Here is a 57671-nt window from a genome sequence, read left to right as displayed (position 1 = left end):
TAATAAGCTAAGAAAGCAATGGCTATTTGATGGGTTTTATGCTATAAGAAAAATGTGGTTAAAAAAAGCATTCAAGATGAATGAGCAAATCAGTGTAAAGTTAGCTGACAAATTGTATGAAGGAATTTTTGCTGATATAGATAAAAGTGGTAAATTGGTGTTGCAGCAAAAAGATGAAAGCTTAATTTATTTTGATGCAGGTGAGTTATTTATTGATAATGCATTATGAATACATATGTAATTTTTGCTTACCTTATTAGTTTTACGTTGATTACCGGAGAACTGATTTTTACCATTTCTTGCTATATTAAAAGTAAAAAAATTCTAGAAAGCCTAAAAGATAATAATGAAGAAGAAACATAAGCGATTACTTATAACTTCAGGAATTTTCTGCTTTTTAAGCTGCATAGTCTTTTTTATTTTAACAACGCTCAAAGAAAATATCTCATTTTTCTATACAGTAAGTGAAGCCATAGTCTTGCCAAATAATCAAAAGCCAATCCGTGTTGGTGGAATGGTTGTTGAAAATAGCGTGATACGGAGCGAAAGTGAAGTGATTTTTCAAATGACAGATTTTAACAAAAGCGTTATGGTGAAATATCAAGGGATACTTCCACCAATGTTTTCAGAAAAAAGTGGTATTGTTGTGCAAGGTAAAATGTTTGATAATAGTACCTTTCTTGCAGATACGGTGTTTGCAAAACATGATGAGAACTATATGCCGAAAGTTTTAAAATAGATTCCTTAACCTAGGCTCTGTGGACAAAAAATATGAAAAGAGAGAAAAAGATGGTAGTTTAGCCTAATAGGTAAAAAATGGAGAAACTACCATATGCAATATTACATCAAAGAGGAAAATTGGAAACAAATTTTAGAGTTCATAAAAAGCGTAAAAGGAATGCACAGCAAAGATGAAAAACGTTTAAGAATATTCATAGAGGCAGTGTGGTACATAGTGCGAAGTGGTTGCCAATGGAGACTTTTACCAAAAACTTATGGTAATTACAGGAGTATACATAAGCGATTTAAAAGATGGTGTGAAAGAGATGTCTGGAAAAAATTGCTTGAATATACTAAACAAGAGCCTGATTTAGAAGTTGCTATAATCGACGGTACGATCATCCGAGCCCATCCATGTTCATCTGGATATACAAAAAACTCCAAGGATCAAGAAGCTTTAGGGAGGAGCAAAGGTGGCTTTACAACTAAAATACATGCGCTTGTCGATGCACTTGGAAATCCACTTAAATTTACTCTGACTCCTGGTCAAAGAAATGAAATTACGCAGGCACAAGTGTTGACCGAAAGTATCTATAACTCTACTGTAGTAGCTGACAAGGGCTATGATAGCAATGCCTTTGTTACAAGTCTTGAAGACAAGGGATGTACAGTAGTTATTCCGCCAAAACGGAATCGAAAAGTGCAAAGGTATTACGATGAGCATATCTACAAAGAACGTCATTTGATTGAGTGTTTTTTTGGTAAAATTAAAAATTTTAGGCGCATTTTTTCCAGATTTGATAAAACTGCTGAGGTTTTTATTGGTTTTCTCAATTTTGTTGGAGCTCTTGTATGGCTTCTCTAAAATTTTGTCCACAGAGCCTAACATTTATTGATTAATTTATTGTTAAATTGGTATATATTACAATTGTAATAACCAACATTACTTGTGTAGAGAAAAGTTACGAAAAGAAATAGAGATTTTCAGGGAAGTAGTATAAAATCCTCATAGATTAAAATAAGCTGCTTTGACAGGTTTTGTGGCGGCTAGAGCTGTATAGACTGGTGGAGGCAAGCGGGATCGAACCGCTGACCTTCTGCGTGCAAAACAGATGCTCTACCAGCTGAGCTATACCCCCAGGTAATTCTTGCTTAAAGCATAAATCACTCAGGCTGAAATGCAAGAAATATTTATCTATTAGGCTATTGCTAAATAGTGTACAAATTCTGCAGGGTGTACACACTTCTCTATTTTTTTGTCTCCTTAGCGTTATACGTCACACCATCCAAATAAATCTGTGAACTGAAAATTAACAAGAAGTTTTCCTTTAAAAATTTTTTAACTAAATTATCACTAACGCAGTATATTATATAATTTATTTAACCACACATGAAAATTTTAGTTTGATTAAAACGGATAAAAACTGTATTGATGTTTAGTATAGCTGAAAAATGAAATGATCCCGTAGCTCAGCCGGTAGAGCAACTGACTTTTAATCAGTGGGTCACGCGTTCGAATCGCGTCGGGATCACTCACAAATTTTGAAAAACATGCTAAAAGAACAAGACAAAATATTCACCAACCTAAATGGTAAAGGAACTCCACTACTTGAGGGTGCAAAAAAACGTGGTAGCTGGCAAAAAACAAAGGAGTTACTGGATTTAGGATCAGAAAAGATCATTGATGAAGTAAAGAAATCTGGTTTGAGAGGTCGAGGGGGTGCAGGATTTTCCACCGGCCTTAAGTGGAGCTTTATGCCCAAAAATCTCCCAAAAGCATATTTAGTAGTCAATGCAGATGAGTCAGAACCTGGTACATGTAAAGATAGAGATATATTGCGATATGAGCCACATAAGTTACTTGAGGGAATTCTCCTGGCCAGCAGAGCGATCAGCGCATCAGTTGCGTATATTTATATCAGGGGTGAATTTTATAATGAATATTTAGTTCTAAAAAAAGCACTTGAGGAAGCCTATAAAGAAAACTTAATTGGAAAAAATGCCTGCAAATCAGGTTATGATCTTGATGTGTTTATCCATAGGGGTGCAGGAGCTTACATATGTGGAGAAGAAACAGCTCAACTTGAATCAATTGAAGGAAAAAAGGGCTTTCCTCGCATGAAGCCTCCATTTCCCGCAGGTGTTGGACTTTTTGGCTGCCCAACCACAATAAACAACGTTGAAACTATAGCCATGGTTCCAGATATTCTGAATCGCGGAGGAGAATGGTTTGCATCTCTTGGTAAACCAAATAATACTGGTACCAAGGTCTTTTGTATTTCAGGGCACGTAAACAACCCGTGTAATGTTGAAGAAGAGCTCGGAATTCCATTACGTGAATTAATTGAAAAATACGCAGGTGGAGTGCAAGGAGGTTGGGATAATTTACTTGCTGTAATACCTGGTGGGTCTTCAGTGCCATTAATTCCAAAATCTATATGTGATACTATTGAAATGGATTTTGATTCATTAAGAACTGCACAATCAGGGCTTGGTACTGCTGCTGTAATAGTGATGGATAAATCAACTGATATAATAGCTGCAATAGAGAGGTTATCACACTTTTATATGCATGAGTCCTGTGGACAATGCACACCATGCCGTGAAGGTACTGGATGGATGTGGAGGATTATGAAGAGGATGGTGGCAGGAGATATTAAGCCTGATGAAATAGATAAGCTGCTTGACCTTACAACTCAAATAGAAGGACATACAATTTGCGCGCTTGGCGATGCTGCAGCTTGGCCGATTCAAGGATTAATAAGACATTTTCGCCATGTTATCAAAGAGAGAGCGATAGTTTAACTTTACTTATACTTCTTAAGCCGTTTTGCTACTTAGCAACCAGAGCTAAAAAATATTGATTCCCTTCTCTTTTAGGTGCCAATTCTACCTTTGCAATATCTTCAGTGTCTCGAATTAGCCGTTCTAATTTTTCCAGTCCAACTTCAGTGTTTATAAGCTCTCTCCCTCTAAATCTCATTGTGACTTTAATTTTATGTCCGTGGGCAAGTAAGTCTCTTGCTTGACGCAATTTTGTTCCGTAATCGTGATCACCAATATTGGGACCCAGTTTAATTTCTTTTATAGTTAATGTTTTTTGTTTCTTTTTTGCTTCACTTGCTTTCTTTTTTATATCATACTTTTGTTTGCTATAATCCAGAATTTTACATACTGGAGGGGTTGAATCAGGTGCAATTTCTACCAAGTCTAAACCAACACCCTGTGCAAGCTCCAAAGCTCGTTCTATTAGCACGATTCCGACCATTTCACCACTATGATCAACTAAGCGTACCTCCTTAGCTGTGATGAATCCATTAATTCTGTTTTTATTGTTCTTTTTAACTTGCAAACTTTAACTCCCTTAATTCAAATTAATACTTTTTAACAACAATTCAATAGCCTTCTCCAAAGAAAAAGACTCCTGTCTTTCCGATCCTAAATTTCTTACTGACACAGTTTTACTTGTAACTTCATTTTTGCCTACAATCCACAATATAGGAACCTTGTTTGAACTATGCAAACGTATCTTATAACTAATTTTTTCATTGGTCAAATCAGTCTTGACTCTCACACCTTGTTCTTTTAAAATATTGCTAATTTCTGTGGCGTAATCGTCAGCTTCATTTGTAATGGTCAGAATAGCAAGTTGCGTTGGAGCAAGCCAAACTGGAAATTTTCCTGCATAATTTTCTATCAAAATTCCGATAAAACGCTCAAAAGTCCCAAGAATTGCCCTATGTAACATGACAGGGTGATGCTTGTGCCCATCTGCCCCTATATAAAAAGCTCCCAGACGTTCTGGTAAAATGAAATCAACTTGTAATGTTCCACATTGCCAATTTCTGCCTATTGCGTCTTTCAAAACGAACTCTAACTTTGGACCATAAAATGCACCTTTACCAGGGCTCAGTTCATAACTCAAGCCCGCTTCTTTAACGGCTTCAAGCAGCGCTTTTTCAGCTCTATCCCACACTTCATCATTACCTGCTCTAATATCTGGACGGTCTGAAAATTTCACAAAAATTTCATTGAATCCAAGCTCTGAATATACTTCTTTTAAAAGGTCACAAAACTTTATAGTCTCAGAATTCACTTGTTCTTCCATACAAAAAATGTGTGCATCGTCTTGCGTAAAACCACGCACTCGCATCAGTCCGTGCAATGAGCCTGAGCTTTCATTTCTATGGCATGTGCCAAACTCTGCCATACGTATTGGTAAATCACGGTAGCTCCTGGTGTGAGAATTAAAAATCTGCACATGACAAGGACAATTCATGGGTTTTATTGCTAACTTTTTATTCTCAGATTCGTCAACAATAAACATATTTTCACGAAACTTATCCCAATGTCCAGATCTTTCCCACAGCTCTTTACTTACTAAAATAGGAGTTTTTACCTCAAAATAGCCATTATTTATTAGCTTCTTTCTGATGTAAGACTCAAGAACATTATATAGAATATATCCTTGTTCATGCCAAAAAACCTGCCCAACAGCTTCCTCTTGGATGTGAAATAAATCCATATCCTTAGCAATTTTGCGGTGATCACGTTTTTCTGCTTCTTTGAGGCACTCAAGGTAAGCGTTTAATTCATCCTTATTTCTCCATGCTGTGCCATATATTCGCTGCAACATTGGGCCCTTTGCATCACCTTGCCAGTATGCACCCGCTACTTTCATAAGTTTAAACGCTTTAACTCTACCGGTTGATGGTGAGTGCGGACCACGGCATAGGTCTACAAAATCGCCTTGTCTATAAACAGTTAGGTTTTCACTCTCTGGTATGGATGAGATAATATCAACCTTGTATTTTTCGCCTATACCACTAAAGAAATCAACTGCTTGCTTACGAGTCCAAACCTCTCGAACAAATCTGTGATTACTTTTTACAATCTCTTTCATTTTCTTTTCTATTGCAGCCAGATCATCCGTAGTGAAGGTACGATCTGTAGCAAAATCATAGTAAAAACCGTCCTGAATTGTTGGGCCGATAGTAATCTGAGTATTAGGAAATAGCTCTTTCACTGCCTGCGCCATTATGTGAGCAGCATCATGCCTTATTATATCTAAACCCGCTTCGTCACTCAGTTGTATTACCTCTATCTCTGTATCAGATTCAATTTCACGTGAGAGATCATATAACTCACCATTTACTTTCAATGCAACTGCTTCCTTTAAAACATTCGGCTGTAGTATATCAAAACCAGTAACTTTACCACTGTATTCTTTTACTTTTTGTTCGGTTGAAAAAGTAATCCTAACCATAAATAAACCTATACGGACATGTAGCTTGAAGGCGGTTTGCTTCTTCCAACGGTGTCATCCCAGTGTCACGCACATAGCCATACGAACATTCATTTTCGAAGGTAAATTGCACAGCAAATGGTGTCATTCCAGTGCTTGACACTGGAATCCAGCTTTTTTGTAATTTCATTGAAAATGTTGTATAGTGTGCTTGTTCACAATCAATTTTACTGGATCCCAGTGTCAAGCACTGGGATGACACCTTTGTGTTTGAGGCAAAACAGGCTATAACATTTAACATACTGCCCTCGCAAACAAATGTTCGTACAGTTGTGTATCAGCTACTGGGATGACACCACCCCTAGTGGGCACTGCCCCTAAATCATAATGGATAACAGGGTTATAAGCTCTGAACATTAATAATAAGGCCTATTCTTTTTTAACCTGAGTGCAATTGCGTCTTCCCAAACTTCACCATTACGCAATAACTTTTCTTTATTGTACATTAGCTCCTCTCTTGTTTCAGTAGCAAATTCAAAGTTAGGACCTTCAACAATTGCATCAACTGGACATGCCTCTTGGCAAAGTCCGCAGTATATGCATTTTGTCATATCAATATCATAGCGCGTGGTGCGGCGACTACCGTCTTCTCTTTCCTCTGCTTCAATAACTATTGCTTGAGCAGGGCAGATAACTTCACATAATTTACAAGCTATGCATCGTTCTTCACCGTTTGGATACCTACGCAACGCATGCTCACCACGAAACCTTGGACTTAAAGGGCCCTTCTCCATAGGATACCTCAAAGTAACCTTTGGCTTAAACATATATTTTAATGTAATAACAAACCCTTTAATTAACTCTACAAAAGACCAGTACCAAGCTAATTTCTTGAGCATAAAATATTTAAAACTTGTGTCAGTCATTATAAATCATATTATCAGTTTTCAAAATAAATATTTTCACCTGGGTGACTTTTACAGCTTTTCTATATAATACATTCACTAGGCTCTGTGGACAAAATTTTAGAGAAGCCATACAAGAGCTCCAACAAAATTGAGAAAACCAATAAAAACCTCAGCAGTTTTATCAAATCTGGAAAAAATGCGCCTAAAATTTTTAATTTTACCAAAAAAACACTCAATTAAATGACGTTCTTTGTAGATATGCTCATCGTAATACCTTTGCACTTTTCGATTCCGTTTTGGCGGAATAACTACTGTACATCCCTTGTCTTCAAGACTTGTAACAAAGGCATTGCTATCGTAGCCCTTGTCAGCTACTACAGTAGAGTTATAGATACTTTCGGTCAACACTTGTGCCTGCGTAATTTCATTTCTTTGACCAGGAGTCAGAGTAAATTTAAGTGGATTTCCAAGTGCATCGACAAGCGCATGTATTTTAGTTGTAAAGCCACCTTTGCTCCTCCCTAAAGCTTCTTGATCCTTGGAGTTTTTTGTATATCCAGATGAACATGGATGGGCTCGGATGATCGTACCGTCGATTATAGCAACTTCTAAATCAGGCTCTTGTTTAGTATATTCAAGCAATTTTTTCCAGACATCTCTTTCACACCATCTTTTAAATCGCTTATGTATACTCCTGTAATTACCATAAGTTTTTGGTAAAAGTCTCCATTGGCAACCACTTCGCACTATGTACCACACTGCCTCTATGAATATTCTTAAACGTTTTTCATCTTTGCTGTGCATTCCTTTTACGCTTTTTATGAACTCTAAAATTTGTTTCCAATTTTCCTCTTTGATGTAATATTGCATATGGTAGTTTCTCCATTTTTTACCTATTAGGCTAAACTACCATCTTTTTCTCTCTTTTCATATTTTTTATCCACAGAGCCTAGGCTCTGTGGACAAAATTTTAGAGAAGCCATACAAGAGCTCCAACAAAATTGAGAAAACCAATAAAAACCTCAGCAGTTTTATCAAATCTGGAAAAAATGCGCCTAAAATTTTTAATTTTACCAAAAAAACACTCAATCAAATGACGTTCTTTGTAGATATGCTCATCGTAATACCTTTGCACTTTTCGATTCCGTTTTGGCGGAATAACTACTGTACATCCCTTGTCTTCAAGACTTGTAACAAAGGCATTGCTATCGTAGCCCTTGTCAGCTACTACAGTAGAGTTATAGATACTTTCGGTCAACACTTGTGCCTGCGTAATTTCATTTCTTTGACCAGGAGTCAGAGTAAATTTAAGTGGATTTCCAAGTGCATCGACAAGCGCATGTATTTTAGTTGTAAAGCCACCTTTGCTCCTCCCTAAAGCTTCTTGATCCTTGGAGTTTTTTGTATATCCAGATGAACATGGATGGGCTCGGATGATCGTACCGTCGATTATAGCAACTTCTAAATCAGGCTCTTGTTTAGTATATTCAAGCAATTTTTTCCAGACATCTCTTTCACACCATCTTTTAAATCGCTTATGTATACTCCTGTAATTACCATAAGTTTTTGGTAAAAGTCTCCATTGGCAACCACTTCGCACTATGTACCACACTGCCTCTATGAATATTCTTAAACGTTTTTCATCTTTGCTGTGCATTCCTTTTACGCTTTTTATGAACTCTAAAATTTGTTTCCAATTTTCCTCTTTGATGTAATATTGCATATGGTAGTTTCTCCATTTTTTACCTATTAGGCTAAACTACCATCTTTTTCTCTCTTTTCATATTTTTTGTCCACAGAGCCTAGTATGATAGTACTGCATTAATATAAACTAGCAAGATAGATAAAAATTTTGAATATTTTCAAATTAGGTATTTTGGTTTCTTAAGTGTAATATTGCTAAGTAGTTTATATAAATAATGACAAACACAAATGAAACTATTTTCGCTTTGTCGACCGTATTTGGTAAGTCAGGAGTTGCAGTAATCAGAATTTCAGGCAATTACGCGCTTAAAGCTTTAAATCATTTTCATATTAAGAAAGAAATTAAACCAAGATTTGCTACTTTAGTTGATCTATATGATGATTCCAGTCAATTGATAGATAATGGAATAATCATCTATTTCCCTGCTCCAAACAGTTTCACTGGCGAGGACGTTATAGAGTTACAAGTGCATGGAAGCAAGGCAGTTATAAAAATCATCTTGGAGGAATTATCAAAAATTTTCGTTATGGCCAGGCCTGGAGAATTCTCACTTAGGGCTTTTCTAAATGGTAAATTTGACTTAACTCAAATAGAAGGGATTGCAGACTTAATTGATGCTGAGACGAAAATGCAAGCTAAACAAGCGATTAAGCAGATATCAGGAGAATTGGAGAGACTATACAGCAATTGGAGGCAAAGATTAATAACGATACAATCCAAAATCGAAGCATATATAGACTTTCCAGAGGATGTTTGGACAGAAAAAAATGAATTGGAAAAAATTAATAATGAAGTGCGAGCTCTTGTGCGGTTGATACAAGAGCATTTAAATGATAATAGACGGGGTGAAAGGTTGCGTGAGGGTTTACATGTTGTAATAACTGGTAAACCAAATGTCGGTAAATCAACTCTGTTTAATTTCTTAGCCAAGCGTGATATTGCTATTGTTTCTGAATATGCAGGCACAACAAGAGATATACTTGAAGCTCATATTGACATTGGTGGATACCCAATCATTCTCTCTGATACTGCTGGAATTCGTGAGAGTTCAGATCCAATAGAATCAGAAGGTATAAGTCGAGCGAAAAAGAGGTCTTTTGAAGCTGATTTAAGAATAGAACTATTTCCTTTTGAACAACGACACGATGTCAATTATCAAGCCACAGGCAATATACCATCTGTAGTACCAGTGCTTGACACACAACTATGCAAATATTGTAATCAACAAACGGTGTCATCCCAGTGCTTGACACTGGGATCCAGATATAAAAATACTTGCAAATTATGCAATAGACAATGGATTCTAGAAACATGTGCTGAAAACAATGTTCATGATGAGATAAGCTGGATTCCAGTGTCACGCACTGGAATGACATCAGACCAAAATGACACCATTTATGTTCTGAGCAAAGCTGACAATGCAGTTAGTGAAAAAAATATACTGGTTGGCGATGTAGATTTTCTACCTATTTCTATTTTAAAGGGAATAGGTACAAACAAGTTGATCTCCCTCATAAAAGAGAAGGCAGAGGAGAAATTTGGGCATGATAGAGACACTCCTGTGATTACTCGGCAAAGACATAGGAATCACATGAAGAAGGCACTGGAACATTTACAACGTTTTAATATCGATAATCCAATTGAGTTGATATCTGAAGACTTGAGGCTTGCTGCATTTGAACTTGGTGCGGTGATTGGAATTATTAATGTTGAGGAAATATTGAACAGTATATTTAGCAACTTTTGCGTGGGCAAGTAAAGCTTTTATAGATTGCTTAAAATCAAATGTTGTGATAGAAAAGAAATGGACGGATGGCCGAGCGGTTTAAGGCACCAGTCTTGAAAACTGACGTACGTGATGAGCGTACCATGGGTTCGAATCCCATTCCGTCCGCACAGCATCTCGCTATGCTAGCTGATTTTTAGAGCTTATTTGGACTATGTGGTTCATAACGCTGGAAATCTTGTCTAATCTAGCCACATCTTTTAAAAATACATCCCTTTGTAAATTGACCTTGTTAGCAAAGAAAGCTAATATCTATAAATAGATCACCATCTGAATATGGAAACCGATATCGTAATAATAGGTGCAGGGCCTGTTGGAATATTCACTGCTTTTCAAGCGGGAATGCTTGATATGAGATGTCATATAATAGATGTTTTGGATCAAGCAGGAGGACAATGCACAGCTCTTTACCCAGAAAAGCCAATATATGATATACCTGGTTATCCTGTAATTACTGCCCAAAAATTAATTGAGCGACTAATGGAGCAAGCTTCACCATTTGGGCCTGTTTACCATTTAAGTCAAAAAGTGGAAAAGATTTCAAATAACGAAGGTGAAAACTTTACTATCATAACGAACATAGGTACAGAGGTAAAATGCAAAGCCATTATTGTTGCTGCAGGTAACGGAATGTTTGAATCTAACCGTCCACCCTTAAGTGGTATATTAGAATATGAAAATAAATCTGTATTTTATAGTGTAAATAAAATTTCCGATTTTCAGGACAAAACTATAGTCATTGCAGGGGGGGGTGATTCTGCAGCTGATTGGACTGTAGAACTTTCTAAAGTTGCAAAGAAAATTTATGTGATACATAGGAGAAAGGAATTTCGCTGCACTCCTGAAACTAGAAATAAATTAGAATCACTTGAAAATGATGGAAAGATAGAACTGGTAGTGCCATATCAATTACACGAACTAGCAGGAGGTAATGGGCAGTTGAGCGCAGTGATAGTAAAAAACATTGCCTCTAAGGAAGAAAAAGAAATATCCGCTGATTTTTTGCTGCCATTTTTTGGACTGTCAATGAATCTTGGTCCAATAAACAATTGGGGTATACAGTTAGAACATGGCCGCATAGTTGTTGATCCGGCTACCTTAAAAACCAGTAGGGATAGAATATATGCAATCGGAGATATAGCTACTTATTCAGGCAAACTAAAGTTAATATTAAGTGGTTTTGCCGAGAGCGCAATGGCTTGTCATGACATATACAAAGTAATCCACAACTCTCCAGTCAATTTTCAATATTCAACTTTAAAGGGAATCCATGGAAAAGAAAAACTTGCTTGACACCCTTCGCCGGCCCCCTTATCATGACAGTGAAGCTATTGTATTTGCTTTCGCCAATCTGCAGATTAAAAGGTAAGGATTACTTAATGTATCGGCGTCTTATGTTCAATTTTTTGCAGTATATAGATACTGTATGTCTTTACAAAACTTCATCTACATCTAGATTTTTATCTAAATAAGCTGAACGCGCTTACAAAGCGTTACAAGACATCAAAAAATGCCAATACTCGACAAAGATAGTAAAAGACTAGCTAACTCGGGGATTCTTTGTCTTTTTTTCTGCTTGGTAAATTTCTTAAACATTTGCAGCGTAGGTTAGTTGTAATTAAAAGCAGCTTAATCTCGCTTGTCAAGCGTTTAAAACATAAAAAACGCCAATATTTTAAAGCGGATAATAACCACGGGGCTTCTTTTGCCTTTTTTTTCATTTGGTAAATTTCTTAATATTTATGGCTTAGGTTAGTTACAAATTAAGAGCAATATTCATGGAAATGGTGTCATTCCAGTGCTTGACACTGGAATCCAGTTTTCCATATAATCTCATCGAAAACGTTTTTCTATGCTAGTTTGCTTGTTTACAAGCAAACTTTCCTGGATCCCAGTGTCTGGGCACTGGGATGACATCGTAGAGGCACTGGCCTGACAACCGTCATCCCGCTGCTTGTTAGCGGCTTTGAGATACCGCGGCGGTATGACGGTTCGCAGCGGTATAGTAACTCGTCATCCCGCTGCTTGTTAGCGGGATGACGGGAAAAGAGGTGCTGGGATGACAACCCTCATAAAGTGAAATGAGATCCCGCTAACACGTAGCGGGATGACGAGAAAGGGGCTACTCGGATGACAACGAAGGGCTACTCGGATCTGGTGGACTCAAATCACAATGTTCGTACAGTTATGGGCTGTGCCTTATGGGTGCAACCTGTGATGTTCTACGAGTTGGGTGACAGGAGGTAATGCAGGAAGTTTAATAGCGCAGCAACACGGAACCCCAGGTCAGGCCTGCACCTATTGAAATCAGCAGTACCAGATTTCCTGATTTTATTTTTGATTCTTGTATTGCATAGTCTAAGGCCAGTGGAATTGATGCCGCTGAGGTGTTTGCATGCTTATCAACGGTATTAATCACTTTCTCTATAGGAAAATCTAATTTCTTTACTACTGCTTCAATAATACGAATGTTTGCTTGATGGGGAATTAACCAGTCAATATCAGTGATTTTCAAATTATTGCATTTCAGAGTTTCCTCTACTGAGGCTGTTAATTTATCCACTGCATGTTTAAACACTTCTCTTCCATTCATGCATATTTTTCCAGAATCACCAGTTGAGGATATCCCTCCGTTCGTACATAGTATGTCCACATTGCCATCAGAGTGTAAGTTTGTTGATATGATGCCGTTGCTACCCATTTCTGATTTTATTATCACTGCACCAGCACCATCACCAAAGAGTACACAAATTGATCTGTCTTCCCAGTCAACAATCCTAGACATTATTTCAGCGCCAATAACGAGCGCACATTTAATGCTATTGTTAGATTTGATAAGCGAGTCTGCGATTGTAACTGCATATATAAAACCAGAGCATGCTGCTTGTACATCAAAAGCAAATGCGTTTTTACATTTTAACTTACTTTGTATAATCGTTGCACAGCTAGGAAAAGTTTTATCAGGCGTTGTTGTGGCAACTATGATTAAATCAATTTCATCTACTGAAATTTTAGCTTTTTCTATAGCATTTCTTGCTGCATTTACAGCTAAGTCTGATGTTAACTCTCCTTCATCTGCTATATGCCTTTGAACTATTCCTGTTCTCTGCCTTATCCATTCATCGCTCGTCTCAACTATCGATGCAATTTCGTTGTTACTCAACATTTTTCTTGGTAGGTAAGATCCAGTGCTTAATATGAAACTTTTATTCAATATGACTTACCCCGTTAATTATCTTTTGATTTAAATTTTCACTAATTGCATTTACTGCAAATTTTATGGCATGGGCAAAAGAAATAGCATCAGAATTTCCATGACTTTTAATGATGATACCATTCAGCCCTAAAAACATAGCTCCACTTCTAATTTGGGGATTAAAACGCGTTAATGCTTTATTTAGTTTGGATTTTAACAATATACCAACAAGCATTTTCGCTATCCACGAGTTGAATACTTCCTGCTTTATTAGATTGATAAAGGTACTAGCGGTTGCCTCAGCCGTTTTGAGCATTACATTGCCAACAAAACCATCAGCAACAATCACATCTATATTACCCTCTAAAAATTCACTTGCCTCTATATATCCTTTGAAATTAATGCCAGAAGCGTTTTTAAGCAACTCAAAAGCGCCGCGCACTGAGTCATTACCTTTAACTTCTTCTGTACCGATATTTAGCAAAGCAACTTCAGGATTGTCAATTTTTAATGCTATTTTTGCAAATATACTACCCATTAATGCAAATTGGAATAACGAATCGGCATTACAATCAACATTTGCACCAAGGTCAAGCAAAGCGAAGCTTTTTGTCTTAGTTGGACAGATAGAGACAATAGCAGGACGATAAATATTTGGTAATGTTCCTAAAATAAATCTGGAAATTGCCATCAATGCTCCGGTGTTGCCTGAAGACACCACTCCGAAAGCTTTACCTTTTTTTACTGCCTCAATGGCAGCTTTCATACTTGAGTCTTTACGATGCCTCAGTGCAAAAGATGGCTTATCATTTGCAAGAACATTGTCAGAACAATGAGTAAACTCAGAATTGTTACTGACTTTTTTATATTTTGAAAGCAAAGGAGATACTTCTTCCTTATCTCCATAAATATGAAAAAAAACTTTAATGCCTGGGTCAACAAGGTTGTCTAAAAAAAAACCAGCACCCTGAATTACGGAAAGAGGCGCAAAATCGCCCCCCATAGCGTCAAGTGCAATAACTATATTATTATTGACCGTAGGTAACATATCATAATAGTCACTCTGCCTGTTGCTTGATGAAAACCCGTTTTCCTTTGTAACTGCCATCAACTGCTACGTTATGAGGCAACATGAATTCCCCAGTTGTTGAACACACCACAATATTCTTAGGCTGAATAGCATGATGAGAACGATGCATATTACGCCTTGACTTTGACTTTTTTCTTTTTGGAACTGCCAAAATTTCCTCCATTCTACTACAAAATACAATACATTAGTAACATGTTTTTTACAGGAAGTAAACAGGGATAGTAAAATAAGTAAGGTTTGCTTATGTAATTGAGTTCTATAGCTAAAGTGGCTCTACAATTTGAAAAACCGTCATTCCGCTACTCGTTAGCGGAATCTATACCGCGAATGAATCCATAGCTGTATGAACATTCATTTTTGAAGGTAAATTGCACAACAGATGATGTCATTCCAGTGCTTGACACTGGAATCCAGAAATTTTGCTTATAACTGAGCTGATGAGCTAAAGGTAGTTGTCTTACGCTAAAACAAACGTTTTTAATTAAGTTGCATAGAAGCTGGATCCCAGTGTCTGGGCACTGGGATGACACCCCACTGGTGGGAATTGCTCCCAAACTACAACGTTCGTACAGTTGTGGATACCGTGGCGGTATGACGTAGGGAAACCTTTCTTGGGTTAGCTATATGAGCTTTAAATTAAAACATCAAGTATGTTGAACTTAAAACATATCTCAGCTATACTTTGCGATAAAGTTAATAAAAATTTTAATAAAATCAGTAAGACTAACCTCTAGCTAAAATGAATACAAAGTGAGCTTTTTTGATATAAATAGTGTTAGGATAATTGGTAGGTACTTTATCAATTTTTTGTTAAGGCTTGGTAGTGCATTCATATTTTTTATTCAATCTCTATACCACTGCCTTGTGCCGCCATATTATTTTAGCAACGTAGCAAGACAAATTATAGAGATAGGCTTTTTCTCTCTGCCAATTGTTGGGCTCACTGGAGTTTTTATAGGAGCGGCGATAGTTTTACAAAGTAGCTTGAGTGACCCATTAATTAACCAAGAACAGATAATACCCAAACTTGTTACGATCACTATCATTAAAGAGTTAGGACCAGTTTTGATCAGCTTAATAATGGTAGGAAAGGTTGGATCATCAGTTGCAGCAGAAATTGGTACGATGCGCATCACCGAGCAAATAGATGCCCTTACAACTTTGAACATTAACCCTTTCAAATATTTAATTGCACCAAGGATTTTAGCGTCAATCATAGTATTTCCCATACTTACAGTATGTGCAGATCTAATAGGAATATTTGGAGGATATGTCACTGCAGTCTTCGAATTTAACCACAATCTAAATATATACATTAAATACACAGCTCAGTTCTTTAATACGTACGATTTTGTAACTGGGCTAGCTAAAGCAACTGCTTTTGGCGCCATAATTTCTGTCTCAAGTTGCTATTACGGTTACCATTGCAAAGAAGGTGCACGAGGAGTAGGTGTTGCTACAACATCAACTGTTGTTTTATCGTCCATACTGATCATTTTAGCAAACTACATGATTACTTTGATACATGCGTAACCCTATAATATCAATATCGAACTTAAGCTTATCTTTTGATGACAGGACAGTACTAAAAGATCTAAATCTTGATATATCAAAAGGGGAATCATTAGTCATACTTGGCGGCTCAGGAAGCGGCAAATCTGTATTAACAAAAATAATCATTGGCTTGCTGACACCAGACTCAGGGTCTATTAAAATAAATAGTAAAAGCAAAAATAAATTTGGGGTTTTATTTCAAAATTCCGCTTTATTTGACTATGTTACAGTGTGGGAAAATATATCTTTTAATTATAAAAAACGCTTTAATATCAGCAAAAAGGAGGCAAAACAGCTAGCAATTGAAAAGCTAAATGATGTTGGATTGGAAGAAAATATAGCAGATATGTTTCCAATAGAGCTATCAGGTGGAATGAAAAAAAGAGTGGCACTTGCAAGGGCAATTGCACACAACCCAGAAATCATCATATTGGATGAACCAACTTCAGGATTGGACCCAATTATGTCAGATATAGTAAACGAGATAATAATAAAATTATCTAGAGATCTTAACCCTACAATTATCACGATTACACATGATATTCATAGCGCATTTAAAATAGCTGATAAAATAGCAGTATTATATGAAGGGGAGATCATTTCCCATGGAACTGTTCAGGAAATACAAAATACTAATAACGAATATATAAAAAAATTCATTCATTATATATAGCTAAAGATATATACACTATTGCTAACAGTCATATTTTTAAGTTTTAACTTTGTAAAAGGTAGTGGACATTGGAATTCAGATTTTTTTCAAACTGGGCCCTATATCAGATAACAGAATTGTTTGTATTAGTTATATATTCAAAAGCTCTATTGATATTTTGCAATATTTGTGATAAAATAATAGCTTAAGGTTGAGAGTAAAAATTTATGAGTGAAGCTCAAGGTCCAAATATTGCAGAATGGCAAGCGCAGCAACAACACCAAGAAGCCGCTGGTGAGAAAAGTGGTTTTGGTCTTGGTCACAGTGACTCTGTTTCAACAGTCGTGGATGGAATGAAATGGTTGTTCAACTTTCATGAAGGGGCGATTGCTGCTTATAATAATGTGTTTGAAAGTTTGGTGAGTGGCAGTAGTTTAGTAACACTGTTTGGAAAGTCAGGTAATATGTTTGGCATAAAACTTCTTGAAGGCCTTGCAGAATATTTTTCAGGTGGAGGTGGGGAAGATATGCCATCAGAAGGAATGGACATGGCTCATGGTGATGATGGACATCACTCAGATGATTACCCTCATGCCAATAACGAAATAGCTCATAATGCTGATGGTTTGCAAGACATGCATGATGCAGGTGATCACCATGGTCAATCTTTTTCACCTGGTCCTTCACCATCTGTTGGTGATGACCACGGGCATGAACTTGGTTAAACGCTTAAAAACTGCTGAATAGTATGCGAGAAGGCCTAATAAGAAAAGTTGCTGTTGTTATAATTAACATGAGTTTGTCTTAGTGAAAAAGGTTTCAGTTTTAGGGTCAACAGGAAGTGTTGGAAAAAAGACTGTAGATTTGCTCTCAAAGAGAAAAGAAGAATACCAAGTGGAAGCACTAAGTGCCCATTCGAACTTTGCTCTACTGGCACACCAAGCAAAACTGCTGAATGCAAAATACGTTGCTATCTCCGATGAAAGGTTTTACAAAGATTTAAAAGAAAATCTACTTGGTACAGATGTAAAAATAGCAATTGGTGCTACAAATATTGCTACCATACCTGTTGATCTCTCAGTTGTTGTAATAGTTGGCATTGCAGGCCTTGAGCCAGTTATGGAGGTTATAGAAAGCGGTACCAAAGTCATTGCATTAGCAAATAAAGAAAGCATTGTTTGCGGTGGAAAGTTATTACTTAAAAAAGCTAAAGAAAAAAACGTACAAATAATCTCTATTGACTCTGAGCACAACGCAATTTTTCAAATTTTGCAAAATGACGACAAATGCATAGAAAAGATCATACTTACTGCTTCTGGTGGACCATTCTTAAATTATAGTTCTGAGCAATTAAGAAATGTCATGGTAGATCAGGCGCTTAGTCACCCCACTTGGAATATGGGAAAGAAAATCTCGGTTGATAGCGCAACAATGATGAATAAGGCACTAGAGATAATAGAAGCACATAACTTGTTTAACATCAGCCCGGATAAAATTGAAGCAATAGTGCATCCTGAGTCAATAGTACATGGAATTGTAACTTATAAGGATGGGTTCAACTTTGCTGTGCTTGCAGAGACTGACATGGCAATTCCCATTTCATATGCTTTGTCTTGGCCGGAAAGATCAGCTTTAAATCGTAAATTAGATTTAACAAAGCAAGGAAAATTGACCTTTCAAGAACCAGACCATAAGCGTTTTCCTGCGCTAAAGCTTAGCATGGCAGTGTTAAACTCTTCTGCTTCACAAACAAACAGTATTGTGCTCAATGCTGCAAATGAAATAGCTGTTAATGAATTTTTGAAGTCACGAATCGGCTTTTTAAAAATAGTAGAGGTAGTGGAATCAACAATGGAAAGTTTTGGTAGTTATACTGATATTAATTCACTATCTGATATAATAAATATTGATTATGAAAGTCGTATTATTGCTAATAAAGTTGTTGAAAGTAAAGTTGTTGCGTATAGCTAGAGTAATGTAACCAGACTGTATTCTGTGATTTTTTTTTAGCAAAGCACGATGCACAATCGTCATTCCGCTACTAGTTAGCGGAATCTATGCCGAGATACCGCGAATGAATCGCGGTATGACGGTTCGCGGTGGTATGACGGTTAAGTAATTCGTCATCCCGCTGCTTGTTAGCGGGATCTAGAGATACCGCGAATGAATCGCGGTATGACGGTTCGCGGCGGCATAGCTATAGCTATCTTCAAAAATATGGTTGAATAATTGTGTGTATAATTATTAATATTTTTAAGCACTTTGGCTATGGCTTTATCTAAAGACCTGCTGCGAATCAAGCGATAAAAAAAAGGAAAGGAGGGTGAATAAAATCAAGGTTAACTAAAAGGCGTGCTTAAGATTTACAATACCAGCAATAATATTGAACCTCAAGTTATATTTTTTCTGAAAATTGCGATAAACATTCGACATAATCTTAAATATCTTTATCTCTCGGATCTTATTTTCTACTCTCATTCTAAATGATGCTAACCTTCTATTATGCTCTTTCTGCTCTGGAGTTAATGGCTTTTTACGATACTTTTTATATGGAATTATAACATTGCTTTGCAATTTTTGCCAACCTTGATATCCAGAATCAGCATGTTTTATGCTATCAAGTGGTAAATATTTTTCTTGTTTCCTTATGCGAAAATCACTAGACCTGCTGCGAATCAAGCGATAAAAAAAAGGAAAGGAGGGTGAATAAAATCAAGGTTAACTAAAAGGCGTGCTTAAGATTTACAATACCAGCAATAATATTGAACCTCAAGTTATATTTTTTCTGAAAATTGCGATAAACATTCGACATAATCTTAAATATCTTTATCTCTCGGATCTTATTTTCTACTCTCATTCTAAATGATGCTAACCTTCTATTATGCTCTTTCTGCTCTGGAGTTAATGGCTTTTTACGATACTTTTTATATGGAATTATAACATTGCTTTGCAATTTTTGCCAACCTTGATATCCAGAATCAGCATGTTTTATGCTATCAAGTGGTAAATATTTTTCTTGTTTCCTTATGCGAAAATCACTAATTCTACCACGGTATGACTTTGACACTGATAAAATTCTTCCTCCTTCTTCGATAATAATCTCAATTTTCATAGTGTTGGTTCTTTTTTTTCCTGAATATGATTTCTTCCGTTTTTTACTATCTTCTGGCCTCTGTATTTGCTGTTCTGTAACATCAGCCAAAATCTTCAGTATTTTTTCTGGCGTCATACTTCTATCTTTTGTTATAGTCACTTTTTTGGCGAGTAATGGCTCTATTCTCTTAAGTAACCTACATACATTTGCGTTGTGCACATTGAATAGGCATCCTAAAAATCTATGTGTTATGTAAGTGCGATAGTACAAAATTACGCAAAACAACTTATCTTCCAGAGTTGGTAGTTTTGATCTTCTACCATGACACTTTTTCTGTTTTTCAAGTTTTTTCCATCCAGACCTCACTTTTTCTACTACTTTTTCGAACTCCTCTATACTTAAACCTGTTATATTACGAAAGTTTCTTGGGTGTTTTTTCATATTATAGTAACTAAAGCTCATTTTTTTTCCTTACTTGATCTGCTTATTCTTCTTCTACCCCTCTCACATCATTTTTTCAATCACCTTTTGCAGCAGGTCTATACTTCTACATTCCGCTGGTCCCATCTTTGATATGCTGCCATGCCGATCAACTTCTCCAGAAGAATATTGCCTTGGTGTCAACCCTATATACCCCAGTTGCGGATTAGCCAACGAAGTAAAGCTTAGAAATACAGGGCTTTTTCGGCTGCATGGAATATGAAACAAGCGTAGAAAAAATGTGTACCAAAAAATTTATCGGTGATCTATGGCGAGTATGCTCAATCTCAAATTTGTTTTTCAGAGAGCCAAAAACTGTCTCAATAATCGATCTTTTTCTTAACAAAATCTTCTCATTTAGCGCCATTAATGAGTTTTTCATACCCTTTTTTATACTGGTTACAAGCTTTAACCCTCTATCGAATAATTCGTGAAAAAGATCTTTTTTGATATGTCCTTTATCTCCAAACAATAATCCAGTTAATTTCTTAGTTAAATTTGGCACAGGTATCAACGTTGCCTTTTATCACCGTAACCCCTTGAATTTCGCCAGTTTCATTGATTACTAGGCTCTGTGGACAAAATTTTAGAGAAGCCATACAAGAGCTCCAACAAAATTGAGAAAACCAATAAAAACCTCAGCAGTTTTATCAAATCTGGAAAAAATGCGCCTAAAATTTTTAATTTTACCAAAAAAACACTCAATCAAATGACGTTCTTTGTAGATATGCTCATCGTAATACCTTTGCACTTTTCGATTCCGTTTTGGCGGAATAACTACTGTACATCCCTTGTCTTCAAGACTTGTAACAAAGGCATTGCTATCGTAGCCCTTGTCAGCTACTACAGTAGAGTTATAGATACTTTCGGTCAACACTTGTGCCTGCGTAATTTCATTTCTTTGACCAGGAGTCAGAGTAAATTTAAGTGGATTTCCAAGTGCATCGACAAGCGCATGTATTTTAGTTGTAAAGCCACCTTTGCTCCTCCCTAAAGCTTCTTGATCCTTGGAGTTTTTTGTATATCCAGATGAACATGGATGGGCTCGGATGATCGTACCGTCGATTATAGCAACTTCTAAATCAGGCTCTTGTTTAGTATATTCAAGCAATTTTTTCCAGACATCTCTTTCACACCATCTTTTAAATCGCTTATGTATACTCCTGTAATTACCATAAGTTTTTGGTAAAAGTCTCCATTGGCAACCACTTCGCACTATGTACCACACTGCCTCTATGAATATTCTTAAACGTTTTTCATCTTTGCTGTGCATTCCTTTTACGCTTTTTATGAACTCTAAAATTTGTTTCCAATTTTCCTCTTTGATGTAATATTGCATATGGTAGTTTCTCCATTTTTTACCTATTAGGCTAAACTACCATCTTTTTCTCTCTTTTCATATTTTTTGTCCACAGAGCCTAGAGGAAAGTATGCAGTAATATATGATGCGGACGATAAACCAGACCCATTGCAGTTAAAAAAAGCACTGATTGAATTTAATAAGGGCGACGATAAGTTAGCCTGTGTACAGGCGAAATTAAATTACTATAATTGTGATTATAATTTTCTCACAAAATCCTTTTCTCTGGAGTATATGAACTGGTTTCAATACTTATTGCCTGGATTCCAAAAAATGAACATGCCAATGCCTTTGGGTGGTAGCAGTAATCATTTTTCAGTAAAAATTCTAAAAAAAGTGTTTTTCTGGGATGCTTACAGTGTTACCGAAGATGCTGACCTCGGTTTGAGACTTGCGCAAATGGGATATAAAACCAGGATGATTGACTCAGAAACATTGGAAGAGTCACCAATTGCTGTATTTGCTTGGATTAAGCAAAGAGCGCGCTGGATCAAAGGCTATATGCAAACTTATATTGTTCATTTAAAAAATATAAAGTCACTTTATAAACACACTGGATTTAAGGGAATTTTGCTATTGAATCTTTTTGTTGGCTCTGCAGCTTTTATATTTTTTACTACTCCATTTTTATTGCTTTCATTGATATTAACTAAAGTTTTAAATGAATTATTTTTGTACTACTTTGTAGTGGTATACGTTACTAACCTGATTCTTTTGGTAATAGCTGTCAAACAGCAAAAGATGCCTTTTTATTTTTATATAGTATCGATATTTTTTCCGGTCTATAGTCTGCTACATAGTGTTGCAGCTTTTCTTGCCTTATGGGAATTTATTCTTTACCCTGAGCGATGGAACAAAACTCAGCATGGTTTATGGAAGCAAAACCTGTAGCTATTTGGCTTTTTCTCTGCTGTATTATGGTAATTCTCATGGTGGGGATTGGTGGATTTACCAGACTTTCAAAAGCAGGATTGTCAATCACGGAGTGGAAACCTATTACTGGAACATTACCACCACTGAATGAGCAAGACTGGCTACAAGAAAAATTAAAATACGAAGCTACACCTGAGTATAAAGCATTCAACTATGGTATGAGTATGGAGGAGTTTCGCGCTATATACTTAATAGAGTATGTGCATAGATTAATTGCAAGACTAACAGGTTTAGTTTTTGTCCTGCCATTTATATATTTCACATTAAGAAGAAAAATATCTAAAAAGGTAGTAATAAGGCTATTTATGGCATTATTATTTGGAGCTTTACAAGCTTTTGCTGGTTGGTATATGGTTAAAAGTGGTTTAGTAACTGAACCTCATGTTAGCCACTATAGGCTTGCACTTCACTTATTATTAGCATTAATTATCTTTGCATTATTGTCATATCAATTTTTTGATTACCAAATATGGATCCCAGTGTTACGTACACAACTATACGAACATTGCAGTATAAGAGTAATTTTCACCAAGAAAGATGTCATCCCAGTGCCCAGACACTGGGATCCAGAAAACTTAACTTTAAATAAGTGGCTGCATAGTAAAAGCTGGATTCCAGTGTCAGCTACTTTCATGACACCATTTGCTGTGCAATTTATTTTCAAAAGTAAGCGTTCGTACAGTTGTGTGTCAGCTACTCGGATGACAGGATTTCAATCTACTAACAGTAGTATATATTACACAATACTTATTCTGATTCTAATTGTAATACAAATAATTTTCGGCGCATTTGTTGCGGGATTAAATGCTGGTTTGATTTACAATACCTTTCCACTAATGGACGGACAAATCGTTCCAGAAGATTTATTTTTCTTACAGCCTATATGGCTGAATATCTTTGAGAACAGAGCGACAGTGCAATTTATACATCGAGCACTGGCATTGCTAATACTAACTTTGGTAGTAATACTCACAGTAAAAAATGCTAGCGTAAAACCGGTATATATTATGCTGCTCTCCATGATCACTCAGATAATTTTAGGAGTGGTTACTCTTTTGTTACACATACCAATAGCCATTGCCATAGCTCATCAAGTGTTTTCATTTATCTTGTTTGGGTCAAGTTTGTACTTCTTGTGTTATTTAAGAAAGCAGACTACATCACCAATCTGCACATTTTTTCCTTCTTGAACGGGAATATTTTTTATCACCATTGCTGCTTCAGCACATATGATATTTTCCATTTTCATTGCCTCCACCACAAATAAAGGTTGTCCTATTTCTATCTGATCTCCTACATTTACGTGTAATTTAACTAATAAGCCAGATATTGGGGATTTTACAGCATCTACTGAAATCTCTTCTGTTTTATTGTTTAGCATTAACTTACTTAATTCAGCTACATGAGATTTGAATACACAACATTCAGCTTTCATGCCTGCATGTCTTATGAAGTATTTACTGCCTTGTTTTTCTACTTTAAATGTTATATCAGCATCATCATTAATTGTAATATATAGTAATTTATGACTTGATTTCCACTTGCCTATAACGGAGTATTTATTGTGATTATATACTGTTATTAATATATTATCTTGGTATTTTGCATTTACGGAGTACTCATTGTCATTTATATTCACTATGAATAAATCTCTTGCACGGTCACCTGCCATCCGAGTAGCTGATACTGGTGCCCCTTCTTTTTTACTAGTCACGCGCTGGAATGACACCTGAGATGTTTTATTCACTGCTTCGTAATAGTACCTTTCTTCATTTTCCAAATGAACATATAACGCAGTGAAAATAAATATTTTAATATACTCCTCTGTAACAAAATCGCCGTGAAACCCACTGGGGTAATGGTCTGGAATGAATCTCGTGTGGAGCTTTGCTGCGATAAAATTTGGGTGATGAAAGATGGATTCTAGAAATTCTATATTATTTGTTACTCCTTCTATATAGCATTCAGACAATGCTTTTTGCATTCTGCTGATCGCTTCTACTCTATCTTTTCCATATGTTATAACTTTTGCAATCATTGAGTCATAGAACGTGCTAATTTCTGAACCTGCAGCAACTCCATCATCTATTCTTACATAATCATTTTCACCCGGTTTATCGTAATATTTTATTCTTCCGCTGGAAGGGAAAAATTTCTTCGATGGGTCTTCAGCGCAAATTCTACTTTCTATTGCAGAACCAGTAAGTTTAATATCATCCTGATTGAATCTCAATTTCTCTCCACAGGAAGTTCTAATCATTTCTTCTACTATGTCTATTCCAGTTATAAATTCTGTTACTGGATGCTCAACTTGCAATCTCGTATTTACCTCAAGAAAATAGAAGTTTTGGTCTTTATCTACAACAAACTCAACAGTGCCTGCTGAAAAATAGCCAACTTGCTTTGCCAGAGAAACACATTGAACATACATTTTTTGTCTTACTTCTTCACTAATGAATGGACTTGGCGTTTCTTCTATTATTTTCTGATTATTCCTTTGTATCGAGCATTCTCTTTCTCCAAGACAAACTATATTGCCATATTTATCTGCTATGATTTGTATTTCAATATGTCTTGGCAACTCTATATATTTCTCTATAAAGATACTGCCATCCTTAAAACTTTTCTCTGCTTCATTTGTGGCTGATGTAAATGCTAGTTCAATTTCTTTTTTGGAGTTTACAATTCGCATTCCTTTGCCACCACCGCCTGATGCAGCTTTGAGCATAACGGGAAAACCGACCTCTTTAGCAACTTGAGCTGCGTGGGCAGCATCGCTGATCTTACCCATATATCCTGGCACTACATTCACTCCAGCTTTTCTTGCCGCTTCTTTTGCTGTTATTTTGTTGGCTGTAACTTCTATTGTTTCTGCACTGGGACCTATGAAATCTATATTGTGTTTTTGCAAAGCACGTGGAAAATCTGGATTTTCTGCTAAAAAACCATAGCCAGGATGAACTGCCTCAGCACCTGTTTCAACTGCTACTTCACATATTTTTTCAATGTTTAAATAACTGAGGCAAGATGGCGAAGGGCCGATATATCTTGACTCATCTGCTTGTCTTACATGCACAGAATTTACATCTGCATCCGAATATATGCATACACAAGATATACCCATCCTACGAGCAGTTCTGATAATCCTGCAGGCAATTTCTCCTCTGTTTGCTATTAAAATCTTACTGTACTTCTTTTCCGTCATCGTATAAGTATACTTTCTTAAGCTGAGAAAGTAAATTTCTATATCATTGCCTGCAACTTTTTGTTATATATCAGACAGCCACCCTTGCAAGATCTGTACTACTAAAAGTTTCCACTGGAGTGCTCATGTCATGCAAGTTATGTATCTCACTACACACTTTGCCTGACAGATACGCAGCCCCACCAGAAACTATCCCAGCCATCGTAGCCAGTGCAAGAGATTGAGAAACTAAAAATAAAAAGTATAAAGACAAACATAAAGCAGCAATGCACGCTATAGCTCCTACTATATATAAACACAGGTGAAACTTCTGATTACATATAAGACTGTCTTTTATGCCTGCAATTTCTCTTACTTCTTTCTTAACATCCTTACTAACCCAATCAAGAGGAGTCCTTTTAGATTTATCTAACGCACATCTATTGCCTAATGCATTTTTAATGTAACTTTTAAAATTTTCTGATTTTTCTTTTGTTACTTTTTCCGAAGAATCCAAATGCTCAAATATTCCTCTCACTACATCCGGTAATATCCTCATCTTCGCCGCTATATGGAATGGATTTTCATGATCGTCATTGTACTCTAATAAACGAGCATCACTTTCAATACTTTTTTTGAAAATGAACAAAAATCTTTCAATATTTTTTGTTCTTGCAGCTAAATGCAAGAGATTGTCTCCCCACACTATTAGTTTTATTTTATCAGATGGACCAGTGTGGCTCCAACTTATATTAGCTTGTTCGAGCAAGCTTTCTATATCTACAGATCCAATCATAACATACCTCGCTATATTTAACCAACACTAAATTATACAACATAACTTTATGAAAAACAAGTAAATCTTATCTCTCAGAATAAATAAATTCCACATTGTTACAAACGTGGATTTTGGGTATTATAGCCTATACTTTACTGTAACAATAACATGCCAGACGTAGTCACTAGATTCGCTCCATCACCCACAGGGTTTTTGCACATTGGAGGGGCTCGTACTGCTTTATTCAATTGGCTCTATGCAAAGCATCATGGTGGCAGGTTTTTGCTAAGGATTGAAGACACCGACAGAAAACGTTCAACGCAAGAAGCAATTGATGCAATTATAGAAGGGCTAAAATGGCTCGGTGTGAGCTGTGATGGGGAAATAGTATATCAATCAAAAAGAATAGAGCGGCATAAAGAAGTAGCAAACCTTTTAGTTGAGAAGGGTAGGGCATATCACTGTTACTGTCCTGAAAATGAAGTTGCAGAAAAGAAAATAAAAGCAAGAGAAGAGGGCAAGATATATAAGCACAAATGTATTAGTGTGACATCAGACGTAAAGCCTGTTGTTCGCTTTAAAGTGCCGGATTCGCAAGAGATCGTCATTGATGATAAAATATACGGCCAAATCAAAGTAAATAGCGAGCAGCTTGATGATATAGTGATCTTACGTTCTGATAACACTCCAACATATATTTTTGCCGTAGTGGTTGACGATCATGATGCGGGAATAACCGATATTATACGTGGCTCTGACCATCTCACTAATACCTTTAAACAGTTGCTAATATACCAGGCTCTTGATTTTGACATTCCACGTTTTGCACATGTGCCGCTTATTCATGGGGAAGATGGGAATAAGCTATCCAAAAGGCATGGTGCCACAAGCGATTGCGATTATGAAAAGATGGGAATATTGCCAAAAGCGATGCGTAATTACTTGCTGAGACTTGGCTGGAGTCACGGCAACGATGAGATTATTAGCGATGAGCAAGCAATAGAGTGGTTTAATATAGAAAGTATTGGTCGTTCACCTGCACGGCTCGATTTCAAAAAACTGGAGCATTTGAATAACCACTATATTAGTAATATGAGCAATGAAGATATTCTGACTCTAATGCTTAGAGAAAATACTCTAACTGACAAAAAAAAGGGCTATTTACTGCAGGGACTGACAGAGCTAAAAAAAAGAGCAAACTACCTGACCGAATTATTGGATTTAGCAAAATTTTATATTCAAGATCCGCCACTTGATTTAAGTGAAGAAGCTTGTCAAATTGTCAAATCTAACCTCAATATAATTAAGTTACTCGCATCATTTCTGTCAAAGATCGGTGATGAAAATTGGAATAAGGGTTTTTTATCTTCTCAGATCAAGGAATGTGCAAAATTGCACGATATGAAAATAAGCGATGTATACCACTCATTACGCGCCCCTATAACTGGAGTAATGGATGCACCTGGAATCATTGATATCATGGTGATTCTTGGTAAAGATGAGTGTATAAGAAGGTTACAAGCAATTTAAATGAAATAAGAAAATTACTTGACATCCTTCGCCAGCCCCCTTATCATGACGTGTATAACAATGTTACAAAAAATAATATCATAGAATTCAATAGGATAATCCCTAGAGAATTACTCATCTACAAAAAGCCAAATCGTGTTAATTCTGTTTAGATGTAAAAGATAAGCTAAATCTTTACAAAGAAAACATCTCAAGCAGCAAGACACCTTTGATTGAAAGAGAGCACCAAATTTATGGTGAGCAACTGCGCTACAACTAAATCGACAAATCTTAATAGGGGAAAAACTGACCTTACCCAGAAAAAGTGGAGAGAAAGTTTGGAATGTTTTTCACAAAGAGAATGATGAATCAAAATGCTCAGGAATGCAATAGTTAATAGTGGAGTGTCTACGTTGTTTGTTATAAAAAATTTCTATATATTCAAATATAGCAGTTTTGATATGCTGTTTAGAGTGCCGAGAGGTGTCTATTGGTAACTCCCTTTTTAGAGAACTGAAGAAGCTTTCCACAACAGAATTGTCGTAACAACAACCTTTATGACTCATCTATGTTTTTTATGGATAAGAGATATTGATAACCTTGCGAAGTATATTGTGAACCTTGATCACTATGTAATAGTAGATTTTTGGCAGGTTTACGCTTGTTAACGGCCATTAATAAAGAGTCCATAACCAATTGTTTATTTATTGAACTGCTCATTGACCAGCCAACTACCATGCGTGAATATAGATCGATTATTGTTGCCAAATATAGCCATCCTTCTTTGGTTTTTATATAAGTAATCCCATACTTTATTTGGTTGATCGACAATAAAGTTTTGGTCTAATATATTGGGAGCTACGACTCTACTGTCCGTTTGTTGTTTCTTAATTTTAAATTTTCTTCTCAATATAGCCTGAATACCATTTTTCTGCATAATACTTTGCACTGTTTTTAAGTTGCAACTTTTACCCAAAGCCTTTAATTCAGCATGAATTTTAGGCTCTGTGGACAAAATTTTAGAGAAGCCATACAAGAGCTCCAACAAAATTGAGAAAACCAATAAAAACCTCAGCAGTTTTATCAAATCTGGAAAAAATGCGCCTAAAATTTTTAATTTTACCAAAAAAACACTCAATCAAATGACGTTCTTTGTAGATATGCTCATCGTAATACCTTTGCACTTTTCGATTCCGTTTTGGCGGAATAACTACTGTACATCCCTTGTCTTCAAGACTTGTAACAAAGGCATTGCTATCGTAGCCCTTGTCAGCTACTACAGTAGAGTTATAGATACTTTCGGTCAACACTTGTGCCTGCGTAATTTCATTTCTTTGACCAGGAGTCAGAGTAAATTTAAGTGGATTTCCAAGTGCATCGACAAGCGCATGTATTTTAGTTGTAAAGCCACCTTTGCTCCTCCCTAAAGCTTCTTGATCCTTGGAGTTTTTTGTATATCCAGATGAACATGGATGGGCTCGGATGATCGTACCGTCGATTATAGCAACTTCTAAATCAGGCTCTTGTTTAGTATATTCAAGCAATTTTTTCCAGACATCTCTTTCACACCATCTTTTAAATCGCTTATGTATACTCCTGTAATTACCATAAGTTTTTGATAAAAGTCTCCATTGGCAACCACTTCGCACTATGTACCACACTGCCTCTATGAATATTCTTAAACGTTTTTCATCTTTGCTGTGCATTCCTTTTACGCTTTTTATGAACTCTAAAATTTGTTTCCAATTTTCCTCTTTGATGTAATATTGCATATGGTAGTTTCTCCATTTTTTACCTATTAGGCTAAACTACCATCTTTTTCTCTCTTTTCATATTTTTTGTCCACAGAGCCTAGTGTGTTATCTTCTGCTTTCTTAGCAGGTACAACTCCATATTCAACGTACCTTCTAAAGTATCGATATACTGACATTCTTATCTCCAAATCATAAATATGCAACCTAGCCTAATATAATTAAGAAATAGTTTATAATAAATACGTTTTAAGATACCTGCCTGTAACACTTTCTGGAATTTTTACCACTTCTTCTGGAGTTCCAGTAGCAATCACTTCTCCGCCTTTTATTCCGCCCTCTGGTCCGATGTCTATTATATAATCTGCAGTTTTTATAACGTGCAAATTGTGCTCGATAACTATAACAGTGTTTCCCAGATCGACTAATCTATGGAGTATTTTTAGTAAGTTATTTATATCTTCAAAGTGTAATCCAGTTGTTGGCTCATCAAGAATATACAATGTTCTTCCGGTAAATCGTTTTGATAGCTCCTTGGACAGCTTTATTCGTTGTGCTTCACCCCCAGACAACGTTGTTGACGACTGTCCGAGTTTTATATAGCCAAGCCCCACTTCCTGCAAAGAAATCAACTTTTCTTTTACCATTGGAAGGTTTTCAAAAAAACCACAAGCTTGATCTATCGTCATATCAAGCACATCAGAGATTGATTTTTCTTTATAAGTAACTTCCAATGTTTCCCGATTATACCTTCGCCCTTTACACTGCTCACACTTCACATAAACGTCCGGTAGAAAATGCATCTCTATCTTTAAGTGCCCATCACCTTTACAAGCCTCACACCTTCCCCCTCTGGTATTAAATGAAAACCGGCCTATATTATATCCCCTTGCTTTTGACTCCGAAAGACCTGCAAACCAATTTCTTATATGAGTAAACATACCGACATATGTTGCTGGATTTGACGCAGGAGTTCTACCAATTGGCGACTGATCGACTTCTATAACTTTATCTATATATTCAAGGCCTTCTATTCTATCACACTGACCATACCTTGCAGACGAATGATGTATCTTATGTGCTGAATATTTATATAACGTTTCTATGACTAAACTTGATTTTCCCCCTCCTGATATTCCAGTAACACAAATAAGATTCCCTATAGGAAATTTAACGTTCACATTTTTTAAGTTATTTTCACATGCATTTATTACTTTTATGAACTGAGTTGCTTGCTTTCTTCTCCTTGGAATTAAAATTTTTTTCTCTCCACTCAAATATTGCCCTGTTATGCTCTCTGAATTTCTTTGCACCTGGTCTGGTGTTCCTTCTGCAACAACTTTTCCACCATTTACGCCAGCTCCAGGACCAATATCAATCGCATAATCAGCAGCCATTATTGTATCTTCATCATGCTCAACAACGATTACAGTGTTACCCATGTCTCTCAAGTTTTTCAGTGTAGCAATTAACCGATCATTATCGCATTGATGAAGGCCTATCGAGGGTTCATCAAGCACATACAGCACTCCTGTTAAACCAGAGCCAATTTGTGAAGCAAGTCTGATCCTCTGACTCTCACCGCCAGAGAGAGTGCTAGATTCTCGATCAAGCGTTAGGTAATTCAACCCTACATTCTTTAAAAATGCTAGCCTCTTGATTATTTCATTTAATATTTTACTTGAGATTTGCTTCTGTTGTTCTGTGAGCTTGTCTGGCAAATTTTCAAACCACTTAAGGGATTCATCGATGCTGAGCCTAGATATTTCACCTATATGTTTGCTATCAATTTTTACTGTAAGCGCTTCTTTTTTCAATCTATAGCCAGTACATTCTCTGCAGTGAGTGACAGAGCAATATCGCTCAACAAGTGTTTCATCATAATCCATCTGGTTCTCCAAGATACTGATCAAACCTTGAAATTTATTAGAGCCAAAGAGTATCATATCTTTTACTTCTTGATCTATGTTCTTCCACGGAATATCAAGGTTAAATTTGTAGTTTTCAGCCAGTGATAGAATTGCACTTTTTAGAAATCCATAACCTGTGTGCACTTGACGGAACATTGATCCCACTGGCTTTAAAGCACCCTCAGATATTGAAAGAGTTTCATCCGGTACTATTAGCTTTATATCAACACTTAGTTTTTTACCAAGCCCATTACACGAACCACATGCACCGTAAGGGCTGTTAAAAGAAAATAATCTTGGTTCTATTTCCTCAAGAGTGAAACCAGACTCGGGGCATGCAAAATTCTCTGAAAAAGTCAGAATTTGACCATTTTTATACTCGGAATTATGGTTGTCAGGTAGGTTTACTATTTCTACATACATTAGACCATTACCAAGTTTTAGTGCGGATTCTATACTACTTGGCAGTCGATTTCCTATATCGCCCAATATTGATATTCTATCTGCAACCACAAAAACGTCGTGTTTCTTATTCTTATCGAGTTTAGGCAAGTCATCTACATTGTACACTTCACCATCTATTTTGAACCTTACGTAACCTTGTCTTTTAATTTCCAATATCTCTTTAAGATGTTCTCCCTTTCTACCACGCACAACAGGGGCAAGTATATATATCTTAGTTTCTAAAGGTAACGCAATTATAGTATCTACAATTTGAGACACCGTTTGTTTTGTTATTGGTAATCCAGTTGCAGGTGAATAAGGAACTCCTATTCGTGCATATACTAAGCGCAAGTAATCGTAAATTTCGGTAACAGTTCCAACTGTTGACCTTGGATTTTTTGAGATCGATTTCTGGTTGATAGATATTGCAGGAGAGAGACCTGTAATCGACTCAACATCTGGTTTATCCTGAATGTTGAGAAATTGACGCGCGTAAGCTGACAGGCTTTCAACGTACCGGCGTTGGCCTTCTGCATAAATCGTATCAAATGCGAGGCTAGACTTGCCAGAACCACTTAGCCCAGTTATAACAACTAGCTTATTTTTCGGTATATTGACGTCTACACCTTGCAGATTATGTTCCCTTGCGCCCTTAACTCTGATAAAATCGTCCATATTATACCATACAGCGTATTAATCATTATAGCCTCAAAATACGTGAATTTATAGTGATATATTGATTTTTTCAACTGTTACGGAAAATTAGGCAGCGTTTGATAAATCGTCATTCCGCTACTTGTTAGCGGCTGAGATACCGCGACGGTATGACGGTTAAGTAGGCCAGTGCCCCTATAGATCTGCTGCAAAAGGTGATTGAAAAAATGATGTGAGAGGGGTAGAAGAAGAATAAGCAGATCAAGTAAGGAAAAAAAATGAGCTTTAGTTACTATAATATGAAAAAACACCCAAGAAACTTTCGTAATATAACAGGTTTAAGTATAGAGGAGTTCGAAAAAGTAGTAGAAAAAGTGAGGTCTGGATGGAAAAAACTTGAAAAACAGAAAAAGCGTCATGGTAGAAGATCAAAACTACCAACTCTGGAAGATAAGTTGTTTTGCGTAATTTTGTACTATCGCACTTACATAACACATAGATTTTTAGGATGCCTATTCAATGTGCACAACGCAAATGTATGTAGGTTACTTAAGAGAATAGAGCCATTACTCGCCAAAAAAGTGACTATAACAAAAGATAGAAGTATGACGCCAGAAAAAATACTGAAGATTTTGGCTGATGTTACAGAACAGCAAATACAGAGGCCAGAAGATAGTAAAAAACGGAAGAAATCATATTCAGGAAAAAAAAGAACCAACACTATGAAAACTGAGATTATTATCGAAGAAGGAGGAAGAATTTTATCAGTGTCAAAGTCATACCGTGGTAGAATTAGTGATTTTCGCATAAGGAAACAAGAAAAATATTTACCACTTGATAGCATAAAACATGCTGATTCTGGATATCAAGGTTGGCAAAAATTGCAAAGCAATGTTATAATTCCATATAAAAAGTATCGTAAAAAGCCATTAACTCCAGAGCAGAAAGAGCATAATAGAAGGTTAGCATCATTTAGAATGAGAGTAGAAAATAAGATCCGAGAGATAAAGATATTTAAGATTATGTCGAATGTTTATCGCAATTTTCAGAAAAAATATAACTTGAGGTTCAATATTATTGCTGGTATTGTAAATCTTAAGCACGCCTTTTAGTTAACCTTGATTTTATTCACCCTCCTTTCCTTTTTTTTATCGCTTGATTCGCAGCAGGTCTAAAGATGAAAAACGTTTAAGAATATTCATAGAGGCAGTGTGGTACATAGTGCGAAGTGGTTGCCAATGGAGACTTTTACCAAAAACTTATGGTAATTACAGGAGTATACATAAGCGATTTAAAAGATGGTGTGAAAGAGATGTCTGGAAAAAATTGCTTGAATATACTAAACAAGAGCCTGATTTAGAAGTTGCTATAATCGACGGTACGATCATCCGAGCCCATCCATGTTCATCTGGATATACAAAAAACTCCAAGGATCAAGAAGCTTTAGGGAGGAGCAAAGGTGGCTTTACAACTAAAATACATGCGCTTGTCGATGCACTTGGAAATCCACTTAAATTTACTCTGACTCCTGGTCAAAGAAATGAAATTACGCAGGCACAAGTGTTGACCGAAAGTATCTATAACTCTACTGTAGTAGCTGACAAGGGCTATGATAGCAATGCCTTTGTTACAAGTCTTGAAGACAAGGGATGTACAGTAGTTATTCCGCCAAAACGGAATCGAAAAGTGCAAAGGTATTACGATGAGCATATCTACAAAGAACGTCATTTGATTGAGTGTTTTTTTGGTAAAATTAAAAATTTTAGGCGCATTTTTTCCAGATTTGATAAAACTGCTGAGGTTTTTATTGGTTTTCTCAATTTTGTTGGAGCTCTTGTATGGCTTCTCTAAAATTTTGTCCACAGAGCCTAGTAATAGTGCCTGCTATGTAGCTAAATTTTCTTTTAACTTAAGCTATATGTAGCTAAAATAACTTGGGTTTACCGACAACCGTCATCCCGCTAGTGGGATCTCTTGTTAGCGGCTGAGATGCCGCGGCGGTATGACGTACTGACTTGCATTAGCCATGTATAATAAAGGTAATCTATGACAAAAGAATCATTGGTAAAAACTGATATAGTGAAAGTTGAAGACAAAAAGGCGGTAGGAAGCTTTTTTAAAATACTAGGTGGAGTGGCAGATGCTGTAAGATCGTGGATTGGTAACATCAGTCCTGATTTAAGCAACAGTCGCGATATCGATAGTTTAGTCTTGAAGATGAACGAGTGCTTAAACCCAAAGGGAGGGGAGGTTTCAGCACGTAAGAACGCTGTATCTCTTGGTAACCTGTACTTGAGCTTATCAGAGAAAGGTAAAATAAAATTTCTACAAACCCTGGCAGAAAAATTTAATCCGAATAAAGCGGAAATAGATGAGAAAATTAGAGAGTATAAGAAAAACCAAGATCCCGAGTTAAACTATAAATTTGAACAGGATTTAATAAAAATTCTTGAATCACCGCGTTCTAAAATATTAAAGCAATTTATTTCTTTACCAGAAGGCCTTAAGTTTATTGTTGATATGCGTTCTGACGTGCTTAAGCTAAAGAACCAATATAGAAGCTTGAATCCACTAGAGAACGAATTAAAAAATATACTCTATACTTGGGTTGATGTTGATCTACTTGATCTTCGTCAAATCACCTGGGATTCACCTGCATCATTGCTAGAAAAACTTATAAAATATGAAGCTGTGCATAAAATTTCCTCTTGGGATGACTTAAAAAACAGGCTGGGTCTCTGTTTTGCTTTTTTTCATTACAAGATACCAAACGAACCTCTAATTTTTGTAGAGGTTGCATTGGTGGATAAGATTGCAGATAGTATTCAACACCTTTTAGATGAGTCGGTACCTTCAAATGATCCAAGTAGTGCGAGCACTGCTATATTCTATTCAATATCAAATACTCAAGCAGGGTTATCTGGAATCAGCCTTGGTAATTTTTTGATCAAAAGGGTTGTGGAAAAGCTATCACAGGAATTTAAAAGTATAAAAACATACGCAACTCTTTCTCCAATACCTGGCTTTACGAAATGGCTAAAAAACAATCTAAACCAAGATGTCACTTTATTGGGCAAACTAAATATAAAACAATCTAGTGCAGAAATTTTAGAAAGTGCAGAGCAATTAAAAATTAACGTTGAATGTATAAATGAAACTAAACAATGCATGCTTAAACTATGTGCATATTATTTACTAAAAGTGAATAATAGTAATGGGAATGCTTATGATCCGGTGGCGCATTTTCATTTAAGCAATGGTGCATCGATAAAACAATTAAACTGGATGGCGGATACTTCTGAAAAGGGTATTAGTCAGTCGGCTGGAATGATGGTGAATTATCTGTATGAGTTGCCTAAAATAGATAATAATCATGAGAATTATATGATTAATAAAGTGATTTCCTGCTCGAAAAAAGTGTCGTCTATGTTGAAGGAGTAAATAGTCTCTTAATAAAGGATTGCCCTCACAACACTTAAAATGTAAAATGGTTCTACTTAAATAAAATAGCCATAAATGAACAACATAAGAAATTTTGCAATAATAGCGCATATAGACCACGGTAAGTCAACGCTTGCTGACCGTTTAATAGAGGAATGTAACGGCCTTGAAGCAAGAGAAATGATCAATCAAATACTCGATTCAATGGATATAGAACGCGAACGTGGGATTACAATTAAGGCACAGACAGTAAAACTCAATTATACGGCAAATGACGGTAATCAATATTGCCTAAATCTCATGGACACCCCAGGTCACGTTGACTTTTCTTACGAGGTAAGCCGAAGCTTAGCCGCATGTGAAGGTTCACTTTTAGTGGTAGATAGTAGCCAGGGCGTTGAAGCACAAACCCTTGCAAATGTATATAAAGCTATTGACAACAATCATGAAATAATAGTTGTGCTCAATAAAGTTGATCTTCCTGCTGCAGATCCAGAAGGGGTAAAACTCCAGGTTGAGGAAATAATCGGTATTGACGCAAGTGAGTCAGTTTTAATATCAGCAAAAACTGGACTTGGAATAAAAGATGTACTTGAAGCAATAGTGGCAAAACTTCCAGCTCCTCAAGGTGATGTAAATGCTCCACTGCAAGCAATTTTAGTTGATAGTTGGTATGACACTTACTTAGGAGTGGTAATTTTAGTGCGAGTTAAAAATGGAGTGCTAAAAAAAGGCATGAGAATTGTTATGATGTCTAATAATGCTACATATCAGATAGATAATATCGGTATTTTCACCCCTAAAAAAGTGATGACGGGTGAACTTTCAGCGGGTGAAGTTGGTTTTATAACTGCTTCAATGAAGGAAGTAGCAGACTGCAAGGTAGGGGACACTATCACTGAGGAAAAGAGACCTTGTAGTAAAGCACTTCCTGGATTTAAAGAAGTGCATCCTGTGGTATTTTGTAGCATTTTTCCTCATAAAACGGATGATTTTAAATATCTAAGAGAAGCTCTAGAAAAGTTACATTTAAATGATGCAAGTTTTACCTTCGAGGCTGAAACTTCAAATGCACTAGGCTATGGATTTCGTTGTGGTTTTTTGGGAATGTTGCATCTTGAAGTTATTCAAGAAAGGCTCGAGAGAGAATTTGATTTAGACCTAACAGCAACTGCACCGAGTGTTATATATAGGGTTACAACACGAGGTGGTGAAGTTTTGAATATTCATAACCCAAGTGATATGCCAGATCCAACGAAAATTGAAATTGTGGAAGAACCATGGATTACCGCAACCATAATGGTCCCTGACCAATACTTGGGAGAGATTCTATCTCTATGTGAAGAAAGGAGGGGAGAACAGGAGGATTTATCTTACATTGGTAACACAACAACAGCATTGTTAAGATATAAATTACCACTGTCTGAAGTTGTTTTTGACTTTTATGATCGATTAAAATCAATTTCCAAAGGATATGCAAGTTTGGATTGGGAAATTTCCAGCTATCTGGTAAGCCAAATAGATAAATTAAGCTTTTTAATTAATGGAGAGCCCGTAGATGCACTGGCTTGTATCGTTCACAAAAGTAGGGCAGAAAAAAGGGGGCGTGAAATATGTGCACGCTTGAAGGATTTAATACCACGTCAGCAATATAAAATCGCGATTCAAGCGGCAGTGGGTGGAAAAATTATTGCCAGAGAAACGATTAATCCATATAGAAAAGATGTAACAGCTAAACTCTATGGTGGAGATGTAACGCGAAGAATGAAACTACTTGAAAAGCAAAAGAAAGGTAAAAAAAGGTTACATTCTATAGGGAACGTAAATATTCCACAGAATGCTTTTATTCAAGCCTTGAAGATAAGTGATTGATCTTAAAAGACTTCTTGTATAGTTTTTGGCAACAACCGTTAGAAACGAAAAAACTTACTTGACAAACTCCGCCAGCCCCCTTATTGTAGTATTAAGGGTATTTATGACTCAAAACTTGTTTTTGATCTGCGCAGGTTCAACAACAAAAATTCAGTAAAAAACTCAGAGTATTTATTGGCGGATTACATAAAATTATAGCGGCTGCATGTCTTTTAAATTTTTTCTACATTCAGCCAAATCGCGCTTATTTTAAGCGTTAGCACATTATTACAGCGCCACTTACAGTAATATAGAGTCAAAACTCGCACCACGGGGCTTCTTTTGCCTTTTTTTTCATTTAGTAAATTTCTTAATGTTTGTGGCTAAAAGAGTCCAAGAGAGGTGTCATGCCAGTGCTCCTTTTTTTGTCATCCCAGTGCTTGACACTGGGATCCAGCATTTCACGCAATCCCATCAAGAACGTTGTATTTTACATAACACTTTTATGCTTACCAACTTAATAAAATTCCTGGATCCCAGTGTCTGGGCACTGGGATGACACCCTTTTGGATAGAAACCAGTGTCTGGGCACTGGAATGACACCGAAGGGGCTACTGCTGTCTTGGATGGAAACCAGTGTCAGCTACTTTCATGACACCCTGACCTCGTCATCCCGCAGCGGGATCTCTTGTTAGCGCCGCGGCGGTATGACGATTCGCAGCGGCATGACGAGAAAGGGGCTACTTGGATGATACCTTTTTTCTACTTAGTTTGGGTTATGCAAGAAGTCTATTCCTTCATAAGGAGAAGTAGTTAAAGGAATTTACTCTATTTCTCCCTCTTTTTTTATTATTTTTAATCTATAGTTAACGTAAAAGAGATATGCAAAAACTCTATTGATCCATAGTCTGCAAATTATTAATAACACTTACTTTAAAGAACCTCACTTTACGCTGATCTTTGAGCGCTCTTCTGTGGTATTTTGTAAGAGTATAACTTGTGAAATCGTCTTCCCTATAGATTAAAGAGTTACACTGCTTTATATGTGATGCTATCCACTCTGCATAGTCCTGATGATCGGTTGCAATGAATATTTCCCCTGTTATAAGTATTTTTTTTGCTAATAAATTTAAAAATTCCGTATTAATTAATCGTCTTTTATTGTGACTTCTTTTTGGCCATGGATCTGGAAAGAGAATAAAGAATCTTTCAACACTGTTATCAGGAAAATTTGCAATCAATTCTCTTGCATCTTCTGTCCACATTAAAATATTTTTTATGTTCTGTATTTCTATGTTTGTTAGCAAGCGAGAAACCCCCTTTAAGTAGGGCTCACATCCTATAAATAATAGATCAGGTTCATTGAGCACCTGGTAAAGCATATTTTCACCGTTGCCAAAGCCTATTTCTACCCATATTCTTTTTTGTGAATTTACAATTTTCTCTATAGATTCCTTGCTGTTTTGAATAGAATATTTTTCCAATATTTCATCAACATCAGGTTTTAGCCTGGACCTTCTGGAGAACGATCTAATCCACTTGCTATTCTTAAATAGCATATTCTTGATACATATATAATTTTCTCACTATATTTTATATAGCTTAAACAATTCTCGAAATGAGTTAATGAAAAATTACTTGTCAATAATTGTTAATATTATATAATATATGAGTTCTAATAAAGTTTAAGTTAAAGGTATGAATAATAATAATCCAGTCGTAAATCTACCGGTTACTATCAGAAAGCTATCATCAAACAAATTTATAGAAGAGATATGTCAAGGCCAATTTGAGGATCAAGATAATACCTTGTTTGAAGATTCTTTTGTTAACAAAATTAAAGAAGGAGATGTGGTAGAAGGTGTAATTACAAGAATAAACCCTAACGACGTTGTGGTTGATATTGGTTTAAAATCTGACGGGAGAATTCTGATCAAGGAACTCGGTTGTAATGATGAGGTCATTATTGGCTCGAAAATCAGAGTTTATGTGGAAAGAATTGAAGATTATCATGGTAATGTTGTTCTTAGTCGTGAAAAAGCAATTAGGGACGAAAAATGGAATAAGTTGGAAGAAGATACAGTTACAAGGGCTGAAGTAAGCGGAGTTATTAAACGCTCAATTAAATGTGGCTTTATTGTTGATCTTGGTGACGGAATAAGCGCTTTTTTACCGCTGAGTCATGTGGATTTGAAGCAAGTAAAAGATGCGAAGCACCTTATTGAAACTGAACAAAAGTTCATCGTGCTTAAAATGGATAAGAAGCAGGGCAATATTGTAGTATCAAGAAAGCTGGTGTTAGAAAAATTGCACGCTGGTGAAAAAATTAAATTTTTAGAATCTTTAAATGAAGGCGATATAATAGAAGGGAAAATAAAAAGTATCACTCATTACGGTGTATTTGTCGGTATTCATGAATCAGATGTAGTGGGAGTTATAGATGGATTGTTACATATTACAGATATCTCTTGGAGTAGGGTAAGTCATCCGTCTGCAGTTTTTACTTGTGGTCAGACTATAAAAGTTAAAATTATAAAAATAGACAAGGAAAATGCTAAAATTTCCTTGGGTGTGAAGCAGCTAGAAGATAGCCCTTGGCAAGATGCAGAGTCAAAATATCCAGTTGATAGTGTGCATAAGGGTTATGTAACAAGCATAGAAGATTATGGATTATTTGTTGAGCTTAGACCTGGAATTGAAGGTTTAGTGCACTCGTCGGAAATAACTTGGGTTAAGAGTAATTTACCAGTTAGTAGTCTCGTAACAAGGGGACAAGAAGTATATGTAAAAATTCTCAGTATTGACATTGCTAAGAGTAGGATGAGTTTAAGCATGAAAAGGTGTGTAGACAACCCTTGGCAAGTATTTATCAATAAATATTCTCCTGGTTCTATTGTTTCTGGTGAAGTGAAGAATAATACCGGCTCATATGTATCTGTTGCTTTCGGTGATTCTGAAATAGATGAGAACGTAGAAGGGACAATATATGTGAAAGATTTTAGTTGGTCTAAAAATGGTTCAGATGAGATAAAGAAGTATAATGTAGGTGATAAAATAGAAGCAAAAGTAATAAGGGCTAACGTGAATCGGGCAAGAATTTATCTTGGAATAAAACAAATAGAGTATGATCCTCTTGAAGAACTGATAAAGAAAGTTAAGGTAGGTGATAAAATACAGGTTATTGTAGGTAAGAGAGAAGATAATGGACTAGTCGTTGAAGTTGAGAACGATGTAACCCTTCTAATAGATCAAGAGCATTTACCAGAGAATAAAAAATTCTCTATATCAGAAAAAATAGAAGTTGAAGTATTGGGTGTTGAAGAATATAACATAGCATTATCTGCTAAGTGATAAGGTTTACTTATTTTGCTTCATATAAATGGCAACAAAGTCTGATATAATAGTGAGGGTAGCAAAAAGACATCCTTTTTTAGATAAGATTGTTATAGCAGCTATAGTTGATAGATTTTTTGGGATACTTTCAAGCACATTGAAACATCATAATAGAGTTGAAATTAGGGGGTTTGGTTCTTTTTCAGTTAGAAGTTATAACTTGAAAGAAACAAGCCATTTAATGTTACAGAAGTTTACAAAGAATCAATACTTTAAAACATATTTTCGTAGCAGTAAAAAATTATCTGATTTGATAAATGAATAAAAATTTATACCATAAATAAGATGAAAGTAGGGGTTTGAGTTTATACTGTACGATAGAAATTTTTAGCACCATATGCAAGTAGTAGAAATAGTTATACGTAATAACACATATAAAATATCTTGCGAAAGTGGGAAGGGGAATCATTTATTACGCCTTGCTAATAGTTTTGACAAGTTAGTTAGTTCTGTATCTCAAAAAACTGGAGGTAAGGGTTCGGATGCATTAAATTTCTTACTTGCAGCACTAATTCTTGAGGATAAAATTTTAGAATTAACAAAGCGATTAGATGAAGTAAATCAAGAGCGCGCAAAGTATAGAAACGAGAAAAGAATAGAATATACTGAGGTACTAGATAAGGTAAATAAGATTATCACTAATCTTGAGTGCATAAAGGATTAGCTTCAATAAAGCAAGCAATTAAATTGACTATCTGACTATTCAAGCCAGGAGGGAGGTTTGTCTTACGAGTTATGTAACAATATAATTCGTAATCATCAAGATCAACTATTTTTTCGTATTCGATTAGTTCGCTTAAGGAAAATTTATCAAGATATTTCAATGCGAAATGCCCTAAAAGTATATCGGTTTCTTTGCAACCCCTATGCCAGCTTCTATATATTAATTTTCTTCTGAGTAGTGAGGTATCTGTCATTACAATTAAACTTTTTTTAATTTAAAAGTTAAACTAAATACTTGTCAAGCGAGGCGCATTTTAATATACTTAACATTTTGTTAAGATCTAAATATACAGGTGGAATTAATTTCTAATCTTATCCATCAATTTAGCGATGGAATATATTATTTTTTATCATTTTCTTTAATAATTTCTGTCATAGTATTCGTGCATGAATATGGGCATTATGTTGTTGCCAAAGCATGCAAAGTTAAAGTTGAATCTTTTTCCATAGGTTTTGGTCCTGAAATTTTTGGTTTTAACGATAAGTCCGGAACTAGATGGAAATTAAGCGTTGTTCCATTGGGTGGTTATGTTAAAATGCTAGGGGACAACAATGCAGCAAGTGTCCCAGCTGATCAACAAAATTTAGCCGAAGAAGAAAAGTTGTATTCATTTCATACAAAACCGCGGCATAAAAAAGCAGCAGTAGTTTTTGCAGGGCCTTTTGCAAATATGGTATTTGCTGTTATAGCTTTTACAATATTTTTTAGCATAGCAGGTTATTATCGCACTCCACCGGTGATTAGAAATGTAATCGAAGGTAGTGCAGCTAAGCAAGCTGGTTTGTTGCCAGGTGACACTATTACACAAATCAATGAGCATAAAATAAAATACTTTGAAGATATTTCACGTGTGATAATGTCGAATCCTAAAACAAGAATGGAGATTGAGTATAGCAGAAATAATGAGAAGCACAGGACCAGTTTAACTCCATTAATAATCAAGGACAAAGACGTTTTTGGCAACACAATAGAAAGAGAAACTATAGGGATTATTTCAGTCAATACATTAAAGCAGTCGTCTTTTCTTGGGGCTGTGAGCTTATCAGTAAGTGAAACTTACCACACTATGTGCTTAACGATCAAAGCTCTCTTTCACATTATTGTTGGTAAAAGGAGTATCAATGAAATAGGTGGGCCAATAAAAATCGCAAAGTATTCAGGGCAATCAGCTAAAAAGGGGTTCGTTATGGTTGTGTATTTCATGGCAATTATTTCAGCTAATTTAGCTGCAATTAACTTGCTACCAATTCCGCTACTAGATGGTGGGCATTTATTTCACTATATTATAGAAGCAGTTATACGTCGAGATTTAAGTTTGAAATATCAAAAATATGCAGCTACTTTTGGTGCTTCCATATTGTTCTTGTTGATGGCAGTTGCAATCTCAAATGATATTAGGCATCTTTTTTAAGATACATATGAAAAAGCTATTCCACATACTAATAATAATTTTTATCTCTTTTCCTACTCTACTTGTTGCTTTAGAAAATAAGGAAAAAACGCAGATAAAAGATATCAAATATATTGGTAATGAGCGTGTAAGCAATCAAACAATAGGTTTTTATATAAAATTGGAACCTGGTAATTATGTAAACGACGATGATATAGATTTGATTATAAAAGGTTTATATAAAACAAAGCTATTTGCTAGTGTTAATGCTTACATAGATGATAAAAAAAATTTGGTAATAAAAATTCAAGAAAATCCACTAATTAACAAGATAATATTAAAGGGTAATAAGTTATTTAATAGCAAAGAGTTACTAAATAATGTGATTCAGTCAAAATCACTAACTATTTTCACTGAAACAAAATTGCAAAACGATTTAATGAATTTAATCACTACTTATAGAAATAACGGTAAGGTTGGCGTTAAAATTGAATATGAGTTGGAGAAGCTCGATAGTAATAGGGTCAATCTAATTTTCAAAATAAAAGAAGGCAAAACCTCTAAAATTAAGGATATAAGATTTATAGGCAATAAAAACTTTTCTGAAAATGAGCTAGAGCAAGTTATTAAAAGACATAGTAATGACATATTTAGTAAGTTATTTAGAGCCATTTTTAAAGGCGAAAATCATTATTCACCGCAATATCTATTGATTAACACAGAATTGCTCGATCGTTTTTATTCGTCTAAGGGATATATTCAAAATAATATTCAACCAATTGTTGAGGTTGATAATAACAATCAAACAGAGTTAACTTTTTTGATTGACGAAGGACAGCAGTATTTGTTTGGAAATAATGAGGTTAATATTGAAACTGAAATTCAGGATTTGAGCCTAAAAGAAGAACTATTGGATTTTATAACAGAGGAAAACGATAAGATATTTAATAGAGTTAAAATTAATAATACAGTAGAAAAAATAAACAAATATTTAAATGAAAAAGGATATATATTTGCAAAAGTTAATCCAGAGTATGCACAACGTGACAACGTTGTAGATGTAACCTACAGAGTGCTGCCGGGTAAAAAGATTTATATAAATCAAATTACAATTGATGGTAACGATCGCACTTTAGATAAAGTGATCAGAAGTAAGCTAAGTGTAGCAGAAGGTGATGCGTACAATATATCTGAGATTCAAAAGTCACGCAAAAAACTAATGAGTAGTGATTTTTTTGAAACAGTGAAAGTAAATAGTTACGCAGTTAATGACGATGCAGTAAATCTTGACTTAAATGTAAAAGAAAAAAACACTACTTCGTTGTATTTGGGAGGCGGTGTGTCTCTTCCTGGTGGAGCATTGATTAAAATTGACCTCAAAGACCGTAATTTATTTGGTACTGGAAAAGAGCTCTCTTTTGCTCTCGAAAAAAGTCAATACGTATTTTCTACTGATTTAGAGTTTGTTGAAAATAATTTTAATGATTCTGATACGTCACTAGGTGTAGGCGTATTTTACGAAAAACAAGATAAGCCAAACACTACTTTTGATAGTTGCGATATGGGATTTTTTACAAAGTTATCATATAAAGTCACAGAGAACTTAACTAATTCCCTTCGCTATTCTTATAAGTATAATCATATACACATGGATAATAAGGGTGGACAAGACACCGATATCTCTGAAATAATACTGGACCGAAAAGGTGAACATCAGATTTCATCAGTGGGATACACGTTGGCATATAATAAACTGGATAATCTATATGCCCCAAAAGAAGGGTATTTACTGCGCTTAAGTCAGGATATTTCAGGATTGGGAGGAAACGTGAATTTCCTGAAATCTGAATTCTTATCTTTTTATACGCACCCTATATTAAGCAAAATTGACGATGATATAACGCTACGCTTTAAGATGTCAGCAGGTCATATTTTTTCTTATACCGATGAAGATCTAAACATTGGCCAGCACTTTTTTAAAGGGGGTAATGAGATTAGAGGGTTTGACCTTTCCGGTATTGGACCAAGAGCAGAAGACAAAAATAAAAGCTCACTAGGAGGCAAAACTTATTTTAATTTAACACAGCAAGTAGATTTCCCACTACCAAAACTATATGACTATGCTGGTATCAAAGGCTCATTATTTGTTGACTATGCGACACTTTTCGGCTTAGATGATAAAAATGGGAAATATAAAGATCCATATAATGATAGTAAGCTTATAAGAGTGTCACCAGGTTTTGGCTTTTCAATGCTTTCTCCTTTTGGTAGACTTAGATTGGATTTCGGGTTTCCTTTAGTAAAGGAATCTTATGATATAATACCATCACCAAATGTTAAATTTTCTATTGAAGCGGGGATTTGAATGAAATATATACAGTTATTTATATCAGTTATTGCCTTAATTATTTCCTTATTTGTGGGGTATAAGTTTGTAGGATATCAACCTCAGAACACAAAGGCTGCAATTATCGATAGTGACAAAGTCATCAATGAATCTCTTGCTCTGCAAAATATACAACAACAAATAAAGGAGCAGAATTCTAGATTACAACAAGAATTTGAAAATGAGTTAGAAAAACTTAAGCCATCAAAAGAAGAATTTGACCTTTTGTCAGAAGAAGCAAAAAAGGAAAAGACAGGACAATTTAATAAGCACACTGTAAATACTAGAGATAATTACGCTAAAAAAATGTTACATTTAGAAGAAAGCTATAGAGACGCAGTAGAGAGTGTCTTTAATAAAATAAAAGAAGTTGCTAAAAGAACGGCAGAAAAAAACAACATAGATTTAGTACTATTTATTTCAAAAAAGAATCAAGTTTTATACTCTATGGACGAAGTTGATTTATCAGATGTGGTACTAAAAAATGTAAACAAGGAAATACCTGAATTTGCTTTAAAAGGCATTGAATAGACTTATGCAATTTAATATCAGTGATATTATAAAAATACTACCACATTCTTATCCGTTTCTCTTAGTAGATAGAGTTATAGAGTGTGATCCTGGTAAAAGTATAAAAGCAATCAAAAATGTGACTTTCAATGAGCCATTTTTTATTGGCCACTTCCCTGGTCATCCGATAATGCCAGGAGTCTTGATAATTGAATCTCTAGCTCAGGCATCTGCTATATGTGTTCTAGGTAAAGAAACAATAGAAAATAAAGTTGTTTACTTGAGATCCATTGAAAATGCAAAATTCAGAAAGCTAGTTACTCCAGGGGACACATTGATTCTTCAAGCTAACATTCAAAGTGTGTGTTTAGGTGTACACAAATTTAGGTGTATTGCATCTGTTAGCGAAGAAAAAGTTGCAGAAGCAACAATCTCAGCAGTATTGCAAAATAAATAAAATCTTTATCTGTAAGAAACAGCATGTACACTGTATAGTATAGCAATGAAGCTGAATTTCAAAATCTCATTTTCGAATCTATATACTCGTGATGGATTAATAAAATTAAATGAGACATTTTTGAATTATATCAAATCATGTGATGAGAGCTTGTTTTGTTCATTAATTGAAGCAAGAGAAAAAGCAGCTTCTTCTTCGATGTCATCCCAGTGTCACCTCCCATCATCCCAGTGTCACCCCCCGTCATCCCAGTGCTTGACACTGGGATCTAGAAAACAAGAAGGACGGTCAGCTACTTGGATGACAGATAGTCAGTTAATAGTAGACCTCTCATATTTACTTGATGAATTTATTGCAAAACTTTTCAATGTTGAAAAAGAAATAGAGGAGCTAAAGAAAAAGCACAACGACTTTGCTGTAATATATAAGTGCAAAAGATTATTTGTCCAACGCTATGCATTGAAGAAATACACTAATGTGGCGAATATAGATATTACTAACAAACTAAGTCATTTTCTCACTTTGCCAACAACAGAAAAAAATTTTGCTGAGCAGGTGATGCATTGGTTTGAAAATAAAGAGGATCACAAAGAGGAAATAGAACTTGCGGCACAATATGCAGTGTGGAGAGTAAAAAATAAACAGAGTATATTATTCAGTATTCATAAAAAAATTGACCACGAAAACCTCATACCATTTTCTAAAAAAGAAGTGGACAAAGTTGAAGTGCTGTATTCAAATGAAGTAAAAAGACGATACGGTTTTGATCTAACAAGCAAAAAGGTGAGTTTGAATAAAGCACTAGATAATGCTCACTACTGCATATTTTGTCATAAGCAAAGTAAGGACAGCTGCTCAAAGGGGCTAATTAATAACGACAATACTTTTAAACAATCTCCACTAAAAGTTGAACTGCACGGCTGCCCACTAGAGCAAAAAATATCAGAAATGAATCTGGTGAAAAGCGAAGGATACAGCATAGCAAGTCTTGCAATTGTGATGATAGATAATCCGCTATGTGCAGCCACTGGGCACAGAATATGCAATGACTGCATGAACTCGTGCATATATCAGAAACAAGAGCCTGTAAATGTGCCAATGGTTGAAACAAAGATTCTGGATGATGTGCTCAGTTTACCGTACGGATTTGAAATATATTCTCTGCTCAGCCGTTGGAATCCTTTAAATTTTCAGCGTCCATTGCCAAGAGGAAACACTGGAAAAAACGTTCTAGTTGTAGGCCTTGGTCCTGCTGGTTTTAATTTAGCTCATCATTTGTTGAATGATGGGCATAACGTTATCGCCATTGATGGACTAAAGATTGAACCTTTGATCGATAATTTCCAGCTAATTAAAGATTTTGAACACGAAAAATTGAGTGAACGCATGGCAGGGGGGTTTGGTGGGGTGGCAGAATATGGTATTACTTCTCGGTGGGATAAGAATTACTTAAAGATTATTAGATTACTGCTGGAAAGACGTGAGAATTTTGCACTTTATGGAGGCATTCGTTTTGGTGGCACGATTAATGTTGATGACGCGTTCAACTCGGGTTTTGATCACATCGCCCTAGCACTTGGCTCTGGCAAGCCACGAATGATCAAAATAAAGAATATGCTAGCTCGTGGAGTACGTATGGCATCTGACTTTCTTATGTCGTTACAACTGACTGGTGCTCTTAAATTTGATTCTATAGCAAATCTGCAAGTTCGTATGCCGATAGTTGTCATAGGTGCGGGGCTTACTGCGATTGACACTGCCACTGAAGCTTTAGCGTATTATCCAATTCAAGTAGAAAAATTTCTTCTTCGTTATGAGATATTAGTTGATAAGTATGGAAAGGACTGTGTTGAAAAAGATTGGACAGAAGAAGAACACAAAATTGCAAATGAGCTCATATCGCACGCAAAGTTGATCCAAGCAGAGCAAGAGTTAGCAAAAAAAGAGAATAGAGAAATAAAAATATTAGAGTTAATGCAGAGCCTCGGGGGAGTGAAAGTTGTATATAGAAAAGAGCTGAAAGACTCGCCAAGTTATCGATTAAATAGCGAAGAGGTGCAAAACGCATTATCAGAAGGGATTTACTTTATTGAAAACTTAGAGCCAGTTGAAGTTGTGACAGATAAATATAACCATGCTGAGTCAATAAAACTGATAGACACAAAATCCGGCGAAATCAAACGTATAAAAGCACGTTCTATTTTTATAGCAGCAGGTACTGAGCCAAATACAGTTATTGCAACAGAAGATAAAAAGCATTTTAAATTAAGTAATGGGTATTTTACTCATTTGAATTCATCAGGCAAAGAAATAGACCCAATATTTTCTCCTAAAATGCAAAATAAAGATAGAATATTAGTGTATAAGCAAGGCAATAAAACAATCAGCTTTTTTGGTGATCTTCACCCTTCGTATAGTGGCAGCGTCGTGAAAGCTATGGCAAGTGCTAAGAACGGCTACCCTATTATTTCTCAGCTTTTGAGTGGAGTTAATAGCTTCGTTTCTGTCATTCCAGTGTGTGATGTTGTGGGCCAGAAAAAAAATGCGTGGTCAAGTGTTGAAGACCTGGCTAATAAAGAATTCTTCAATAAAATCAAAGAGCAATTCACTGCAAAGGTTATAAAAGTTCAATATTTAACAGACAAAGTTGTGGAAATAGTGATCAAAGCACCACTTGCGGCAAAGAATTTTAAGCCTGGGCAATTCTTTAGATTGCAAAATTTTGAAACCAATGGCAGAAAAGCCAATAATACAAACCTTGCTATGGAAGGTATAGCCGTAACCGGCACTGAAGTAGACAAAAAAAAAGGAATTATTTCCACTATTGTGCTGGAAATCGGCGGCTCCACTAATTTATGCAGACACTTAAGAGAAGGCGAGCAAATAATTCTTATGGGCCCAACTGGCAGACCTACTGAGGTTTACTAAGTCTCAATATTAAAGTGATGCCAAATTTTATTTCAAAAAGTAAATAATTTACTAACGCTCGTGCACAAATTAAAAATAAATTATGCACGAGTGTAGCATTGTGAATGAAGAATGCTATATTAAAGCTTACCTCACTATTAAAGCTGTCGGTCAGATTAGATTAAAAACCTAATCTGACCGGTTTCTCTATGACCCTCTAAACTCTGATATAATTATATGATAATTAGTTTAATTAGTGGTTAATATGCAAATTGATTTTATTCATATATTGAGATAGCATAAACCATATTGGTTTTAATTATTGTGCAACTTTATAAATCGTCACTGTTACTTCTACTGACTGTATTAATAGTTATAGTCCTAAAATTACCTGAAAATTTGAGCATTGCAGTAAATTGGTCTCTCCCAATTCTAGATTTTGATTTATCTTTTCGCATCGTACTAATATCTTTTTTATCGGTTGCATTTTTAATTGTTCTATCAGCAAAAAATTTGAGTTTTTCAGAGATGCTTTCTTTTTCTGCTTACACTATCAGTTCACTTTATGCAGTTTTATCTGAACATATGATATTGGTTATAATATTCTGTGAATTAATGACCGTCAGTGCATTTTTTATTATCGCAGCTAGCTGTAGAGATAGTGGACCTGCAATAAGGTACGCTTGTGTACACTTTTTCGTTGGAGTTATATTAATAGCAGGATTGGCACTTCAAAGCACTAACCTGATAATTTTGGGTTTATTGATAAACTGCGCTTGTTTTCCTTTTTCATTTTGGGTTGTTGATGCATATCCTGCTGCATCGCTACATGGCACCACATATCTCTCTTTATTTACCACTAAAGTCTCTTTTTTAGTGATGCTTTTACACACTTATAACCTATGGCAAGATTGTACTGAAATATTAGCGCCTGTAGGCGCCATCACTGCAATTTACAGCATTATATTTGCTTCTCTTGAGCAAAATATTCGTAGATTTTTATGCTATAATATTGTAGGACAAATGGGCTTGCTGATTATTGCAGGAGGTTTACTCAGCCCTTCGGAAAAGGCAATACCAATTTTGATACTGCATATAATCTTCTCTCTTGTTTATCAATCATTATTGTTTGTGGTCAGTAATTCGATTATTTCACAAACAAAAACAATTAGTTTTAATGGAGTAGGTAAACTGATGTCAGTGGAAGGCATGTGTGCTATAATCGCAATACTTACAATGGCTGCATTTCCTGGAACCGCTGGATTTATTAGCAAATCATACATTACAGTCGAGATTGAAGCAAGTGGTGCTAATTTAGAAGTGTATAAAAACTTATACAAGATTCTAAATTTACTGCTTTATTTAAGCGTGGGGCTCAAGTTTCTTTACTACATATTTATTGCAAAAAGTAAGTCGAAACCTTTAGCAGAGAGGGGAGGTAAAATGACTATGATTATTTTAGCATTTATATGCGTAATTGCTGGCAACCCTTACTTACCTATTTACAATAAATCTTCGATTTTCGATTTTGTGTACAACACAAAAAATATTTTGTCGCAATTTAATTTGTTATTATGTACCACTTTATTGTTCATTCTTTTACGCAAGTTATTTTACCCGAGAATAAATTTTAAAATGGATGTTGATTGGATTTTTAGAGCTTTCATACCCTATATTATCTTGCTGTTCAATCAACTGATCTTTAAAGTGAGAGAAATGTCTGCCAATGTACTGCAAAACTTGACTAATTCACTTACTAGTTTATACTTTAATAATATTACTAAACTTAAAGAAGTGCTGGGTTACAACTCAGTGAGTTTTGTTTCAGCTTCTTCTCTCTTTTTAATGAGTATTCTACTAACGCTATTATGTTTAAATCGTTAACTGAAAGTTTAAATTCTGTATTTAGTAAACTAAGAGGAAAGTCGATCATTTCTGAAGATGATTTTAATCTTGCCATGCGTGAAATACGCATAGCCTTAATTGAAGCTGACGTTTCACTTGAAGTTGCAAAAAAATTCATCAACGACATTAAAGATAAAGTGATTGGGGAAAAAGTCATAAAAAGTGTTTCTCCAGCACAAATGATAATTAAAATTGTGCAGGATAATTTAGTTGCAGTTCTCGGATCAGAGAAAAGTGACTTAAATCTAGCAGTTAAACCCCCTGCTGTGATTATGATGGTGGGCTTACAAGGTGCAGGTAAAACAACCACCTCAGGAAAGCTTGCTTTAAAGCTAAAAAAGCAAAAGAAAAAAGTGATGCTTGCCTCTTTAGACATTTATAGGCCGGCTGCCCAGAAACAACTTGAGGTGCTGGGTAAACAAATAGACGTACAAACTTTATCTATAGTAATAAATGAAGGGCCTATTGCAATTACAAAAAGGGCACTAGCAGCAGCAAAGAACGATAATTATGATGTATTAATACTAGACACCGCAGGCAGGCTTCATATTGACAATAATATGATGAATGAGTTGAAAGCCGTAAAGGAAATAGCTTCACCTGCAGAAGTTATTTTAGTAGCCGACGCAATGATAGGCCAGGATGCGGTCAACATTGCCAAATCATTCAATGAGGTAATAGGTGTAACCGGCATTATTCTTACCCGTGTTGATGGTGATGCACGTGGTGGTGCTGCTCTTTCTATGAAAATGATCGCCGATTGTCCAATTAAATTTATTGCTTGTGGTGAAAAATTAAGTGACCTCGATGATTTTTATCCCGATAGAATTGCAAAAAGGATACTTAGCATGGGTGATGTTGTATCATTGGTTGAAAAAGCTGCTGAGATTGTTGGTCAGGAAGAAATTGATAAGTTACAAAAGAAAGTAAAAAAGGGTAAATTCGACCTAAACGACCTAGTGGGAATGTTAAAAACTCTGAGTAAAATGGATGGCATTAGCAACATAATGAAATTCATTCCTAGTTCATTCACAAAAAAGCTAAGTAGCAGTGTGCCAGATGACAATAAAGTGAAAAAATATATAGCCATCATAAACTCAATGACCGAAAAAGAAAGGCAAAATCCAGATATTTTAAATGGCAAAAGAAGACTTAGAATTTCTAAGGGGTCCGGAACAAGTGTAACTGACGTTAATCTTCTGATTAAGCAGTACAATCAAATGAGCTCTATAGTAAATAAGTTCAGTAAAGTTGACCATAGTAAACTCAAAGAATCTGATTTGATGGATATGCTAAGCAGAAAGTAAGTGACCTTACCTTTAGCTATATCAAAAGCCGGCTTAGTTCTCGCAAAAAAATTTACAGCTTTTTGCTAGCCAAGAAATTTATTATTAATTTTAGGAAATACTATAGCTGACCCAAGCAACACGTCATACCGCGATTCATTTCATAACTGTACGAACATTGTAGTGTGGGCCACCAGTGGGGTGTCATCCGAGTAGCTTGACTACTTGGATCCAGAAAAAAGAATGGTGTCATGCAAGTAGCCTCCTTCTCCTGTCATCCCAGCGCCCAGAGGTGTCATCCGAGTAGCTTGACTACTTGGATCCAGGAAAAAGAATGGTGTCATGCAAGTAGCTGACACTGGTCTCCATCCAAAAGGGTGTCATCCCAGTGCTTGACACTGGGATCCAGGAAACTTAATTGCAAGTAATGCATTGGGTTTGGTGAGTATGGGTTTTGCGTTATAGAATGAAGCACTTTTTGTGAATTTGTAAAGAAAACTGGATCCCAGTGTCAAGCACTGGGATGACATCATCCTTTTTTTTGGATTCCAGACTGGAATGACAGCAGTCCTACGTCATACCGCGATTCATTCGCGGTATCTCTAGATCCCGCTAACAAGCAGCGGGATGACGGTTGTCGTTTAGCTACAAACATTAAGAAATTTACCAAACGAAAAAAAAGGCAAAAGAAGCCCCGTGGTGGTTGGCTATTTACTATGTACTAAAATATCGACGTTTTTTTTATTCTAAAACGCTTGATTAAGAGCGATTTAGCTGCTTTTAACTTGCAACTAACCTACACCGCAAGTGTTTAAGAAATTTACTAAGCAGGAAAAAAGGCAAAGAAACCCCGTAGTAGCTAGCATTCAAATTCTCCCTTGTCAATTTGACGTTTTTTGCTGTCTTAAACGCTTTGTAAGCGCGTTTCGGCTTATATAGGTAAAAACCCAGAAATTTTTAAAGACATGCGATGCACGTAGTGCGAAAAATTAAACATGAGACGCCAAATACCCTAAGTTTTTTGTCATTAACCTGCACAGATTGCGAAGATAAATAAATAGCTTCAGTTTCATGATAAGGGGGCTGGCGGAGTTTGTCAAGTAAGTTTTTTCGTTTCTATTGTAATGACAGTTATGGCCTGTGCAAGAAATCTATTGATTTACAGCAGGTTCTTTGTTACAGTTCACAGTTATGCAAAGAAACTTAAAGCCTCATGAGTTTATTTACAGCCAGTGGTTTACATAATTTGGAGCTGTATAGCTGAGTATTGTATATGATAATATTAATAACAAACGATGATGGTTTTGGAAGTGAAGGAATAAAATTACTCAAAGAGGTTGCACGGAATTTTGCGTCAGAAATATGGATAGTGGCACCAGATACTGATAGAAGCGGAGCTGCAAGATCTCTTGATTATCCAGTGAAACAATCTATTGGAATAAAACAACATAGTGAAAGGGAATTTAGTGTGTCTGGTACTCCTGCAGATTGTGTCATTATTGCGCTAAATAAAGTTATGAATAAAAAACCAGACTTAATATTGTCCGGAGTAAATATTGGATCAAATGTCGGGGACGATATTTGTTATTCAGGAACAATTGGTGCTGTAATGGAAGGTGCTGCAAGGTCTATACCTTCTATTGCGCTGAGCCAAGTTTATCATGATAAAATAGACTGGCACAATACAAAGGTTTTTGCACCAAAGGTTATTGCCAAGCTAGTTAAGGTTGGTTGGCCTAAAAACATAGTGATGAGTGTAAATTTTCCTGCTACGGAAAAAGTAAAAGGAGTAGAATTTGCTGAACAAGGTGAATATAACATTGATGGGGATTTTACTTTTACTGAAAATTCGAATGGCTCTTTTAGCTTAAATTGGTCTCGAGAGCACTCAGGCAGTGGTAGTGTAAATAAAATAAAAGAAGGATTTATTACTATCACACCAATAAAATTAGATTTTACAGATTATGATACATTGAATGTTATGAAAAATTCTTGTGCAGACGAATTTTCTTCTATAGCTGACTGAGAAAAACATTTGCATTGCTCCTAATTAGATGTTTTCTATTGTGTTATCGCGAGCAATTATTTTTTCTTCACCTGTATCCATGTTTTTAATCTTTAAAGTTTTACTACTCAATTCTTCATCGCCAAAAATTAAAGCAGCTTTAGCATTTGCTTGATTTGCTTTTTTCATTCGGGTTTTGAGCGTTCCGCTATATTCATAGATTACATATAAACCATTTCTGCGCAATTCATTCGCAAGTGTTATGGCATATTCTTCAGCCTCTCTACCGATTGGAATTAGGTAAATAGGTCGCTCTTCTTTCGGAGAATAATTGATTAACTCCATTATGCGCTCAATACCCCCTGCAAATCCTATTGCTGGAGTGTGTTTTCCACCTACTGAAGATACTAAATTATCGTATCTTCCACCGGCAAAAACTGCCCCTTGTGCACCTAAATCCTCTGTAACAAATTCAAATACTGTGTGGCAATAATAATCCAGGCCTCGAACTAATTTGCTATTTACAGTGTAAGGTATGCCAAGAGCTTGCAGTCCATTTAACACCTGATCAAAGAAATATGAAGATTCTTTTGTATAGTGATCACTGATTTTAGGTGCATCCAAAATTATTGATTTATCTTTCTCATCCTTAGAATCCAGTATTCTGAGTGGATTTTTGATCAACCTATTTTTGCTATCTTCTGATAGATCATTTTGATACTTTCTAAAGTATGATACCAAAGCTTCTCTATACTTAGTTATTGTTTCACCATCACCCAAAGAGTTAATTTCCAGCTTTACATTTTTATTGATGCCAAATTCAATTAGTAAGTGCTGAGCGAGTGATATCAATTCAATATCAGCTTTTGGATCTTCTATGCCAAAAACCTCAAAATTTATCTGATGAAATTGCCTTTGTCTTCCCTTTTGCGGTCTTTCATAGCGAAATGCAGGTCCTGTTGAGAATAATTTGATCGGTGTTTGCAGTTTTTTTTCGATTAATAGTCTAACAATCGTTGCGGTGAACTCAGGACGTAAAGTTATGCTCTTTCCCCCTTTATCATTGAAGCTATACATCTCTTTAGTGATGATGTCTGAGCTATCACCTAAGGTTTTTGTAAAAACCTCCGTGTACTCAAATATTGGAGTCTGGGCGGGCAAAAAGCCGTATAGACTTGAGATTCTATTTGCTGTTTGCTGAATGTATTTAAACTTATACCACTCATCAAATAGAAGGTCTTTCGTTCCTCTAACTGTTTGATTAGTCATAGTGTAGTCTCTATACCCGCAACCTCTGGTATGTGGTAGCTCAGCATATTCTGCACTCCTTGCTTTAAAGTAATTGCAGCACTTGGGCACCCAGAGCAGGCTCCTTGCAGCTCAACATAAACTATTCCATCTTTATAGCCACGGAATTTGATATCACCACCGTCTTGAGCAACTGCAGGTTTGATATAACTTTCCATCAATTCTTTTATTCTATTTACAATTTCTATATCACTTTCATCAAAAAATTCCTCGTCTGGATCATTCACTCCTTCTTTATCTAGCGCTTTTCCACCTGAAGTAAAGTGATCCATAATTGTAGTTAAAATTTCTACTTTTAATGTATCCCAATTAATTCCACCCAATTTTGTTACTGAAATAAAATCATGACCAAAAAACACTCTTACCACATGTTCTATTTGAAAAAGATTTGCTGCTAACTTGGAGTTTTTTGTTTCGTCTGCATTTAAAAAATCAGCCGTTTCTCCTTCGTTTAGAATTGCAAATCCAGGAAGAAATTTCAGTGTGTTTGGATTTGGTGTTTCTTCAATCTGGATGAACATGTTATTTACCATGACAATTATAATTGTTACTATTTAATCATAAAATGATAAAAAAATATACATGTCATTCATCTTTTTCCTTTTTTTAGTATTCATAATAATCACGTTTGTCTTGCCTAGCGTTGTTGTATTTTTTCTCTTCCTGACAAAAAAAAATAACATAAGTTTCATGATAAACTCTGTATTGAGTAAGTTTTTGAACGAATTTAATAGCAGTAGAAGTTATACTGAAAATTACACTGGTAATAACATATCCAAAGATGAAGCATTAAAGATACTGGGGCTGAATCCTGAGGCAAGTCAAAATGAAATCAATAAAGCATATCAAAATTTAATGAAGTTAGTTCACCCAGATAAGGGAGGCTCAGAATATTTTGCGCAAAAGCTAAATGCGGCGCGTGATAAATTGTTAAAAAAGTGATCTTAAAAAAAGTTTTCGTTTAACAAATTTCTTCCTTTGCTTTTTCTAAATACTCCAATATTGCTTCATGTAGCGCAGTCCATGTTATCTGTTCTTCCAGGGAAGGTATAAATTCTTGTCTCCAAGCATTCTTAAACTCCTGAAACCACTGTTTTTCAAAATCCTGAAATTCTAAAGAAATATCTACTTTAAAGCTATCAATTAAACTGGAAA

General features: G+C 35.7%; 50 protein-coding genes, 3 tRNA genes and 4 pseudogenes (2 of these 57 running past the window's edge). 32 read left to right on the top strand and 25 right to left on the bottom strand.

Annotated elements, in window-relative coordinates:
* From OPR60_RS02595 to OPR60_RS02585, 4 genes are all read left to right on the top strand, one after another.
* On the top strand, positions 1–229 hold the end of the coding sequence (locus OPR60_RS02595; RefSeq protein WP_265039961.1) for a biotin--[acetyl-CoA-carboxylase] ligase. 644 nt of this gene lie to the left of the window's left edge; the window shows 229 of its 873 coding nt (coding positions 645–873); its start codon lies beyond the left edge, outside the window; it ends in the stop codon at positions 227–229.
* Positions 226–363: a CcmD-like small membrane protein gene (locus OPR60_RS07010; RefSeq protein WP_167482792.1), complete on the top strand. Its 138-nt coding sequence runs from the start codon at positions 226–228 to the stop codon at positions 361–363. Before OPR60_RS02595 ends, OPR60_RS07010 begins: the two co-directional genes overlap by 4 nt.
* Positions 347–739 (top strand): cytochrome c maturation protein CcmE, encoded by a 393-nt coding sequence (ccmE, locus tag OPR60_RS02590; protein WP_065094381.1) that lies wholly within the window; start codon positions 347–349, stop codon positions 737–739. Before OPR60_RS07010 ends, ccmE begins: the two co-directional genes overlap by 17 nt.
* 93 nt (positions 740–832) lie before the next feature.
* Positions 833–1585 (top strand): IS5 family transposase, encoded by a 753-nt coding sequence (locus tag OPR60_RS02585; protein WP_265039632.1) that lies wholly within the window; start codon positions 833–835, stop codon positions 1583–1585.
* A gap of 198 nt (positions 1586–1783) precedes the next feature.
* Here OPR60_RS02585 and OPR60_RS02580 read toward each other — a convergent pair.
* Positions 1784–1859, bottom strand: a tRNA-Ala gene (locus OPR60_RS02580).
* A gap of 320 nt (positions 1860–2179) precedes the next feature.
* Between OPR60_RS02580 and OPR60_RS02575 the strand changes: the two genes are divergently transcribed.
* Both OPR60_RS02575 and nuoF read left to right on the top strand, forming a co-directional pair.
* Positions 2180–2252: transfer RNA gene (locus OPR60_RS02575), tRNA-Lys, on the top strand.
* 19 nt (positions 2253–2271) lie between these two features.
* A complete protein-coding gene (nuoF, locus tag OPR60_RS02570) occupies positions 2272–3525 on the top strand; it encodes an NADH-quinone oxidoreductase subunit NuoF (RefSeq protein ID WP_065094377.1) in 1254 nt (417 codons plus the stop codon).
* Positions 3526–3553: 28 nt separating this feature from the next.
* Here nuoF and infC read toward each other — a convergent pair whose 3' ends face one another.
* The 5 genes from infC to OPR60_RS02545 form a co-directional block, all read right to left on the bottom strand.
* Positions 3554–4072 (bottom strand): translation initiation factor IF-3, encoded by a 519-nt coding sequence (gene infC, locus OPR60_RS02565; RefSeq protein WP_065094376.1) that lies wholly within the window; start codon positions 4070–4072, stop codon positions 3554–3556.
* 12 nt (positions 4073–4084) lie between these two features.
* Positions 4085–5986, bottom strand: coding sequence for a threonine--tRNA ligase (gene thrS, locus OPR60_RS02560; RefSeq protein WP_065094375.1), 1902 nt, complete (start codon positions 5984–5986; stop codon positions 4085–4087).
* 395 nt (positions 5987–6381) lie between these two features.
* Entirely contained in the window at positions 6382–6864 is a 483-nt protein-coding gene (gene nuoI, locus OPR60_RS02555) for an NADH-quinone oxidoreductase subunit NuoI (RefSeq protein ID WP_038199316.1), read from the bottom strand.
* A gap of 126 nt (positions 6865–6990) precedes the next feature.
* The gene (locus tag OPR60_RS02550; protein ID WP_265039632.1) at positions 6991–7743 is read right to left on the bottom strand and encodes an IS5 family transposase; all 753 of its coding nucleotides are present in this window, start codon (positions 7741–7743) and stop codon (positions 6991–6993) included.
* Positions 7744–7843: 100 nt separating this feature from the next.
* Positions 7844–8596 carry an IS5 family transposase gene (locus tag OPR60_RS02545; RefSeq protein WP_265039632.1) on the bottom strand — a complete coding sequence of 251 codons (753 nt, stop codon included), beginning with the start codon at positions 8594–8596 and terminating at the stop codon, positions 7844–7846.
* A gap of 196 nt (positions 8597–8792) precedes the next feature.
* On the opposite strand from OPR60_RS02545, the gene mnmE reads away from it, so the two are divergent.
* The 3 genes from mnmE to OPR60_RS02530 all read left to right on the top strand — a co-directional run bounded on the left by mnmE (position 8793) and on the right by OPR60_RS02530 (position 11657).
* Complete coding sequence (gene mnmE, locus OPR60_RS02540) at positions 8793–10337, top strand: tRNA uridine-5-carboxymethylaminomethyl(34) synthesis GTPase MnmE (RefSeq protein WP_265039957.1); 1545 nt, start codon at positions 8793–8795, stop codon at positions 10335–10337.
* Positions 10338–10384: 47 nt separating this feature from the next.
* Positions 10385–10472: transfer RNA gene (locus OPR60_RS02535), tRNA-Ser, on the top strand.
* Positions 10473–10640: 168 nt separating this feature from the next.
* Positions 10641–11657, top strand: a complete 1017-nt coding sequence (locus OPR60_RS02530) for an NAD(P)/FAD-dependent oxidoreductase (protein WP_265039955.1) — start codon at positions 10641–10643, stop codon at positions 11655–11657.
* A 964-nt stretch (positions 11658–12621) separates the two neighbouring features.
* On the opposite strand, the gene OPR60_RS02525 is transcribed toward OPR60_RS02530, so the two are convergent.
* Genes OPR60_RS02525 through rpmF form a run of 3 tightly spaced genes read right to left on the bottom strand, consistent with a single transcriptional unit; the run spans position 12622 to position 14801 of the window.
* Positions 12622–13578 carry a beta-ketoacyl-ACP synthase III gene (locus OPR60_RS02525; protein WP_265039953.1) on the bottom strand — a complete coding sequence of 319 codons (957 nt, stop codon included), beginning with the start codon at positions 13576–13578 and terminating at the stop codon, positions 12622–12624.
* Positions 13571–14608 carry a phosphate acyltransferase PlsX gene (gene plsX, locus OPR60_RS02520; RefSeq protein WP_065094651.1) on the bottom strand — a complete coding sequence of 346 codons (1038 nt, stop codon included), beginning with the start codon at positions 14606–14608 and terminating at the stop codon, positions 13571–13573. Before plsX ends, OPR60_RS02525 begins: the two co-directional genes overlap by 8 nt.
* A gap of 10 nt (positions 14609–14618) precedes the next feature.
* The gene (rpmF, locus tag OPR60_RS02515) at positions 14619–14801 is read right to left on the bottom strand and encodes a 50S ribosomal protein L32 (protein ID WP_065094662.1); all 183 of its coding nucleotides are present in this window, start codon (positions 14799–14801) and stop codon (positions 14619–14621) included.
* A gap of 599 nt (positions 14802–15400) precedes the next feature.
* Between rpmF and OPR60_RS02510 the strand changes: the two genes are divergently transcribed.
* From OPR60_RS02510 to dxr, 4 genes are all read left to right on the top strand, one after another.
* Positions 15401–16183, top strand: a complete 783-nt coding sequence (locus tag OPR60_RS02510; RefSeq protein ID WP_065094652.1) for an MlaE family ABC transporter permease — start codon at positions 15401–15403, stop codon at positions 16181–16183.
* Positions 16176–16877: an ABC transporter ATP-binding protein gene (locus OPR60_RS02505; RefSeq protein ID WP_065094653.1), complete on the top strand. Its 702-nt coding sequence runs from the start codon at positions 16176–16178 to the stop codon at positions 16875–16877. Before OPR60_RS02510 ends, OPR60_RS02505 begins: the two co-directional genes overlap by 8 nt.
* 206 nt (positions 16878–17083) lie before the next feature.
* Complete coding sequence (locus OPR60_RS02500; protein WP_065094654.1) at positions 17084–17581, top strand: hypothetical protein; 498 nt, start codon at positions 17084–17086, stop codon at positions 17579–17581.
* 82 nt (positions 17582–17663) lie between these two features.
* Complete coding sequence (gene dxr / locus OPR60_RS02495; protein WP_265039950.1) at positions 17664–18827, top strand: 1-deoxy-D-xylulose-5-phosphate reductoisomerase; 1164 nt, start codon at positions 17664–17666, stop codon at positions 18825–18827.
* Between the two features lie 372 nt (positions 18828–19199).
* Here dxr and OPR60_RS02490 read toward each other — a convergent pair.
* The 5 genes and pseudogenes from OPR60_RS02490 to OPR60_RS02475 all read right to left on the bottom strand — a co-directional run.
* A pseudogene (locus tag OPR60_RS02490) lies at positions 19200–19529 on the bottom strand (transposase family protein); the annotation flags it as partial.
* Between the two features lie 49 nt (positions 19530–19578).
* Positions 19579–20391: a transposase family protein gene (locus OPR60_RS02485; protein WP_406829593.1), complete on the bottom strand. Its 813-nt coding sequence runs from the start codon at positions 20389–20391 to the stop codon at positions 19579–19581.
* 63 nt (positions 20392–20454) lie between these two features.
* Entirely contained in the window at positions 20455–20574 is a 120-nt protein-coding gene (locus tag OPR60_RS06790) for a hypothetical protein (protein WP_406829657.1), read from the bottom strand.
* A 22-nt stretch (positions 20575–20596) separates the two neighbouring features.
* Positions 20597–20999, bottom strand: a pseudogene (locus OPR60_RS02480) (transposase); the annotation flags it as partial.
* Between the two features lie 17 nt (positions 21000–21016).
* Positions 21017–21769 carry an IS5 family transposase gene (locus tag OPR60_RS02475; RefSeq protein ID WP_265039632.1) on the bottom strand — a complete coding sequence of 251 codons (753 nt, stop codon included), beginning with the start codon at positions 21767–21769 and terminating at the stop codon, positions 21017–21019.
* An 81-nt stretch (positions 21770–21850) separates the two neighbouring features.
* Between OPR60_RS02475 and OPR60_RS02470 the strand changes: the two are divergent.
* Positions 21851–22681 (top strand): annotated as a pseudogene (locus tag OPR60_RS02470) (glycosyltransferase family 2 protein); the annotation flags it as partial.
* Positions 22639–23913 carry a COX15/CtaA family protein gene (locus OPR60_RS02465; RefSeq protein WP_265039948.1) on the top strand — a complete coding sequence of 425 codons (1275 nt, stop codon included), beginning with the start codon at positions 22639–22641 and terminating at the stop codon, positions 23911–23913. The pseudogene OPR60_RS02470 and the gene OPR60_RS02465, both read left to right, overlap by 43 nt.
* Here OPR60_RS02465 and OPR60_RS02460 read toward each other — a convergent pair.
* Together OPR60_RS02460 and OPR60_RS02455 are read right to left on the bottom strand one after the other, a co-directional pair.
* Positions 23862–25928 (bottom strand): acetyl-CoA carboxylase biotin carboxylase subunit, encoded by a 2067-nt coding sequence (locus OPR60_RS02460; RefSeq protein ID WP_065094792.1) that lies wholly within the window; start codon positions 25926–25928, stop codon positions 23862–23864. The genes OPR60_RS02465 and OPR60_RS02460 overlap by 52 nt on opposite strands.
* Positions 25929–25998: 70 nt before the next feature.
* Entirely contained in the window at positions 25999–26703 is a 705-nt protein-coding gene (locus OPR60_RS02455) for a hypothetical protein (protein ID WP_065094791.1), read from the bottom strand.
* A 150-nt stretch (positions 26704–26853) separates the two neighbouring features.
* Here OPR60_RS02455 and gltX point away from each other — a divergent pair, with 150 nt between their 5' ends.
* Positions 26854–28215, top strand: a complete 1362-nt coding sequence (gltX, locus tag OPR60_RS02450; RefSeq protein WP_265039945.1) for a glutamate--tRNA ligase — start codon at positions 26854–26856, stop codon at positions 28213–28215.
* A 329-nt stretch (positions 28216–28544) separates the two neighbouring features.
* On the opposite strand, the pseudogene OPR60_RS07005 reads toward gltX, so the two are convergent.
* From OPR60_RS07005 to uvrA, 4 genes and pseudogenes are all read right to left on the bottom strand, one after another.
* Positions 28545–29200, bottom strand: a pseudogene (locus tag OPR60_RS07005) (IS3 family transposase); the annotation flags it as partial.
* A 13-nt stretch (positions 29201–29213) separates the two neighbouring features.
* On the bottom strand, positions 29214–29966 hold the full coding sequence (locus tag OPR60_RS02440; RefSeq protein ID WP_265039650.1) for an IS5 family transposase: 753 nt from the start codon (positions 29964–29966) through the stop codon (positions 29214–29216).
* A 26-nt stretch (positions 29967–29992) separates the two neighbouring features.
* Positions 29993–30124 carry a hypothetical protein gene (locus OPR60_RS02435; protein ID WP_265039941.1) on the bottom strand — a complete coding sequence of 44 codons (132 nt, stop codon included), beginning with the start codon at positions 30122–30124 and terminating at the stop codon, positions 29993–29995.
* 54 nt (positions 30125–30178) lie between these two features.
* Complete coding sequence (gene uvrA, locus OPR60_RS02430) at positions 30179–32974, bottom strand: excinuclease ABC subunit UvrA (RefSeq protein WP_065095384.1); 2796 nt, start codon at positions 32972–32974, stop codon at positions 30179–30181.
* A 278-nt stretch (positions 32975–33252) separates the two neighbouring features.
* Here uvrA and OPR60_RS02425 point away from each other — a divergent pair, with 278 nt between their 5' ends.
* From OPR60_RS02425 to lepA, 4 genes are all read left to right on the top strand, one after another.
* A complete protein-coding gene (locus tag OPR60_RS02425) occupies positions 33253–34065 on the top strand; it encodes a transposase family protein (protein ID WP_406829653.1) in 813 nt (270 codons plus the stop codon).
* Between the two features lie 43 nt (positions 34066–34108).
* The gene (locus OPR60_RS02420; RefSeq protein ID WP_265039936.1) at positions 34109–34804 is read left to right on the top strand and encodes an IS5 family transposase; all 696 of its coding nucleotides are present in this window, start codon (positions 34109–34111) and stop codon (positions 34802–34804) included.
* A gap of 195 nt (positions 34805–34999) precedes the next feature.
* Complete coding sequence (locus OPR60_RS02415; protein WP_065094868.1) at positions 35000–36394, top strand: malonyl-CoA decarboxylase; 1395 nt, start codon at positions 35000–35002, stop codon at positions 36392–36394.
* Between the two features lie 75 nt (positions 36395–36469).
* Positions 36470–38266, top strand: coding sequence for a translation elongation factor 4 (lepA, locus tag OPR60_RS02410; RefSeq protein WP_065094869.1), 1797 nt, complete (start codon positions 36470–36472; stop codon positions 38264–38266).
* Positions 38267–39138: 872 nt separating this feature from the next.
* Here the strand turns inward: lepA and trmB are convergent.
* Entirely contained in the window at positions 39139–39804 is a 666-nt protein-coding gene (gene trmB, locus OPR60_RS02405) for a tRNA (guanosine(46)-N7)-methyltransferase TrmB (protein WP_012673367.1), read from the bottom strand.
* A gap of 139 nt (positions 39805–39943) precedes the next feature.
* Here trmB and OPR60_RS02400 point away from each other — a divergent pair, with 139 nt between their 5' ends.
* The 3 genes from OPR60_RS02400 (at position 39944) to OPR60_RS02390 (ending at position 42302) form a co-directional block, all read left to right on the top strand.
* Entirely contained in the window at positions 39944–41596 is a 1653-nt protein-coding gene (locus OPR60_RS02400; RefSeq protein WP_065094747.1) for a 30S ribosomal protein S1, read from the top strand.
* Between the two features lie 28 nt (positions 41597–41624).
* Positions 41625–41903, top strand: coding sequence for an HU family DNA-binding protein (locus tag OPR60_RS02395; protein ID WP_265036667.1), 279 nt, complete (start codon positions 41625–41627; stop codon positions 41901–41903).
* A 72-nt stretch (positions 41904–41975) separates the two neighbouring features.
* Positions 41976–42302 (top strand): cell division protein ZapA, encoded by a 327-nt coding sequence (locus OPR60_RS02390; RefSeq protein ID WP_065094745.1) that lies wholly within the window; start codon positions 41976–41978, stop codon positions 42300–42302.
* Here OPR60_RS02390 and OPR60_RS02385 read toward each other — a convergent pair.
* Positions 42277–42555 (bottom strand): FAD assembly factor SdhE, encoded by a 279-nt coding sequence (locus OPR60_RS02385; RefSeq protein WP_006279484.1) that lies wholly within the window; start codon positions 42553–42555, stop codon positions 42277–42279. The two genes, OPR60_RS02390 and OPR60_RS02385, sit on opposite strands and share 26 nt — an antisense overlap.
* A 99-nt stretch (positions 42556–42654) precedes the next feature.
* Here OPR60_RS02385 and rseP point away from each other — a divergent pair, with 99 nt between their 5' ends.
* The 8 genes from rseP (at position 42655) to surE (ending at position 55229) form a co-directional block, all read left to right on the top strand.
* Positions 42655–43773: an RIP metalloprotease RseP gene (gene rseP, locus OPR60_RS02380; RefSeq protein ID WP_265039931.1), complete on the top strand. Its 1119-nt coding sequence runs from the start codon at positions 42655–42657 to the stop codon at positions 43771–43773.
* Between the two features lie 7 nt (positions 43774–43780).
* A complete protein-coding gene (bamA, locus tag OPR60_RS02375; protein WP_265039929.1) occupies positions 43781–46117 on the top strand; it encodes an outer membrane protein assembly factor BamA in 2337 nt (778 codons plus the stop codon).
* Positions 46118–46669, top strand: coding sequence for an OmpH family outer membrane protein (locus OPR60_RS02370; RefSeq protein ID WP_065094743.1), 552 nt, complete (start codon positions 46118–46120; stop codon positions 46667–46669).
* Positions 46670–46673: 4 nt separating this feature from the next.
* Entirely contained in the window at positions 46674–47105 is a 432-nt protein-coding gene (gene fabZ / locus OPR60_RS02365) for a 3-hydroxyacyl-ACP dehydratase FabZ (RefSeq protein WP_065094742.1), read from the top strand.
* A 45-nt stretch (positions 47106–47150) separates the two neighbouring features.
* A complete protein-coding gene (locus OPR60_RS02360) occupies positions 47151–50033 on the top strand; it encodes an FAD-dependent oxidoreductase (protein ID WP_265039927.1) in 2883 nt (960 codons plus the stop codon).
* A 303-nt stretch (positions 50034–50336) separates the two neighbouring features.
* Positions 50337–51896 carry a proton-conducting transporter transmembrane domain-containing protein gene (locus OPR60_RS02355; protein WP_265039926.1) on the top strand — a complete coding sequence of 520 codons (1560 nt, stop codon included), beginning with the start codon at positions 50337–50339 and terminating at the stop codon, positions 51894–51896.
* Positions 51881–53224 (top strand): signal recognition particle protein, encoded by a 1344-nt coding sequence (ffh, locus tag OPR60_RS02350; protein ID WP_265039925.1) that lies wholly within the window; start codon positions 51881–51883, stop codon positions 53222–53224. The genes OPR60_RS02355 and ffh overlap by 16 nt, the downstream gene beginning before the upstream one ends.
* 1252 nt (positions 53225–54476) lie before the next feature.
* Positions 54477–55229, top strand: coding sequence for a 5'/3'-nucleotidase SurE (gene surE, locus OPR60_RS02345; RefSeq protein WP_065094512.1), 753 nt, complete (start codon positions 54477–54479; stop codon positions 55227–55229).
* A gap of 24 nt (positions 55230–55253) precedes the next feature.
* Here the strand turns inward: surE and hisS are convergent, their stop codons facing one another.
* Positions 55254–56477 (bottom strand): histidine--tRNA ligase, encoded by a 1224-nt coding sequence (hisS, locus tag OPR60_RS02340; RefSeq protein ID WP_265039922.1) that lies wholly within the window; start codon positions 56475–56477, stop codon positions 55254–55256.
* A complete protein-coding gene (locus tag OPR60_RS02335) occupies positions 56474–57037 on the bottom strand; it encodes a NifU family protein (RefSeq protein WP_065094510.1) in 564 nt (187 codons plus the stop codon). The genes hisS and OPR60_RS02335 overlap by 4 nt, the downstream gene beginning before the upstream one ends.
* Positions 57038–57221: 184 nt before the next feature.
* Here OPR60_RS02335 and OPR60_RS02330 point away from each other — a divergent pair, with 184 nt between their 5' ends.
* On the top strand, positions 57222–57458 hold the full coding sequence (locus OPR60_RS02330) for a J domain-containing protein (RefSeq protein ID WP_265039921.1): 237 nt from the start codon (positions 57222–57224) through the stop codon (positions 57456–57458).
* A 19-nt stretch (positions 57459–57477) separates the two neighbouring features.
* On the opposite strand, the gene OPR60_RS02325 is transcribed toward OPR60_RS02330, so the two are convergent.
* Positions 57478–57671: the end of an N-acetylmuramoyl-L-alanine amidase gene (locus OPR60_RS02325; RefSeq protein ID WP_265039920.1), read on the bottom strand. It continues 1384 nt past the right edge of the window; the window shows 194 of its 1578 coding nt (coding positions 1385–1578); the start codon falls outside the window, past its right edge; its stop codon occupies positions 57478–57480.

The organism is Wolbachia endosymbiont (group A) of Trypoxylon clavicerum (assembly GCF_947251665.1).
GTDB classification, from domain to species: Bacteria; Pseudomonadota; Alphaproteobacteria; order Rickettsiales; family Anaplasmataceae; genus Wolbachia; species Wolbachia pipientis.
The sequence above is the reverse complement of the archived record's forward strand: the minus strand, read 5'-3'. Positions and strand labels throughout refer to the sequence as shown.

What these genes read in the sequence shown, in the direction of transcription:
- lepA (WP_065094869.1), top strand. Translation starts at nt 36,470, where the DNA reads ATGAACAACATAAGAAATTTTGCAATAATAGCGCATATAGACCACGGT.
- hisS (WP_265039922.1), bottom strand. Translation starts at nt 56,477, where the DNA reads ATGACTAATCAAACAGTTAGAGGAACGAAAGACCTTCTATTTGATGAG.
- OPR60_RS02360 (WP_265039927.1), top strand. Translation starts at nt 47,151, where the DNA reads ATGAAGCTGAATTTCAAAATCTCATTTTCGAATCTATATACTCGTGAT.
- thrS (WP_065094375.1), bottom strand. Translation starts at nt 5,986, where the DNA reads ATGGTTAGGATTACTTTTTCAACCGAACAAAAAGTAAAAGAATACAGT.
- OPR60_RS07010 (WP_167482792.1), top strand. Translation starts at nt 226, where the DNA reads ATGAATACATATGTAATTTTTGCTTACCTTATTAGTTTTACGTTGATT.
- mnmE (WP_265039957.1), top strand. Translation starts at nt 8,793, where the DNA reads ATGACAAACACAAATGAAACTATTTTCGCTTTGTCGACCGTATTTGGT.
- OPR60_RS02465 (WP_265039948.1), top strand. Translation starts at nt 22,639, where the DNA reads ATGGAACAAAACTCAGCATGGTTTATGGAAGCAAAACCTGTAGCTATT.
- OPR60_RS02530 (WP_265039955.1), top strand. Translation starts at nt 10,641, where the DNA reads ATGGAAACCGATATCGTAATAATAGGTGCAGGGCCTGTTGGAATATTC.
- OPR60_RS02455 (WP_065094791.1), bottom strand. Translation starts at nt 26,703, where the DNA reads ATGATTGGATCTGTAGATATAGAAAGCTTGCTCGAACAAGCTAATATA.
- OPR60_RS02550 (WP_265039632.1), bottom strand. Translation starts at nt 7,743, where the DNA reads ATGCAATATTACATCAAAGAGGAAAATTGGAAACAAATTTTAGAGTTC.
- OPR60_RS02545 (WP_265039632.1), bottom strand. Translation starts at nt 8,596, where the DNA reads ATGCAATATTACATCAAAGAGGAAAATTGGAAACAAATTTTAGAGTTC.
- surE (WP_065094512.1), top strand. Translation starts at nt 54,477, where the DNA reads ATGATAATATTAATAACAAACGATGATGGTTTTGGAAGTGAAGGAATA.
- uvrA (WP_065095384.1), bottom strand. Translation starts at nt 32,974, where the DNA reads ATGGACGATTTTATCAGAGTTAAGGGCGCAAGGGAACATAATCTGCAA.
- OPR60_RS02415 (WP_065094868.1), top strand. Translation starts at nt 35,000, where the DNA reads ATGACAAAAGAATCATTGGTAAAAACTGATATAGTGAAAGTTGAAGAC.
- fabZ (WP_065094742.1), top strand. Translation starts at nt 46,674, where the DNA reads ATGCAATTTAATATCAGTGATATTATAAAAATACTACCACATTCTTAT.
- OPR60_RS02460 (WP_065094792.1), bottom strand. Translation starts at nt 25,928, where the DNA reads ATGACGGAAAAGAAGTACAGTAAGATTTTAATAGCAAACAGAGGAGAA.
- OPR60_RS02370 (WP_065094743.1), top strand. Translation starts at nt 46,118, where the DNA reads ATGAAATATATACAGTTATTTATATCAGTTATTGCCTTAATTATTTCC.
- OPR60_RS02440 (WP_265039650.1), bottom strand. Translation starts at nt 29,966, where the DNA reads ATGCAATATTACATCAAAGAGGAAAATTGGAAACAAATTTTAGAGTTC.
- ccmE (WP_065094381.1), top strand. Translation starts at nt 347, where the DNA reads ATGAAGAAGAAACATAAGCGATTACTTATAACTTCAGGAATTTTCTGC.
- OPR60_RS02395 (WP_265036667.1), top strand. Translation starts at nt 41,625, where the DNA reads ATGGCAACAAAGTCTGATATAATAGTGAGGGTAGCAAAAAGACATCCT.
- bamA (WP_265039929.1), top strand. Translation starts at nt 43,781, where the DNA reads ATGAAAAAGCTATTCCACATACTAATAATAATTTTTATCTCTTTTCCT.
- OPR60_RS02435 (WP_265039941.1), bottom strand. Translation starts at nt 30,124, where the DNA reads ATGTCAGTATATCGATACTTTAGAAGGTACGTTGAATATGGAGTTGTA.
- OPR60_RS02475 (WP_265039632.1), bottom strand. Translation starts at nt 21,769, where the DNA reads ATGCAATATTACATCAAAGAGGAAAATTGGAAACAAATTTTAGAGTTC.
- OPR60_RS02390 (WP_065094745.1), top strand. Translation starts at nt 41,976, where the DNA reads ATGCAAGTAGTAGAAATAGTTATACGTAATAACACATATAAAATATCT.
- OPR60_RS02425 (WP_406829653.1), top strand. Translation starts at nt 33,253, where the DNA reads ATGAAAAAACACCCAAGAAACTTTCGTAATATAACAGGTTTAAGTATA.
- OPR60_RS02505 (WP_065094653.1), top strand. Translation starts at nt 16,176, where the DNA reads ATGCGTAACCCTATAATATCAATATCGAACTTAAGCTTATCTTTTGAT.
- plsX (WP_065094651.1), bottom strand. Translation starts at nt 14,608, where the DNA reads ATGTTACCTACGGTCAATAATAATATAGTTATTGCACTTGACGCTATG.
- OPR60_RS02385 (WP_006279484.1), bottom strand. Translation starts at nt 42,555, where the DNA reads ATGACAGATACCTCACTACTCAGAAGAAAATTAATATATAGAAGCTGG.
- OPR60_RS02335 (WP_065094510.1), bottom strand. Translation starts at nt 57,037, where the DNA reads ATGTTCATCCAGATTGAAGAAACACCAAATCCAAACACACTGAAATTT.
- OPR60_RS02400 (WP_065094747.1), top strand. Translation starts at nt 39,944, where the DNA reads ATGAATAATAATAATCCAGTCGTAAATCTACCGGTTACTATCAGAAAG.
- gltX (WP_265039945.1), top strand. Translation starts at nt 26,854, where the DNA reads ATGCCAGACGTAGTCACTAGATTCGCTCCATCACCCACAGGGTTTTTG.
- OPR60_RS02485 (WP_406829593.1), bottom strand. Translation starts at nt 20,391, where the DNA reads ATGAAAAAACACCCAAGAAACTTTCGTAATATAACAGGTTTAAGTATA.
- nuoI (WP_038199316.1), bottom strand. Translation starts at nt 6,864, where the DNA reads ATGCTCAAGAAATTAGCTTGGTACTGGTCTTTTGTAGAGTTAATTAAA.
- OPR60_RS02585 (WP_265039632.1), top strand. Translation starts at nt 833, where the DNA reads ATGCAATATTACATCAAAGAGGAAAATTGGAAACAAATTTTAGAGTTC.
- OPR60_RS02500 (WP_065094654.1), top strand. Translation starts at nt 17,084, where the DNA reads ATGAGTGAAGCTCAAGGTCCAAATATTGCAGAATGGCAAGCGCAGCAA.
- nuoF (WP_065094377.1), top strand. Translation starts at nt 2,272, where the DNA reads ATGCTAAAAGAACAAGACAAAATATTCACCAACCTAAATGGTAAAGGA.
- trmB (WP_012673367.1), bottom strand. Translation starts at nt 39,804, where the DNA reads ATGCTATTTAAGAATAGCAAGTGGATTAGATCGTTCTCCAGAAGGTCC.
- ffh (WP_265039925.1), top strand. Translation starts at nt 51,881, where the DNA reads ATGTTTAAATCGTTAACTGAAAGTTTAAATTCTGTATTTAGTAAACTA.